At 67.0% G+C, this 57,263-nt stretch carries 51 protein-coding genes, 1 tRNA gene and 1 pseudogene; 24 read left to right on the top strand and 29 right to left on the bottom strand.

Annotated elements, in window-relative coordinates; genetic code table 11:
- Both OXM57_02905 and OXM57_02900 read left to right on the top strand, forming a co-directional pair.
- A pseudogene (locus OXM57_02905) lies at positions 1–128 on the top strand (spermidine/putrescine ABC transporter ATP-binding protein).
- 51 nt (positions 129–179) lie between these two features.
- On the top strand, positions 180–497 hold the full coding sequence (locus tag OXM57_02900) for a TOBE domain-containing protein (GenBank protein MDE0351626.1): 318 nt from the start codon (positions 180–182) through the stop codon (positions 495–497).
- Between the two features lie 39 nt (positions 498–536).
- Here the strand turns inward: OXM57_02900 and OXM57_02895 are convergent, their stop codons facing one another.
- Positions 537–2,084, bottom strand: coding sequence for a hydroxyacid dehydrogenase (locus OXM57_02895; GenBank protein ID MDE0351625.1), 1,548 nt, complete (start codon positions 2,082–2,084; stop codon positions 537–539).
- 56 nt (positions 2,085–2,140) lie between these two features.
- Here OXM57_02895 and OXM57_02890 point away from each other — a divergent pair, with 56 nt between their 5' ends.
- Positions 2,141–2,371, top strand: a complete 231-nt coding sequence (locus OXM57_02890; protein MDE0351624.1) for a CopG family transcriptional regulator — start codon at positions 2,141–2,143, stop codon at positions 2,369–2,371.
- The gene (locus OXM57_02885) at positions 2,368–2,751 is read left to right on the top strand and encodes a type II toxin-antitoxin system death-on-curing family toxin (GenBank protein MDE0351623.1); all 384 of its coding nucleotides are present in this window, start codon (positions 2,368–2,370) and stop codon (positions 2,749–2,751) included. Before OXM57_02890 ends, OXM57_02885 begins: the two co-directional genes overlap by 4 nt.
- A gap of 62 nt (positions 2,752–2,813) precedes the next feature.
- Here OXM57_02885 and OXM57_02880 read toward each other — a convergent pair whose 3' ends face one another.
- From OXM57_02880 to OXM57_02865, 4 genes are all read right to left on the bottom strand, one after another.
- A complete protein-coding gene (locus OXM57_02880; protein MDE0351622.1) occupies positions 2,814–3,830 on the bottom strand; it encodes a Fic family protein in 1,017 nt (338 codons plus the stop codon).
- A 200-nt stretch (positions 3,831–4,030) separates the two neighbouring features.
- A complete protein-coding gene (locus OXM57_02875; GenBank protein MDE0351621.1) occupies positions 4,031–5,395 on the bottom strand; it encodes a TRAP transporter large permease subunit in 1,365 nt (454 codons plus the stop codon).
- The gene (locus tag OXM57_02870) at positions 5,395–5,985 is read right to left on the bottom strand and encodes a TRAP transporter small permease subunit (protein MDE0351620.1); all 591 of its coding nucleotides are present in this window, start codon (positions 5,983–5,985) and stop codon (positions 5,395–5,397) included. Before OXM57_02870 ends, OXM57_02875 begins: the two co-directional genes overlap by 1 nt.
- A 95-nt stretch (positions 5,986–6,080) precedes the next feature.
- On the bottom strand, positions 6,081–7,055 hold the full coding sequence (locus OXM57_02865) for a calcium/sodium antiporter (protein ID MDE0351619.1): 975 nt from the start codon (positions 7,053–7,055) through the stop codon (positions 6,081–6,083).
- A gap of 405 nt (positions 7,056–7,460) precedes the next feature.
- On the opposite strand from OXM57_02865, the gene OXM57_02860 reads away from it, so the two are divergent.
- Together OXM57_02860 and OXM57_02855 are read left to right on the top strand one after the other, a co-directional pair.
- Entirely contained in the window at positions 7,461–7,829 is a 369-nt protein-coding gene (locus tag OXM57_02860) for a VOC family protein (protein MDE0351618.1), read from the top strand.
- A complete protein-coding gene (locus OXM57_02855; GenBank protein ID MDE0351617.1) occupies positions 7,826–9,067 on the top strand; it encodes an amidohydrolase family protein in 1,242 nt (413 codons plus the stop codon). The genes OXM57_02860 and OXM57_02855 overlap by 4 nt, the downstream gene beginning before the upstream one ends.
- A 233-nt stretch (positions 9,068–9,300) precedes the next feature.
- On the opposite strand, the gene OXM57_02850 is transcribed toward OXM57_02855, so the two are convergent.
- The gene (locus OXM57_02850; GenBank protein MDE0351616.1) at positions 9,301–11,742 is read right to left on the bottom strand and encodes an FAD-dependent oxidoreductase; all 2,442 of its coding nucleotides are present in this window, start codon (positions 11,740–11,742) and stop codon (positions 9,301–9,303) included.
- A gap of 34 nt (positions 11,743–11,776) precedes the next feature.
- Positions 11,777–12,961 (bottom strand): mandelate racemase/muconate lactonizing enzyme family protein, encoded by a 1,185-nt coding sequence (locus OXM57_02845; GenBank protein MDE0351615.1) that lies wholly within the window; start codon positions 12,959–12,961, stop codon positions 11,777–11,779.
- Positions 12,962–13,214: 253 nt separating this feature from the next.
- On the opposite strand from OXM57_02845, the gene OXM57_02840 reads away from it, so the two are divergent.
- The 3 genes from OXM57_02840 (at position 13,215) to OXM57_02830 (ending at position 16,727) form a co-directional block, all read left to right on the top strand.
- Positions 13,215–14,117, top strand: coding sequence for an amidohydrolase family protein (locus OXM57_02840; protein ID MDE0351614.1), 903 nt, complete (start codon positions 13,215–13,217; stop codon positions 14,115–14,117).
- Positions 14,118–14,134: 17 nt separating this feature from the next.
- Positions 14,135–15,196, top strand: a complete 1,062-nt coding sequence (locus OXM57_02835) for a hypothetical protein (GenBank protein MDE0351613.1) — start codon at positions 14,135–14,137, stop codon at positions 15,194–15,196.
- 322 nt (positions 15,197–15,518) lie between these two features.
- On the top strand, positions 15,519–16,727 hold the full coding sequence (locus OXM57_02830) for a thiolase family protein (protein ID MDE0351612.1): 1,209 nt from the start codon (positions 15,519–15,521) through the stop codon (positions 16,725–16,727).
- A 344-nt stretch (positions 16,728–17,071) separates the two neighbouring features.
- Here OXM57_02830 and OXM57_02825 read toward each other — a convergent pair whose 3' ends face one another.
- From OXM57_02825 to OXM57_02815, 3 genes are all read right to left on the bottom strand, one after another.
- Positions 17,072–17,866 carry an LLM class F420-dependent oxidoreductase gene (locus tag OXM57_02825; protein ID MDE0351611.1) on the bottom strand — a complete coding sequence of 265 codons (795 nt, stop codon included), beginning with the start codon at positions 17,864–17,866 and terminating at the stop codon, positions 17,072–17,074.
- Between the two features lie 17 nt (positions 17,867–17,883).
- The gene (locus OXM57_02820; protein ID MDE0351610.1) at positions 17,884–18,474 is read right to left on the bottom strand and encodes a disulfide bond formation protein DsbA; all 591 of its coding nucleotides are present in this window, start codon (positions 18,472–18,474) and stop codon (positions 17,884–17,886) included.
- Positions 18,475–18,759: 285 nt separating this feature from the next.
- Positions 18,760–21,309: a M1 family metallopeptidase gene (locus OXM57_02815; protein MDE0351609.1), complete on the bottom strand. Its 2,550-nt coding sequence runs from the start codon at positions 21,307–21,309 to the stop codon at positions 18,760–18,762.
- A gap of 146 nt (positions 21,310–21,455) precedes the next feature.
- Here OXM57_02815 and OXM57_02810 point away from each other — a divergent pair, with 146 nt between their 5' ends.
- Positions 21,456–22,475: a class I mannose-6-phosphate isomerase gene (locus OXM57_02810; GenBank protein ID MDE0351608.1), complete on the top strand. Its 1,020-nt coding sequence runs from the start codon at positions 21,456–21,458 to the stop codon at positions 22,473–22,475.
- 73 nt (positions 22,476–22,548) lie between these two features.
- Here OXM57_02810 and gnd read toward each other — a convergent pair whose 3' ends face one another.
- The 4 genes from gnd to OXM57_02790 are packed head-to-tail and all read right to left on the bottom strand — an operon-like array spanning position 22,549 to position 25,875.
- Complete coding sequence (gene gnd, locus OXM57_02805) at positions 22,549–23,973, bottom strand: decarboxylating NADP(+)-dependent phosphogluconate dehydrogenase (protein ID MDE0351607.1); 1,425 nt, start codon at positions 23,971–23,973, stop codon at positions 22,549–22,551.
- Between the two features lie 27 nt (positions 23,974–24,000).
- Positions 24,001–24,186 carry a hypothetical protein gene (locus OXM57_02800; protein MDE0351606.1) on the bottom strand — a complete coding sequence of 62 codons (186 nt, stop codon included), beginning with the start codon at positions 24,184–24,186 and terminating at the stop codon, positions 24,001–24,003.
- Between the two features lie 38 nt (positions 24,187–24,224).
- Positions 24,225–25,532, bottom strand: coding sequence for a GTPase HflX (hflX, locus tag OXM57_02795; protein MDE0351605.1), 1,308 nt, complete (start codon positions 25,530–25,532; stop codon positions 24,225–24,227).
- Positions 25,533–25,566: 34 nt separating this feature from the next.
- Positions 25,567–25,875, bottom strand: coding sequence for a hypothetical protein (locus tag OXM57_02790; protein ID MDE0351604.1), 309 nt, complete (start codon positions 25,873–25,875; stop codon positions 25,567–25,569).
- A gap of 110 nt (positions 25,876–25,985) precedes the next feature.
- On the opposite strand from OXM57_02790, the gene OXM57_02785 reads away from it, so the two are divergent.
- Positions 25,986–26,080: transfer RNA gene (locus OXM57_02785), tRNA-Sec, on the top strand.
- 127 nt (positions 26,081–26,207) lie between these two features.
- Here OXM57_02785 and OXM57_02780 read toward each other — a convergent pair.
- Complete coding sequence (locus OXM57_02780) at positions 26,208–26,801, bottom strand: hypothetical protein (protein MDE0351603.1); 594 nt, start codon at positions 26,799–26,801, stop codon at positions 26,208–26,210.
- Positions 26,802–27,084: 283 nt separating this feature from the next.
- Here OXM57_02780 and OXM57_02775 point away from each other — a divergent pair, with 283 nt between their 5' ends.
- Both OXM57_02775 and OXM57_02770 read left to right on the top strand, forming a co-directional pair.
- Positions 27,085–27,450, top strand: coding sequence for a hypothetical protein (locus tag OXM57_02775; GenBank protein ID MDE0351602.1), 366 nt, complete (start codon positions 27,085–27,087; stop codon positions 27,448–27,450).
- Entirely contained in the window at positions 27,450–28,058 is a 609-nt protein-coding gene (locus tag OXM57_02770) for a hypothetical protein (protein MDE0351601.1), read from the top strand. Before OXM57_02775 ends, OXM57_02770 begins: the two co-directional genes overlap by 1 nt.
- An 808-nt stretch (positions 28,059–28,866) precedes the next feature.
- Here OXM57_02770 and OXM57_02765 read toward each other — a convergent pair.
- Together OXM57_02765 and OXM57_02760 are read right to left on the bottom strand one after the other, a co-directional pair.
- Positions 28,867–29,814 (bottom strand): pyridoxal-phosphate dependent enzyme, encoded by a 948-nt coding sequence (locus tag OXM57_02765; protein MDE0351600.1) that lies wholly within the window; start codon positions 29,812–29,814, stop codon positions 28,867–28,869.
- The gene (locus OXM57_02760; GenBank protein ID MDE0351599.1) at positions 29,811–31,856 is read right to left on the bottom strand and encodes a thioredoxin domain-containing protein; all 2,046 of its coding nucleotides are present in this window, start codon (positions 31,854–31,856) and stop codon (positions 29,811–29,813) included. The genes OXM57_02765 and OXM57_02760 overlap by 4 nt, the downstream gene beginning before the upstream one ends.
- A 395-nt stretch (positions 31,857–32,251) precedes the next feature.
- On the opposite strand from OXM57_02760, the gene OXM57_02755 reads away from it, so the two are divergent.
- A complete protein-coding gene (locus OXM57_02755) occupies positions 32,252–33,385 on the top strand; it encodes a sigma-70 family RNA polymerase sigma factor (GenBank protein MDE0351598.1) in 1,134 nt (377 codons plus the stop codon).
- 183 nt (positions 33,386–33,568) lie between these two features.
- On the opposite strand, the gene OXM57_02750 is transcribed toward OXM57_02755, so the two are convergent.
- The 3 genes from OXM57_02750 to OXM57_02740 all read right to left on the bottom strand — a co-directional run bounded on the left by OXM57_02750 (position 33,569) and on the right by OXM57_02740 (position 36,638).
- On the bottom strand, positions 33,569–34,981 hold the full coding sequence (locus tag OXM57_02750; protein MDE0351597.1) for a DUF3179 domain-containing protein: 1,413 nt from the start codon (positions 34,979–34,981) through the stop codon (positions 33,569–33,571).
- A gap of 168 nt (positions 34,982–35,149) precedes the next feature.
- Positions 35,150–36,013: an NUDIX domain-containing protein gene (locus tag OXM57_02745; protein MDE0351596.1), complete on the bottom strand. Its 864-nt coding sequence runs from the start codon at positions 36,011–36,013 to the stop codon at positions 35,150–35,152.
- 85 nt (positions 36,014–36,098) lie between these two features.
- The gene (locus tag OXM57_02740) at positions 36,099–36,638 is read right to left on the bottom strand and encodes an LOG family protein (protein ID MDE0351595.1); all 540 of its coding nucleotides are present in this window, start codon (positions 36,636–36,638) and stop codon (positions 36,099–36,101) included.
- A 125-nt stretch (positions 36,639–36,763) separates the two neighbouring features.
- On the opposite strand from OXM57_02740, the gene OXM57_02735 reads away from it, so the two are divergent.
- Together OXM57_02735 and OXM57_02730 are read left to right on the top strand one after the other, a co-directional pair.
- Positions 36,764–37,519 carry a DM13 domain-containing protein gene (locus OXM57_02735; GenBank protein MDE0351594.1) on the top strand — a complete coding sequence of 252 codons (756 nt, stop codon included), beginning with the start codon at positions 36,764–36,766 and terminating at the stop codon, positions 37,517–37,519.
- Between the two features lie 564 nt (positions 37,520–38,083).
- The gene (locus OXM57_02730; GenBank protein ID MDE0351593.1) at positions 38,084–38,776 is read left to right on the top strand and encodes a hypothetical protein; all 693 of its coding nucleotides are present in this window, start codon (positions 38,084–38,086) and stop codon (positions 38,774–38,776) included.
- A 47-nt stretch (positions 38,777–38,823) separates the two neighbouring features.
- On the opposite strand, the gene pdhA is transcribed toward OXM57_02730, so the two are convergent.
- Positions 38,824–40,893: a pyruvate dehydrogenase (acetyl-transferring) E1 component subunit alpha gene (gene pdhA, locus OXM57_02725; protein MDE0351592.1), complete on the bottom strand. Its 2,070-nt coding sequence runs from the start codon at positions 40,891–40,893 to the stop codon at positions 38,824–38,826.
- A gap of 192 nt (positions 40,894–41,085) precedes the next feature.
- Between pdhA and hisC the strand changes: the two genes are divergently transcribed.
- Positions 41,086–42,174 carry a histidinol-phosphate transaminase gene (hisC, locus tag OXM57_02720; protein ID MDE0351591.1) on the top strand — a complete coding sequence of 363 codons (1,089 nt, stop codon included), beginning with the start codon at positions 41,086–41,088 and terminating at the stop codon, positions 42,172–42,174.
- Positions 42,175–42,197: 23 nt separating this feature from the next.
- On the opposite strand, the gene OXM57_02715 is transcribed toward hisC, so the two are convergent.
- The 6 genes from OXM57_02715 to OXM57_02690 form a co-directional block, all read right to left on the bottom strand.
- The gene (locus OXM57_02715; GenBank protein MDE0351590.1) at positions 42,198–42,776 is read right to left on the bottom strand and encodes a hypothetical protein; all 579 of its coding nucleotides are present in this window, start codon (positions 42,774–42,776) and stop codon (positions 42,198–42,200) included.
- A 31-nt stretch (positions 42,777–42,807) separates the two neighbouring features.
- Positions 42,808–43,869, bottom strand: a complete 1,062-nt coding sequence (locus tag OXM57_02710; GenBank protein ID MDE0351589.1) for a class I SAM-dependent methyltransferase — start codon at positions 43,867–43,869, stop codon at positions 42,808–42,810.
- An 81-nt stretch (positions 43,870–43,950) separates the two neighbouring features.
- Positions 43,951–44,547, bottom strand: coding sequence for a YqgE/AlgH family protein (locus OXM57_02705; protein MDE0351588.1), 597 nt, complete (start codon positions 44,545–44,547; stop codon positions 43,951–43,953).
- Positions 44,548–44,678: 131 nt separating this feature from the next.
- Positions 44,679–45,644: an alpha/beta hydrolase gene (locus OXM57_02700; GenBank protein ID MDE0351587.1), complete on the bottom strand. Its 966-nt coding sequence runs from the start codon at positions 45,642–45,644 to the stop codon at positions 44,679–44,681.
- 130 nt (positions 45,645–45,774) lie between these two features.
- Positions 45,775–46,713, bottom strand: a complete 939-nt coding sequence (locus tag OXM57_02695; protein MDE0351586.1) for an alpha/beta fold hydrolase — start codon at positions 46,711–46,713, stop codon at positions 45,775–45,777.
- A 64-nt stretch (positions 46,714–46,777) separates the two neighbouring features.
- A complete protein-coding gene (locus tag OXM57_02690; protein ID MDE0351585.1) occupies positions 46,778–48,013 on the bottom strand; it encodes a sulfurtransferase in 1,236 nt (411 codons plus the stop codon).
- A gap of 200 nt (positions 48,014–48,213) precedes the next feature.
- On the opposite strand from OXM57_02690, the gene OXM57_02685 reads away from it, so the two are divergent.
- From OXM57_02685 to OXM57_02665, 5 genes are all read left to right on the top strand, one after another.
- Positions 48,214–49,311 (top strand): MtaA/CmuA family methyltransferase, encoded by a 1,098-nt coding sequence (locus tag OXM57_02685; GenBank protein ID MDE0351584.1) that lies wholly within the window; start codon positions 48,214–48,216, stop codon positions 49,309–49,311.
- A gap of 129 nt (positions 49,312–49,440) precedes the next feature.
- On the top strand, positions 49,441–50,193 hold the full coding sequence (locus OXM57_02680; protein MDE0351583.1) for a corrinoid protein: 753 nt from the start codon (positions 49,441–49,443) through the stop codon (positions 50,191–50,193).
- 19 nt (positions 50,194–50,212) lie between these two features.
- Complete coding sequence (locus OXM57_02675) at positions 50,213–50,551, top strand: hypothetical protein (protein ID MDE0351582.1); 339 nt, start codon at positions 50,213–50,215, stop codon at positions 50,549–50,551.
- Complete coding sequence (locus tag OXM57_02670; GenBank protein ID MDE0351581.1) at positions 50,548–52,239, top strand: ASKHA domain-containing protein; 1,692 nt, start codon at positions 50,548–50,550, stop codon at positions 52,237–52,239. Before OXM57_02675 ends, OXM57_02670 begins: the two co-directional genes overlap by 4 nt.
- A complete protein-coding gene (locus OXM57_02665; GenBank protein ID MDE0351580.1) occupies positions 52,236–53,270 on the top strand; it encodes a dihydropteroate synthase in 1,035 nt (344 codons plus the stop codon). The genes OXM57_02670 and OXM57_02665 overlap by 4 nt, the downstream gene beginning before the upstream one ends.
- 117 nt (positions 53,271–53,387) lie before the next feature.
- Here the strand turns inward: OXM57_02665 and OXM57_02660 are convergent, their stop codons facing one another.
- Positions 53,388–54,794 carry an NAD(P)/FAD-dependent oxidoreductase gene (locus OXM57_02660; protein MDE0351579.1) on the bottom strand — a complete coding sequence of 469 codons (1,407 nt, stop codon included), beginning with the start codon at positions 54,792–54,794 and terminating at the stop codon, positions 53,388–53,390.
- Positions 54,795–54,796: 2 nt separating this feature from the next.
- Complete coding sequence (nhaA, locus tag OXM57_02655; protein MDE0351578.1) at positions 54,797–56,176, bottom strand: Na+/H+ antiporter NhaA; 1,380 nt, start codon at positions 56,174–56,176, stop codon at positions 54,797–54,799.
- A gap of 144 nt (positions 56,177–56,320) precedes the next feature.
- On the opposite strand from nhaA, the gene OXM57_02650 reads away from it, so the two are divergent.
- The gene (locus OXM57_02650; protein ID MDE0351577.1) at positions 56,321–56,728 is read left to right on the top strand and encodes a YbaN family protein; all 408 of its coding nucleotides are present in this window, start codon (positions 56,321–56,323) and stop codon (positions 56,726–56,728) included.
- A gap of 259 nt (positions 56,729–56,987) precedes the next feature.
- Positions 56,988–57,263: hypothetical protein (locus OXM57_02645; protein ID MDE0351576.1), on the top strand; the 276-nt coding region annotated here is incomplete at its 3' end.

The following is a 57,263-nucleotide window of genomic DNA, read 5'->3' as shown; positions in this document are numbered from 1 at the left end:
AGGAGGAAGCCCTCACCATGTCCGACCGCATCGCGGTCATGAACCTGGGCCGGGTGGAGCAGATCGGTACTCCGCGGGAGATATACGAGCACCCCGACTCCTCCTTCGTGGCCGGTTTCATCGGATCCCTCAACGCCATGGACCTGAAGATCCAGCAGCGACAGGACGGCACCGGCGGTATGACGGTCGGTGAAGGCTGGGTGATTGCTCGTGTGGATGCGGATGTGGCGGTCGGTACCACGCTGCGGGCGGCGGTCCGGCCCGAGCGCATCGCCCTGGGTCCGGCCGGCGCTCCTGCCCACCCCGACGGATCCGTGGTCGTAGGAACGGTGGAGGAGGTCATCTACCTCGGGGCGATGAGCCTCTTCCACGTCGACGTGCCGGGCCTGGGCCAGCTCGTCAGCCAGCGCATGTCCCACGAGGACGAGTCCGCATTCCAAACGGGCGACCGGGTGTCGGCCTCCTGGGACCTCGTCCACACGCTCGTCCTTGAGTAGAAGCGGCCGGTGGGCAACTCGCGAGGGCTCAAGTAGCGATTAGTCCCCGTACATCAAGCGGATTGCATCGGTCAGGTAGGTGCGGGCCTTGTCGGTGAGGCGCTTCCAGCCGTAGGTATCAAGGACGAAGCGCATCAGCTCCTCGTGTGACGCGCTCGGAAACACTTCGAGTCGGTGCCGCATCAGGGCGACGACCTCGTTCAACGGCACCTCGTAGAGATCGCGGCCTCCGATCTCGCGAACGACTACGGAGGCGCTCCCGGGGACGCGGAGGACGCGCTGGTACTCGCTGTCTCCCGGGCTGCCCAACTCGTCGATCTGCACCTGCTTCTGAGCGAGCAAACGGTTGACAGCCTGATCCAGCTTGGACCTGGCCAGCTTGGTGACCCGGGTGGAGCCCGATCCCCGTATGTAAGCCTTGTAGGCCCGATCGGTCGTGACCGGTCCTTCCGTCTCGATAATCCTCCGTAGTCCCGGAACGGCCCCGAACGGATGGGTGGCACTGGGGTGGGGAAGCCCGGTCTCCTCCCATGCGGAGTACGGAAGCATGGGCCGGGAGGCCCTGCGGGGTCCGCCGGGCCGATGCGTGGCACCGGTCACGGAAGGTGAGGACGGTACTCCAGAACCGCCGGCACTCGAGACCGGGCTGACCGGGGTATCGCCCCGCAGCACACGGGCCACGTCCTTCACGACGCTCTCCTGGGAGCGGACCTGGGTCTCGATGGCCCACCCGGCGATGTGCGGGGTGAGTACCACCTGATCGAGCGCCAGCAACGGGCTACCGGGGGCCAGCGGCTCCTCCTCGTACACGTCGAGTCCGGCGCCGGCGATCACCCCATCCCGCAGGGCAGCTACCAGTGCCTCCTCGTCGACGATGGGACCTCGCGCGGTGTTGACCAGGAAGGCAGTGGGCCGCATGGCGGCGAGTTCGTCCGCGCCGATGAGATGCCAGGTCTCGTCCGTGAGGGGGACATGGATGGAGACGAAGTCGCTGCCGCCGAGCAACTCGGCCAGACCGGCGGGTGTCACGCCGGCCTCCTCGATGGCGTCAGGCGGTACGTAGGGGTCGTATGCCTGGACCGCCATGCCGAACCCGAAGGCGCGCTGGGCGAGACGCCGCCCGATGGCGCCGAAGCCGATGATGCCCAGAGTCTTGCCCTCCAGTTCGAACCCCATGAAGTCCCAGGGAGGGCGCCGGTCCCCGGCCAGGAGGGAAGTGTGGGACGCCACCACGTTACGGGCCAAACACAGCATGAGGGCCATGGCGTGGTCGGCCACTGCCGCGGCCTGGGTGCCGGCCGCGTTGACGACCGTGACACCGCAGTCTCCGGCCGCCGCCAGGTCCACCTGGTCCATGCCTATGCCGATCCGACCGATGACCTTGAGCCGCCTGCAGCGTTCCAGAACGTCTCGCGTGAGCTGGTTGGGGAACAGGTGGTAGACGGCGGCGTCGGCATCCCGCACAGCCGCCAAGAGGTCCTCCTGTACGGTCACCGGAACCGTCCTCACAGTCCCGACCCCCTCCAGCGCCCGGCGCGAGACCGGTGTCAACTCCACCCGGTCGAGAAAGACGATGTCATAGTTCATCAGCCGGTGGAGTGTACCGATCGCAGCCTGGCCCGTGGCAGAGCGAGGAGGATCATGTGGTATCAATCTGGTATCATCATGCCATGGCCATGACCCTTCGCCTGGCCGAAGACGAGCACACGGCGTTGCGGGAACGCGCCGCGAGTGAGGGGATCTCCATGCAGGAGGCTGCCCGGCGGGCTGTCAGGGACTACGTCCTGAGGGGACAGCATCGAGAGCGGGTGTCCGCCGCTGCCCGGCGCGTGATGGAGGCCCACGCCGACGTGCTCAGACGCCTGGGTGAATGAACCGACCGGTCGTCTATCTCGACCTCGAGGACCTCTTGTACCTGGCCGGGAGGCTGCTGGGGAATCCACCGCCCGTACGTGAGGTGGGCCTACTCGGCGCCGCGGTCGCGCGGCCCCAAACGACCGTATTCGGCGATGAAGCGTATCCGGACCTATGGACGAAGGCTGCGGCTCTTCTGCATTCGATCGTGAAGGGATATCCGCTGGTGGATGGCAACAAACGCCTAGGTTGGCTGGCCACCGCCACGTTCCTCGAGATCAATGGGGTCACGGCAACCGGCGCCACCAACGAAGATGTCTACCGGTTCGTGATCGGCGTCGCTGGCGGAAACGACGATGTCGACCAGCTAGCGGATCAGCTCAGGCGGCTCGTCGCCTGAGCGATCCCTCTCGTTCCATGCTGCCTGTGATCCCTTGCCGATCGGGGTTTGCGGCGCGCGATCTAGGTTCGAGTCCAGCGACTCGCCTTGTACTCCTCGACCCAGATACGCGAGCTTCGCCACTGGCCGTCGGGTCCTCGTGTCGCCTGCAGCCTGCCGCGGGAGGCTGCGGTTCGCAGAGCCGGAGCCGTGAGGTCGGGTGCGGCCAGCGCGGCGAGCGGAACCAAGCGCGCCGGCCCAGCTACGGCCGGTATCACATGCTGGTAGAGGGTGTCCAGGATGGCGCGGGCGATCAGGACGCCCAGGGTTCCCGGCTCGCCCGTATCGGCCCGCCGCAGCGCGCGGAGGTACCGTTCCCTGTCGCGCTTGTAGATGATTGCCGGGGGGTAGCCGAGCCGGACGAGAATCAGATTGAGTACCAATCTTCCTGCCCGCCCGTTGCCGTCGAGGAACGGATGGATCTGCTCGAAACGACAGTGAAGTAAGGCCAGTTGCTCGGGGAAGTCGAGAACCGTGGGATCGAGCGAGTTCACCTCGTCGATCCACGCCGTCATCTCACCGGGGACGAGCGGCCATGACGGAGGGATCATCCCTGTGGGGAAAGGCCTAATCTCGTGCTCTCGATAAGCGCCCGGCGATTCGCGTGCGGTGGCCTCGGAGTGGGGCGCCACCTCCCACACCGGCGTCATGGCCATGTGGTGGACCGTTCTGACATCGGCCAGAGTCAGGATCGCGCCGGTCTCGGATGCTCCACGCGACCGAGCTACGTGTGTGTACACCCACTCCGCGGCATCCGCGTAACCCTTGACCTCCAGGTACTCGCGCAGAGTCCGATTACCAACAGCCCTTCCTTCTTCGAGCAAACGCTCCACCTCGCGCTGAACCAGCGTGTTGCCTTCGATGGCAGTTGAGTGATGGACTTCTCCATGCCAGATTCCCTTCCAGATACCGGCTGCTTCGATCGGACGGGGAAGCCCCCCCAAGCGATCCTTTAGTTCCCGGATCTGGACAGCGAGCCGGTGATAGACGTCGTTATGGGTTGGTCTACCCGGCCTGGGAACGGTTATTTGTTCGCTCATCGGAAAATAATGATACCGAACAATTGTGCGGTTCAGGCGTGTCGGATGCTTCAAGGAGTCCTACCGACGGACAGTGCCCCACCGTTGGGCCGGCCGCAAAGTTTGAAATTGTTGCGCTGCCCACAAAATAAAGGAACAGAACAACAGCTACATATGTGTAATTCGATCCTTCAGGCGAGATTCCGGGCCGTGGCCGCCGGTCAGCCCACCACCGATGGCAGCCAGAGGACGGTGGCGGGGAAGACCATCACCAGGATCAGCGCCACGCCCTGGAGGGCCATGAACGGAAGAGCGCCCCGGTGGATGTCGAGCGTCTTGACCTCGGGTGGCGCCACGCTCTGGAGGTAGAACAGCGAGAATCCGACCGGTGGCGAGATGAAGGCCATGTTGAGGTTGATGGCGATCATCACGGTGAACCAGATCATCAGGGACGGAAGGGTCTCGAAGGGCGTCTCTCCCAACTCGTGGAGCACCCGGATCGCCGGAACGAAGATCGGCATCACGATGAAGGTGATCTCGATGAACTCCAGATTGATGCCGAGCAGGAACACCGCGATGTTGGCGATGATGATGAATCCCCAGAAGCCGCCCGGCAGGCCGGTGAGTATCTCCTGAGCCAGCCGCTGGCCTCCGAGCTGGTCGAAGACCAGCTGGAAGAAGGTCGAGCAGAACAGGATCATCAGCACCAGACCGGTGATGTGAGCGGTGGAACGGGTGGCGCCGGCCAGAACCGGCATCTTCAGGTTCCGGTTCAGGGCGGCCAGGACCACTGCGGCGGTAGCCCCCACCGCCCCGGCCTCGGTCGGCGTGGCGATTCCGGTGAAGATCGACCCGAGCACGGCCAGGATCAGGAGGAGGATGGGCACCACCGCGATCAGCAACTCGCCCACCAGGGCCAGGCCGTGGATAGTGCGCGCCTCCTCGGGAAGGGCCGGCGCCACTCCTTCCTTGGTGTAGGCCTTGAAGATCACCCAGAGGCCGTAGATGGTGGCCAGCATCAACCCGGGGATCATCGCCCCAAGGAACAGGTCGCCCACCGAGACGCCCACCACTTGGGCCAGCAGGATCAGGACCAGCGAGGGCGGGAGTAGCTGGGCGAGGGTTCCTGAGGCGGTGATGAGGCCGGTGGCGAGCCGGTGGTCGTACCCGTAGCGCACCATGGTGGGAAGGGACAGCAGGCCCATGACGATCACGGTGGCCGCCACCACGCCGGTGGCAGCCGCCAGCATGGCTCCGACTATCACCACGGTCAGGCCCAGACCCCCCTTGAGCCGGCCCAGCGCCATCCCGATGGTGGTGAGCATGCGCTCCGCCAGCCCCGATTTCTCGAGGATCGCCCCCATGAACACGAAGAAGGGCACTGCCAGCAGCGTGAAGTTGTCCACCGCCTTGAACCAGCGGCTGAACAGGATGATCAGGCGGTTCAGGTCGAACTCTCCCAAAAGGAGGCCGATGGCTCCGAAGATGACGGCCGTACCGGCGAACGAGAAGGCCACCGGGTAGCCCACCAGCAATAACACCAGGAAGATGGCGAACATGATCATGGCGAGCCATTCCGCGCCCATTACTCGATCCTCAGCGGCGCGTCGGAGCGTCTTTCCCTTATGCCGATCTCCCTACCGGTTAGGCGGGCCCCGAGCCGGATCAGCGTGGCGATCGTCTGGAGGCCCAGCAACAGGAATGCCACGAGGATCATCGCCTTGAGAGGCGCCCGCGGCAGGCCGCCCGGATCGGGCGAGAGTTCCCAGTGGCGCCAGGACTCCAGTACCGGCTTGTACGACACCCATACGGCCAGGGTGACGAAGGGCGCCAGGGCGACTAGATGGCCGACCAGGTCGATCCTGGTCTTTACCCTCTCCGAACGTTCGGCATACCAGAAGTCGACCCGCACGTTCCCGTCATGGCGCAGCAGGACGGGGAACATGAGCAGGAAGATGACTCCATATATGTACCACTGCGCCTCGATCCACGTGTTGTTAACCAACTGGGTTTCGGTATAGCGCCCGACGTAGCGCAGGAAGACATTGAAAAAACCCACCGGGATGAGGATCGCCACCAGCACCCGGGCGATCCAGCCGCAACTTTCGGTGACGGTGTCGGCGACCATCACCACGGTCCGGGCGATCGCGTCCAGAAAGGCACCGATCGCTTGCACGCTATCCGGTCACTTCGGAGGCTGTTGGCCGTTGATGTGCCACTGGGCAGAACCCTACCCGCCCCGCTGCCGGGGCGCACCGCGAGGCAACCGGGTCACACCGTGGCGTTGGTCCCTACCACCACGATGAACAGCCCGAACAATCCCAGCAGGACCACGCCGTGGAAACGTCCCAGGCGGGGCCGGGTAGCGGCCATGACGCCCACCGCAACGCCGATCACCATCATCATGACGTGCTCCCACACCCGCCGCTCCCCGATCGGACCGGCGCCGACCACCCCGGCCACCCCCACCACCAGGAAGGAGTTGAAGAGGTTGGACCCCAGAAGGTTGCCGATGACCAGCTCGTTGGCCTTCCGGCGGGCGGCGGCCACGGCGGTCACCAGCTCGGGCAGGCTGGTTCCCAGGGCGAAGATGGTGGCGCCCACGAACCCCCCGGCAAGCCCGTAGACGTCGGCCACCTGGCTACCCCCCTCGACGAGGAGCCACGCCCCCACCACGATCCCGACTATTGACATCGCGGCGCGTCCTATCTCCGGCGCCGCCTTGCCGCCGGCCCCCTCGACCATCTCTTCGAACGCAGAGCCGGAGGACGTGACGGCTACGCCGGCCTTGACGTCGTGCCTGGACCAGGCGAGCAGGAACACCGTCGCGACGGCCATGCCCGACAACAGCAGGACGCCTTCCCACCGGGCCAGCGTGTCATCCCAGGCCGCGGCCATCATCGCCGCCATGGCCACCAGCGTGATGATCCCCTCGCGGCGGATGGTGCGCAGCTGCCCGACCACCGGCGAGATAACCGCGCTGACCCCCAGCACCAGTGACAGGTTGGCGGCGTTGGAACCCACCACGTTGCCCACCGACTCGGCAAGCTCCCCCCGGACCGCCGCCACCGCGCTCACCACCATCTCCGGGGCGGAGGTGCCGAACCCGATCACGAGCGCTCCCACCAGCACCGGCGAGACCCCCCAGATGTGGGCCAGGCGGGCCGCCGCCACCACGAATGGATCTGCGGATACCCAGAGCAGGACGATGCCGGCGGCGATAAGAGCTAGACCCAGCCAGAGCACCGGCAAAGCCTACCGAGTCGGCCCTATCCCGATGTTGTGGCGATATTGGTGTAAGTGAGATCCGATACGCTGCTAGGCCGGCCCATTCCCGGTGCCTCGGGTTGATGGGCCGGGCCGCCGGTTCGCATCGCCGTGCCGTTCGGGTTATAGGGTGAGGGGGCGATTACCCGGGCGGGGCGTTCGCACAAGCTGCTCTCTGAATCACGCTACCTGTTACAGCAAGCAGGTCATGATTGTGCACGACCACTGTCTCGAGGTGCACTTCGCCGAGCACGGCGGCAAGGGATGGGTATACACTCTGACCGAGGTGGTTCCGATGCTGCGCGAGGCCGGGGTCACCGAAGATCAGTTGAAAATGTCCTGGTGGAGAACCCGAAGCGGATGTTCGCCGTCTGATGGGGTGAGATGATGAAGATCGGCGCGGTCATGCTCTACGTCGACGATTCCGACACGGCACTCGAGCTCTATCGCAACACCGTAGGCCTGGATGTTGCCGACATAGATCCCGGAGCCGGTTACCAGCCGTTGGTCGACTTCGCATGCCTGACGTCGGACCGAGCAGCGCTCGAGATACTCGATCGCGCCACCCACGGCTCCGGCATCACGGACGATGAGGCAGGGCGGGTGCACATCGGGCTGGCAGTGGCCGATCTGGCGACGGAAAGGGCCCGCCTCAACGCGATTGGCGCTACCGAGACCCGCGACCGGGGGACGTACTTCGTCCTGTCCGCCCCCGAAGGCAACCGGCTACAGGCCTACCAGTTCGAAGGATGATCGACCTCACCGACGCCGGCGTAGTCGATTTCCATGCCCACATGTCGCTCCAGATCGGTCTGGGCGAACTGATCCGGCGCGACGTGACCGCGCAACTGAACCTCTTCCACGGCACGCCGGGCAGGTCATATCGCTGGGACGATCTTGAACCGGTTCCCGACTACGAGCGCGGCATGGCGCAGTGGGCCCACCCGCTCAACTCGCAGTACCGCATGCTGATCAGGTACGTGGCCGGGGCCCTGGGATGCGAGCCCGATGTCGTGGAGATTGACGAAACGCTCTCTGCCACGATGGAGCAGGGCTTCAGCATGTATCTCGAATCGGTGCTCGACCGGGAGCGTATCGACCTCGTCGTGCTCGATCTGCTCGGCGAGTTGCGTGACGGGGCCGCCGGATTCCCGGACGACCGTTATGTGTGGATCTACGGAATCACCCCGTTGCTCTCTCCACTTGCCGTGATCGAGCGCGGCATCACTTCGCTCGACGACGCCATCAGGTGGGTCGACGAGTCGATCGACATTGCCGTGGCGCAAGGGTGCGTCGGGTTCAAGAACCTGATGGGCTACTACCGCGCGCTCGACGTCTCGAGGCCCACCGCCGATGAGGCCGCTTCCGGGCTGCGCCAGGTAGCGGCGACGCCCCCGGCCGACGTGAAAGAGTCGTTCCTGTACGGGCGTATAGGGACCTACGACGAGGCGACCGGGCGCGCGGCGCGGGCATACGAGGACTTCGTGATCCGCCACATCGTCGCCCGCGCCGGCGATCTCGGCCTGCTGCAGCTGATTCACACCGGGGCCCAGTACTCGCCCAACCAGAACCTGCACGCCGCGGATCCGGCACGCTTGTTCTCCCTTTTCTCGGAACCGGCTTCGAACGGAACGACGTTCGTCATGCTCCATGCCGGGGCGCCGTACCACGAGAACGCCGCCTACCTGGCCTGGCAGTTTCCCAACGTGTACGTCGACCTGTCCCACACGATGCGGATACCGGGGCGCCTCAATTCGATTCTGAGCACCATTCTGTCCATAGCTCCTGCGCACAAGGTGCTCTACGGCAGCGATTCCTACGCATCGGCCGAATGGCTCGGCTACAGCGCACACCGGATGCGGAAACATCTGGCACTCGTGCTGAGCGATCTCTCTGCCGACCTGGAGTGGACCGAGGCGGAGGCCGAACAAGTCGGCCGGATGGTGCTCGGAGACAACGCCAGGGCCATACTGCCCGGTGTCGCTCGGTAAGCGACCAGGCCCATTTCCAGGCATGTCAACGAACTTTACTCACTACTAAGGTCGGGAGCCGAGCATCAGGGAGGTCGGGGAGGTAGCCAGATCGTGGCACTCAGCCGAATCCCGTCAGACAGCGGTATTGTCCACACATCCTTGAGAACCCGTGCCTCGTGCGGGAATCGCTTCAGGATCCTCACCCGGCTCCCTTCGTCCAGGCTGAGGCTATTGCTTCGCTGATTCGGGTGTCATGGCTCTGCCCGACCGGCCGGGCTGCCGGTTCGCATCGCCGTGCCGTTCGGGTCGTAGGGTGAGGGGGCGATCACGCGGGCTGGGCGCTCGACCCCGACGATATGGGTTGTGAGTTCGGTTCCTTCTGCGGTGTGCTCCCGGTCGATGAGGGCCATGGCGAGGCTCTTACCGATGGTATGGCCGTAGTTGCCCGAGGTGATGTAGCCGACCCTCCGGTCGCCGTTCCATACCGGTTCGTACCCGGTGGCGTCCGCATCGGTGGCGTCCACTTCGAGGGTGACCAGCCTCCTGGTGGCGGTGTCTTCGTCCCGCTCCTTGCGGGCCGGCCCGGAACCGATAAAGCCGTCCTTGGACCAGTCGATCCATCGGTCCAATCCGGTCATGGCCGGGGTGTACTCCTGGCGGAACTCGGTCGACCAGATGCCGAAGCTCTTCTCGATCCGGAGCGAGAGCATCGCGTTATAGCCATACTCGATCGCATCGAGACCCTCGGCGGCGGCGAGAAGGAGGCGGCGCAGGGCGATGTGCTCGGCGGCCGGGCATTGGATCTCGTATCCGAGCTCTCCGGTGACCGAGATCCGGCCCACCCGGGCGCGGATCATGCCCACGTCGAGCTCACGACACCTCATGAAACCCATCCCCTCCGCCGAGACGTCATCCGGCGTGACCCGTTGCAACAGATCACGAGAACTCGGCCCGGAGAGCGAAAAGCCGACGACTGAATCGGAGATGTCACGCACCGTCACCCCGTCCGAGAGGTGATCGTTGAACCAGCGCATATGCCAGGCTCGCAGGTAGTACGAGCCCACGATCCACCACGTGCCGTCCCCCCAGTTGAACAACGTCAGGTCTCCTTTGAGCCGGCCGTCGTGGCCCAGCATCGGGGCGAGCTTGATCCGCCCGGGTGCGGGCAACGCGCTGGCGAAGAGCCGGTCGAGCCATGCCGCGGCGCCGGGACCGGCGACCTCGTAGCGGGAGAACCCGGCGATGTCGAGGATCCCGACGGTGGAACGCACCCGGCGGCACTCTTCGCCGACGATGTCGAACGCGTTGGAGCGGCGCAACGTAGGCACCTCTTCGAATCCCTTGGGGGCGAAGTAGATCGGGACCTCGAGACCGTACGAGCACCCCCATTGCGCCCCCGCCTCGGTCATCGCATCGTACGCCGGGGCCATGCGCAACGGCCGGCCCGCCCACAACTCCTCGTTGGGGTAGGTGATCACGAACCGGCGCGAGTAGAACTGCGCGGTCATCTGCCGGATGTACTCACGGTTCTCGGCGTAGGACCCGAAGCGCGCCACGTCCATCGCGAAGATGTCCTCCTCCGGTTCCCCCTCTATCATCCACTCCGCCAGCGACTTGCCCACGCCGCCGCCCTGGAGGAAGCCGGCCATCACCGCACACGCCGACCAGTAGTTGCGCAACCCGGGCACCGGACCCACCAGGGGGTTGCCGTCCGGCGAGAAGGTGAACGCCCCGTTCACCCAGCGGCTGATACCGGTGTGCTCGAGGACCGGGTAGCGGGACATCGCAAACGACAGCTCGCTCGAGATCCGATCCACCTCCGGTGGGATCAGCTCCAAGCCGTAGTCCCACGGCGCACCGTCCATGTTCCAATGCCGGCAATCGCGCTCGTAGACCCCGACCAACACCCCCTGGAGCTCCTGACGCAGGTAGGTGTAGCCCTCCAGGTCGATCATGATCGGCACCTCGAAGTTGAGGGCCGCGATCTCGGGGATCGTCTCGGTGACCAGGTAGTGATGCTGCATCGGCGAGACGGGGAGCTCCACCCCCGCCATCCGCCCCGCCTGCTTGGCCCACAGCCCGGCGGCGTTCACAACGTGCTCAGCGACGATGGTTCCCCCCTCGGTCACCGCCTCCCACGACCCGTCACGGCGTGGGAGCAGCTCGACCACCCGGTTGTGCTCGATCACGTCTCCACCCCGCAACCGGGCAGCCTTGGCGTAGGCGTGGACCACCGCCGACGGATCGATATAGCCCTCACGATCCGCCCACAGACCCCCGAGCACATCGGAGACGTTCATGATCGGACACCACTGCTCGATCTCATCGGGGCCGATCAGGCGCACGTCCTCGATACCCATCGTCTGGAACACCCGGTACGCCGCCTGCAACCACTCCCACCGCTCCGGCGCCGAAGCCACCGAGATGCCACCCGTCATGTGCATCCCCACGTCGAGGCCGGACTCCTCCCCGATCTCGGAAAGCAGATCGATCGTGTACGCCTGCAGAGCCGCGATATTCGGATCGGCGTTGAGAGCATGCACAGCGCCGGCGGCGTGCCAACTCGACCCGGCTGTCAACACCTCTCGCTCCACGATCGCCACGTCGCTCCAACCCAGCTTCGTCAAGTGATACAGCACGCTGGCGCCGACCACGCCGCCCCCGATCACCACCACCCGGTACTGCGACTTCACGATCCCTCCAGTCCCGGCTTCACGATGGAGCGCATCAGTTGAGCGGCAAACGCGTGTAATGGTCCGGGCTCTCCGGATGATGGAAATGGCTCATCGGCCCGTTATCCACGAAGTGCTGGTGCCAGCGCGCCATCGACTCGGGATCGAGCTCGACGCCGAGGCCGGGTCCTTCGGGAACGCGGATGGTGTTGTCGGTCTGGCGGAAGGGTCCGCCGTAGACCACGTCCCCGATCTGCCACCGGAACAACGACTGCGACGGCTCGGTGATCCACTGCGTCCCAGCCGTCAGATGTAGATAGGCCGCGGTCATGATGCCGAGGTCATTCGAGTAGCACCAGAAGTCCTTGCCCATCGCCTCGCAAGCGGCCACGAATCTGAGCGTCGCCCTGATGCCGCCGAGCGCCGCGAAGTTGCAGACAAAGGCATCCGGCGCCCCCAGCGCGACGGCGCGGCGCAGGTCCGGCACATGGGTGGAGAAGGGGATCATCGTATGGCGGCGCAACTCTGCCATCTCCTCAAACGTTGCGACGGGGTCCTCGTAGTTGCGGATGTTGAACGCCTCGACCTCGCGCAACACCCAGCGGGCGGTGGTCAGCGACCATTGCATGTTCGAGTCGAGGCGGATCATGGCGTCCGCGCCGAGCGCCTCGCGCAACATGGCGACAGTCCGTATCTCCAACTCGGGGTCGCCCAGAATCAGCTTGCCCTCGAAGTAGGTCGAGCCATGTTCCTCGCGCATCCTCAGGCAGTATTCGACGATGGCCTCGGCCGACATCTCGCCGCCCGCGCCCTCGTGCTCAGGCCGGAACGAGAAGTATTCGGTGAAAGGGATGTCCTTGCGCACGGCTCCACCCAGCAGCTTGTAGAGGGGCATGTCGAGGGCCTTGCCCATGATGTCCCAAAGTGCCACTTCGACGGCGCCGAAAGCGACCATCGAGGCAGTCTCGCCGGTGTTCGCGGTGATCTGATAAGCAGGTACGCAGCGCGCCTCGCAGTCTGCGAGATCGAACGGGTCGGCACCGATGAGGGCGGGCGCGATCTCTCGCTCGATCACCTCGCCGAAATGCCACCACGGTGCCTCCCCGAGGCCGACGATGCCCTCGTCGGTTTCCACCTCGACGATCGACTTCGACGCACCCGGATAGAGACCAGCGGTCCACCAGAACGGCGCATCGAAGGGGACGTTCACGTGCGTCACACGGATGCTGGTGATCTTCATGCGCCCACCCTCGTCAGTGCCGACCGCCCGGCATCGCTTCCTTCTATGCAACAAACGCCTTCGGCGCATCGTTGATGGCCGGGTCGTGATTGGCATTGTAGGAATCGAGTCCAGCTCGTCACCGGAGTGGCTCGCGGCAAGGGATTGCACTCTGCAGCGCCCGCCCATACGAGCTAGGTATCGTGAACGCGGCTAGGCATCGGCGCCCGCGATCCGGGCGGAGCAACCGCGAACGCTTGAAAGGGGAGTATCCATGATCATCGACACCCACGTCTGGCTATCGGAGCCGGACAGTTGGGGCGACCTGACCATGATGGACGACGCGATGATCGACGCCGGTTGGACCGAAATCGGTGAGAAGACGGGCCTTAACCAGGGGATGAGCGGCGAACAGATGGTCGCCCGTATGGACGAAGCAGGCGTCGACAAAGCCATCAGTCACGCGATCAAGATGCCTCATCTCAATGCCCACGTGCCGTCCGAGTTCGTGGCGGGCGAGGTGGCCAAGTTCCCCGATCGGCTGATCGGCATGGGCAGCGTCGACCTCCTCGGCGGCCTCCCCGCACTGCGGGAGATGGAAGAGATCGTAGATATGGGTCTCATCGGCATGAAGATCACACCGGCGCCTGACTACGACATGAACCTCGACGACGAGCGGATCATGCCCATCTACGAGAAGGCCGAGGAGCTCGGGATGATCATCCAGGTCCACACCGGGTGGGCCGGATACGACTTGTTGAGCCAGCAGCATCCCCTGCATCTGGACAGGGTTTCGGTTCGGTTCCCCGACTTGAAGCTGATCGTGGTCCACGCCGGATTCAACTACTACGAAGAAGTCGTGATGATGATGCTGAAGAACCGCAACATGTACGCCGGGACCGGCTGGTGGGGGTTCCTCCAACCGTTGGAGGCCAACGTGCGGTTCTTGAAGTACGCCAAGCACTTCAAGGTCCTCGACAAGTGTCTCTGGGGCACCGACAACTACGACTGCCGCGAAGACGTCCCCTACATCAAGTCCTTCCCCCGCCTCGCCAAGGAACTCAACATCGCCCCCGGCCTCCCCGACCTGACCGACGACGACATCGCCGCCTACCTCGGCGGTAACGCAGCCCGCCTCCTCCAACTCGACGGCTCCGATCAGGATCGGCAGAACTGAGGGGAAGCTCGTAGCTCATGGCCACCGTCCGTACCGTCCTCGGCGAGATCTCACCGGATGACCTCGGCGTCACTATGAGCCACGAGCACCTGCTGCTCGACACGTCACATCTGTTCTGGGACGAGCCCTCCACCAGCGATCCGCCCGAGATCCAGGCTCTGGCAACGGCCCCGGTGACCCCGGACAACGCCGACGCCGTGATCGCCCGGCCGTATGTATCGAAGGACAACCTGCGGATGACGGAGCTGGACGTCGCCATCCGGGAGCTGCAGCTGTACAGGGACGCCGGGGGGAGGAGCTTCGTCGATGTCAGCGGCCGGATCCCCGGCTGGCACCCCGATGACCTCGTCGTCGCCAGCGAAGCCACCGGAGTCAACATCGTGGCCTCCACCGGTTGGTATATCTCACCTGCCCACCCGCCCAGCCACGCCCAGGCCGGCGTGGACGATCTGGCGGAGGTGATGGTCAGCCACATCGAGGTGGGTATCGAGGGCACCGATGTGCGCGCCGGGGTCATCGGCGAGCTCGGCATGACCGAGCCGCTCCATCCCCAAGAAGAGAAGGTGCTCCGCGCCGGCGCCCGCGCCCAGGGACGAACCGGGGTTCCCCTTACCGTGCATCCCATGGTCTTCAAGAAGGAGGCCCACCGATACATCGACATCCTCGAGGAGGAGGGCGCCAACCTCGACAAGGTCTACATCAGCCACATGGACGGCAGCTGCCCCGACTACGAGTACCACGAGTCCGTGATGGACCGGGGCGTCTCCATCGACTATGACTGCTTCGGGGACACATCTTGGAACGACACACACCTCCTCTTCGGAGGCGACCACTGGATCTCGGACCGGGAACGCGTCGAGACGCTGGCCCGCCTCTGCGCCGACGGCTACAGCCGCCAGATCATGCTCGCCCAGGATCGGTGTCTGAAAACGCACCTGGTCGCCTACGGCGGCAAGGGCTACGCGTACATTCTCACCGATATCGTTCCGCAGCTTCTCGATGCCGGTGTTACCCAAGGCCAGATCGACGACATGCTCATCGAAAACCCGAAACGGATCTTCGCCGTCGATTCGAGCTAACTGCCACGGCGGTCTGGACTCTCCGACCCATGAACCAGCCGCTCCGCAGTTCGTGGGCAGGCCTAGCCCCGATTATTCATGGTGGGGGTGTGTCGGGTGACGGAATCGGTTGTTCCATGATCCTGGCCTGGAGTCATGGCCATTCGACGGCCCCATCTTCCGGCCGGCGTCGAATCAACCGCCGGGTGAAGGGTGGCCGCTTGCGGATGATGTGGTTGAAGTGGCCTGATTCGTGCTGGTGTGCTGGGAACAGGAATAATCAGGGCTAGCGTAAGCGGCCTACGCCTCCCGCTTGCGAGGCGATCCTCCTACGGGACTGATTATGCCTGATGTCTTCATAGCCGACGCCTGCCGCACCCCGATGGGTCGCCTGGGCGGCCAGCTGGCCGCAGTCCGGCCCGACGACCTGGCTGCTCACGTGATCCGCTCGCTCTTGGAACGCAACCCGGGCCTTTCGCCCGAGATGGTCGGCGATGTGGTCTGGGGTGCGGCCAACCAGGCCGGCGAGGACAACCGGAACGTGGGCCGGATGGCGGCGCTCCTGGGTGGCCTGGGTATCGAGACGCCCGGCCAGACCGTGAACCGGCTGTGCGGTTCGGGTATGCAGGCGGTGATCACCGCCGCCCACTCGCTCATGGCGGGATGGGGAGACGTGACGGTGGCAGGGGGCTCCGAGTCGATGAGCCGGGCGCCATACGTGGTGACCAAGCCGGAGCGGGCCTACGGGGTGGGAGCGCCGCAGATGGTCGACACCGTGCTGGGATGGCGCCTGGTCAACCGCCGGATGCAGGCCGCCTACCCGCCGATCAGCCTGGGCGAGACCGCCGAGAAGGTCGCCTCGACCTACGGCGTCACCCGCCACCAGCAGGACAGCTTCTCCCTGACCAGCCACCGGAGGGCGGTCGCCGCGCAGGAGTCGGGCCGTTTCGAGGCCGAGATCATTCCCATCGAGGCGCCTGCCGGGCCCAAGGGGCGCACTATGGCGCTGATCGAACATGATGAGGGCCCGAGACCGGACACCTCCCTGGAAGCCCTGGCCAAGCTCCGGCCCGTCTTTGTCGAGGGAGGCACGGTCACAGCCGGCAATTCATCCCCGATGAACGACGGGGCCGCCGGCCTGATCCTCGCAACGGCCGCCGGGCTGGAGCGGACCGGGCTGGCCCCGATGGTCCGCCTGGTGTCGTCGGCGGCGGCCGGGGTGCCCCCGGACGTGATGGGAATCGGCCCGGTTCCGGCCTCCCGCATGGCGCTGGCGCGAGCCGGCCTTAACGTGTCCGACCTCGACCTGGTGGAACTGAACGAAGCCTTCGCCGCCCAGGCTGTGGCCTGCCGCGACGAGCTGGGCCTGGATCCGGACCGGGTCAACGTCAACGGCGGGGCGATAGCCCTGGGCCATCCGCTCGGGTGCTCGGGGGCGCGCATCGTCACCACCCTGGTGCACGAGCTGGCCCGCCGTAAGGGACGCTACGGCCTGGCCACGATGTGCATCGGGGTCGGCCAGGGAATCGCTCTGGTGATCGAGCGGGTGTAGAAGGGCAAACGGAGAGAGCCGGGGATGGCATGGCTGCGGCCGGGCCCGGCCTGCCACGTGAAGCGACCCAGAATCCCCTTGGCCACTACACCGGCCAACCCACGAACCGGATCCTCGGACATGCCGTGACCTTTCCCGGTCGAAGAGAACGCGAAAATCGCCGGACTACACCCCACCCGGCGGGCCCGGCCCCCAGCCACCACCTCCTTCGGTCCGAGCGCGTTCCGCCATCCCCGCACGGGTCCGCTCCCGATTGATCCCTGTCCGGTCCCTCCGACGTCGTAAGACAAGAGCCCGGTGGTGTTTGTGACTGCCGGGCAGTATGGGGCGGGACGGCGGCGGGTTCAACCCCCCTGTCGGGCGGCGTTGCGGGCGTCCCGCCAGTCGAGCCAGTCCGGCACCGCCGACAGGTCGTAGCGGGGTCCGTTGATCGACAGCGTTATCAGGGTGGCCCCGGCCGCCAGAAGCCCGTCGGCGCGGTCGATTTCCGTCGGGTCCTCGACCTCGATGGCGCGTTCCACCTCGGCCGGGTCACGTCCGGCCTCGCGGCACCAGCCGTCCAGTATCCGGTTCTTGCGGGTGAGCGTCTCCGGACCGCCGAACCCGTGCCAGATGTCGGCGTAAAGGCCTGCGAGCCGCAGGGTGTGCTTCTCGCCCATGCCGCCGATCAGCATGGGGATGTCCCTTACCGGGGGAGGGTTGAGGAGCCGGAGGCGCTTGGTGATGCGGTACAGACCGGATTCGAAGTCCCGGAGCCGGGTGCCGCCGGTGCCGTACGGGTACTCGTACTCGGTGTAATCCTTCTCGAACCATCCGGCGCCGAGACCCAGGATGAGGCGACCGTCGCTGATGTGGTCCACCGTGCGCGCCATGTCGGCCAGCAGGTGGGCGTTGCGGTACGAGTAGCAGGTGACCAGGGCGCCGATCTCGACCCGCTCGGTCGCCTCGGCGAACGAGGCGAGCATGGTCCAGCACTCGAAGTGCTTGCCGTCCGGATCCCCGTACAGCGGGTAGAAGTGGTCCCAGTTGAATACCGCGTCCACGCCCATCTCCTCGGCCCGGACGGCGGCCGCCCTGATGTCCCGGTAGTCGCCGTGCTGGGGGCGGATCTGCACCGCGATCCTGACGGGATAGCTCATATCTCCTCCGTGGCTGCCTAGAGGGGTGGGATCCCGACCGGCCGCTCACCGAACTCGGGGCCTTCGGTGCGGGTTCGCTTCAGCTCCCAGAATCCCGGCACGGTGGTGACCGCCACCAGACCGTCCCAGAGCCGCAAGGAGTCATCACGGCTGGGCACACGGGTGATCACGGGGCCGAACATCCCGACCCGGTCGCCCCGGGCATCCTCCATGGCGATGATCGGGGTGCCCACGTCATCGCCCACCAGCGCGAGCCCGAAATCCATGCGGCGGCGGATCTCCCCGTCCCACGAGGCGTCCGCGAAGGCCCCGGCATGGCCGGGGTCGATACCGACGGCGCCCAATACCTCGGCCACGTCGAAGTCGAACAGGTTCTGGTCGTTGTGGATGTGGGTGCCGAACGCCCAGTAGGCCTGAAACACGCCCTCGTTGCCGAGTTCCGTCCTCACCGACTCCATCACCCGCAACATGCCGTGGCTCCGGGAGGTGGTCCGGTGCCGGTCCGAGCCCGGCTCCGGATCGTTCTTGAACATGAGGCTGATGGGTTCCCACACCACCCGCACGTCCCTTTGCGGCGTAACCTCGTCGACGACCCACCGGGCCGTCACCCAGCACCACGGTCAGAGCGGGTCAACCCAGAACGAAATATCCATCACCTGTTTCCTCTCCTGTGTGTCTTGGACGTTAGTGATCTGTCTGCGGAACAGCTTGGTGCGCTCTGGCGGTCATCGGCGTCCCGTCGCTGCGTTCCGCTTCCTCAACGTACCGCTGCGGGTACGCCTTCGTCAGCGGGCCTTGCGATGAACACCGATGCCGACGCCATACCACACCGCCATTCCACAGACAGACCACTAGCGGCCGGGAAACCGGATGATTCGATCCATCGAACCGCCTTACGCGGGGAGAGCCCCGGCCATCGCTCCCGTCTCGCGTTCCCTCATCTGCACCAGGGCCGAGAGGCGCTCCAGCTTCTGCTCCACGGCCTTGGCGGCATGGGGGAGAGGGTTCTCGGCCAGGAAGGCCGCCACGTCGGCGGCCACCTCGGGATGGGAAAGGGCGGGGAAACCGTCCGCTATGCGGGACTGGGTCATCGGCGGGGCGATCTCGAGGACGGTGTCCCAGCGATCCTTGAACTTCGACCAGGCATAGGAACCGGTGCCCCGGTTGGCGAGCATCCGGGCCAGCACCCAGCTGGTGTCCTGGTTGCGGACGGTGCGGTCCTCGATGAGCTCGAAGGTGCGATCCACCGCATCCTCGGCGTCGAACGACGCCAGCGCCCGCAGGTACTTGAGGGATTCCTGGGGGTTGCGGACGGTCCGGTGACGGTCGAGGAACCTCTCGTAGGTCTCGGCGTCCCCGTGCGCGGCGCAGACCGATATGACCGCCCCGGCCACCTCGGGATCCACCGAGGTGGGGTTGGCAAGCCGCCGCTCGTAGACGCTCCCGGCCCGCTCGACGACCTCGGGAAGGTTGGCCATCCGGCCCAGCGCGTCGATCACCCGCCCGCGGAGGCGGCGTACCAGATCGGTCTCCCCTGCGGCGGGCGCCCATCCCAGCCGATCGGCCAGGGGGGCGAGGAGGCCGGCCACCCACCGCTCGTAACGGGGCCGGGCGTCGTCGGTGACCAGATGGTGCCCGATGGCGGCGATGGCGCCCAGCAAGGCCCCCCAGACCGCCTGCTCCTGCTCCTCCCTGAAGGCGGAGGCCAGGCTCACGAAACCGGACACTCCGGATCGTCCCGCCTCGACGAAGGTCCAGGCGTCGTCCACCAGCACGAACCGCTCCACCGGGTCCAGCAGTTGGAGCCGGTCCACCAGAGCGTCCAGCAACGTCTCCTCGTATCGCGACCGGTAGAACCCGTGGCCGCCCGCGTTGGCGATCACCCAATCCACCGGGCCGTCCAGAGGGACGGTGATCCGCGACCTTTCCACCAGCACGCTGGTCTCGAACGGGTCTCCGCCCGCCATCCCTCGTAACCGGACCGGGACCTTCCAGGTGCGGGTATCGGCAGGATCGGGGATCAGCAGGAACCGGCTCTGCTCCAGGGAAAGGCCGCCGTCGGTGATCCCGACGGTCAGCTGCGGGTAGCCGCCCTGGAGGATCCAGGTGTCCATGATCTCGCCCACCGGGCGACCCGAGGAATCATCCAGGCTCTCCCACAGATCCCTCGTCTCGGTGTTGCCGTAGGCGTGCCGCCGCAGGTAGCTCTCGACCCCGGCCCGGAACGGCTCCTCGCCCAGGTACTGCTCCATCATTCTGAGCACGGCCGAGCCCTTGCCGTAGGTGATGCCGTCGAACATCCCCTCCGCCTGCGCGGGAGAGCGCACCTCGAACTCCACCGGCCTCGTGCCGGCCAGTTCGTCGGTCTTGAACGCCCAGGGACGCTCGGCCGCCGCGAACTCCAGCCAGCGCTTCCACTCGGGACGGAAGGCATCGACGGCCTTCATCTCCATGAAGGTGGCGAAGGCCTCGTTCAGCCAGATGCCGTTCCACCACTTCATCGTGACCAGGTCCCCGAACCACATGTGGGCCAGTTCGTGCCCGATCACGTCCAGGATCCGCATCTTCTCCGCCGAGGTGGCGATCTCTTCGTCGACCAGCAGCACCGATTCCCGGTAGGTGATGCATCCGAGGTTCTCCATGGCGCCGAACGCGAAGTCGGGGATCGCCACCATGTCCACCTTGTCGCCCGGGTAAGGGATGCCGTAGTAGGTGGCCAGGTAGTCGAGGCAGAACCGGCTGCACTCCAGCGCGTACCCGGTCAGGCGCAACTTGCCCCTGGGCGCCACGATACGGACCGGCACCCCGTTCACGTCGATCGGCGCGGTTGCCTCGAACGGACCCACCACGAAGGCCACCAGGTAGGTCGACATCACGATGGTGTCGGCGAACGTGACCGCCACCCGGCCGTCATCTAGAGGCACCCGTTCGATCTCGGCGCCGTTCGACACCGCCATCAGGTCCTCCGGCACCACCAGGGTGACCCCGAATGAGGCCTTGAAGTCCGGCTCGTCCCAGCACGGGAAGGCACGGCGGGCATCGGTGGCCTCGAACTGGGTGGTGGCAATTACCTGCTCGTTCCCGTCCTCGTCGTCGAACGTTGACCGGTAGAAGCCCCGGAGCTGATCGTTCAGGATCCCGGTGAACCGGCACCGGAGCTCCCATCGTCCGGTCGATAGCGGCTCGGAGACCAGGAGGACGGCTCGCTGCAGTTCCTCGTCATACTCGACCTCGGCTTGGGCACTGGCGTCGCCGCGGACGAACCGGGCTTCGACGATCTGCAGCTCGGCGGCGTTTAGCACCACCCGGTCGGTAGCCTCGACCACGTCCAGGGTCACCACCTCGGACCCGGTGAAGGTGGCGGTATCGAGGTCGGGTTCCATCCGCAATCGGTAATGGCGAGGGACCACTTGGCGGGGCAACCGGTAGGAAGGTTCGGTCATCGTGACTCCATGGCTCGGGAATCGGAGAGGAAGATGTCCAAACGGGATACGATCCGATGCATGTACCAGCCCGGCATCGCCGCCATGTTACGCCGCACCGTGACCGTGCCCGGCGGAGCGGTCGCCCGGCCGTCCGGTGGCCGGGCATGAAGGGCAGCGGCCCGCTCGCCCTCGAGCCCATCCTCGTCCCCAAGCCGTGGGGCGGGCGCCGGCTGGAAGGGCTCGGTAAGAAGCTGCCGGACTACCTGCCCGCCGGAACCGTCTACGGGGAGTCCTGGGAGGTGGCGGACCTGCCGGACGATGCCCTGTCGGCAGCCGCCAAGGGCCGGACGCTGGTGGCGGACGGCCCTCATCGTGGCAAGAGCCTCCGGCAGCTGATCGTGGAGTTTGGACCCGAGCTCTTGGGCTCCGCTTCACCCACCGCGGCCGGTGACTTTCCTCTCCTGTTCAAGCTGCTCGACACCGCCGAACACCTCTCGATCCAGGTCCATCCCGACGAGGAGCGCGCCGGCCCGCGCCGTGAGTGGTTCCCCAAGACCGAGTCCTGGTACGTGATTGACGCCGAACCCGGCGCCGCCATCTTCAAGGGCTTGCGTACCGGAGTCACGTTGGATGACGTCCGGGCGGCAGCGGGAACGCCCGCTTTGGCCGGGCTCCTGCAGAGAACCCTCGTGAAACGGGGGGACTTCCACCATCTTCCGGCCGGGACGGTGCACGCCCTCGGCGCCGGCGTAACCGTTGCCGAGGTCCAGACCCCGTCGGACACGACCCTTCGCCTCTACGACTGGACCGAGGAGTACGGGCGTCCCGAGCGCCCGCTCCATGTCGAGGACGGCCTCGCGGCGGTAGTCGTCGAGCATGGGCCGGCCCCAGCGCTCCCGCCCGTGGACGGCAGCGGGAGTCGCCTGCTGGTATCCACACCCCACTACTGGATCAGGGAGCATCGCCCTGCGGCAGGGGACGGGGCGGCGCTCGTCCGGAAGTCGGAGCTTCGGATCCTCATGGTCACCCGTGGCTCGGTCTCCGTCGGGAACGAGAACGCTTCCGCCACCGGAGTCCCGGCCGGAGGCACCGCTCTGATCCCAGCCGCCCGAGCGCTCTCTGCGGTGGTCATTGCCAGGGAGGGAACCACACTCCTGGAGATCGGTCTGGTACCGGCCGGGTAGCGTCGCTTCCGCTTCTCATGTCCGGTGCCGGATGGCGGATGCCGGCCACTGGACCTGGATGTCTCATCGCGTGCTACCCGCCCGGGCGGCTCCAGTCGGTGTGGAAGAACTCTCCGCGTGGGCGGTCGACCCGTTCGTAGGTATGGGCGCCGAAGTAGTCCCGCTGGGCCTGGATGAGGTTGGCCGGAAGCCGCTTCGACCGGTAGGAGTCGTAGAACGCCAGGGCCGAGGCGTACGCCGGGACGGGTAGGCCGACCTGGACGGCGGTCGCCACCACCCGCCGCCACCCCGACTCCGCCTGGCCGAGTGCCTCGGCGAAGAAGCGGTCAAGGATGAGGTTGGGCAGGTCGGGTCTCCTCCGGAAGGCGGCGGTTATGTCGTCCAGGAAGGCCGCCTTGATGATGCATCCCTCGCGCCAGAGCTGGGCGATCCGTCCGTAGTCGAGATTCCAGCCGTACTCGGAGGCGGCCGCGCCGAGCAGCATGAAGCCCTGGGCGTAGGAAACGATCTTCGAGGCGTACAGGGCGTCGTGAATGTCGCTGACGAAGTCCGCGCCCAGGCGGTCGGCCTGCCTCACGCCGGAGCCCACCAACTCCGCCGCCTCGAACCGCTGGTCCCGCAGGGAGGACACCACCCGGGCGTAGACAGCCTCCGCCACCAGGGTCAAGGGGTAACCGAGGTCGAGCGAGGAGATGACCGCCCACTTACCCGTCCCCTTCTGGCCGGCGGCGTCCAGGATCCGCTCGAGGGTCGGCTCACCGCTCGCGTCTACGTGGCCCAGGATGTCGGCGGTGATGTTGACCAGGTAGGAATCGAGCAGACCCCGCCCCCAGGTCCGGAACACCGCGGCCATCTGCTCGCAGGTCATGCCCAGCACCACCCTCATGAGGTGGTACGCCTCGGCGATCACCTGCATGTCGCCGTACTCGATGCCGTTGTGGACCATCTTGGTGTAGTGGCCCGAGCCGTCCGGGCCCACCCAGTCGCAGCACGGCGTTCCGTCCGCCACCTTGGCGGCGATGGACTGGAGCACGTCCTTCACCTTAGGCCATGCCGCCTGGTCGCCGCCCGGCATGATGGAAGGGCCATTGCGGGCGCCGTCCTCACCCCCCGACACGCCGGCACCCACGAAGGACAGACCCCGATCCCGGAGCTCCTCCACCCGCCGCGCCGAGTCCTCGAAGTGGGAGTTGCCGCCGTCGATGACGATGTCCCCCTCATCGAGCAGCGGGACCAGTCCCTCGAGGACGGCGTCCACCGCCCGTCCGGCCTTGACCATCACCATTACCCGGCGGGGCCTCGTGAGGCATGCCACGAACTCCTCCATGGTCTCGGTTCCGATCACGGCGGCGCCGGCGGCCGGGCCGTTGAGGAATTCGGTCGTTCGACTGGTGGTCCGGTTGTAGACGGCCACGGTGTACCCGCGGTCAGCCATGTTCAACACCAGGTTCTGGCCCATGACGGCCAGCCCGATCAATCCGATGTCAGCGGTTCTCACGTGTCCCCTCGGGTAGCAGGCCCGAATCTACAGCCTTCGCGCGGTGAGCGGACGGAGCGGCTCAACGAGTTCCTGGCCCGCCCGGACCGGCTGCTCTCGCCCGATCCGGTGGTGATCGGCGGGGGTATCTCGAAGCGTGTCACGAAGTTCGGCCCCCGCCTGCGTTCCCAGGGCCGAGGCGGTGCCCGCCGCGCTGCGGAACGACGTCGGCATGGTAGGTGCGCCCTGTGGCCCGCCGGGTCCCGGGTCGCTCAGCCGACCGCCGCGAAGCGCCGGTAGCGTCCGGCCCGCTCGGGAGGCAGCCGGACGCTGATCAGGGTGCCCTCCGCCCTATGGTCCTCGGTCAGGACTTCGGCCTCGCGGCGAAGCTCCCCAAGGACGGATCCCTCGGTGTAGGGAATCACCAGGTCGATCTTCATGAAGCCTCGAGCCAGCACGCCGGCGATCCGATCCTCCAGTTCCTCGAGGCCGGTGGCCTCCGCAGCCGAGACGAGCACCGCGTCCGGATACAGCTGCTCGAGGCGAGAGATACTCGCCCGGTCCGCGGAGTCGGCCTTGTTGAGCACCAGGAGCTCGGGAATGTGGCCGGCGCCGATCGAGTCGAGCACCTCCCTTACCGCAGAGACCTGGTCGGATGCACCGGGTTCGGAGACGTCCACCACATGGAGCAGCAGGTCGGCCTGGACCGTCTCCTGGAGGGTGGAACGGAAGGCCTCGACCAGCTGATGGGGCAGCCTGCGGACGAACCCCACCGTGTCGGATAGCAAGACCTGGCGCCCGTTGGGAAGCTCGAGTCGGCGGGTGGTGGAGTCGAGGGTGGAGAACAGGCGGTCCTGGGTGAGCACGCCGGCGCCCGTGAGGGAATTCAGCAGCGTGGACTTGCCTGCGTTGGTGTATCCGACCAGCGAGACCAGGGGGATGGCCGAACCGGTGCGTGTCTTGCGCTGGGCCTCCCGGACGGTTTGGACCTCCTTCAGGCGCTTTTCCACATAGGTGATGCGCTGCCTAATCCGCCGCCGGTCGGTTTCCAGCTTGGTCTCACCGGGTCCCCTAGTGCCGATGCCTCCACCGAGCCGGCTCAGTTCGGTCCCCTTGCCGCGCAGCCGGGGCAGGTGGTAGCGGAGGAGAGCCGATTCCACCTGGAGCATGCCCTCCCGGCTGGTCGCGTGCTGGGCGAAGATGTCCAGGATCACGGCCACCCGGTCGACCACGTCACACTCGAAGACCTGCTGGAGGTTGCGCTGCTGGCCCGGCGTCAGGTCGTTGTCGAACACCACGACGTCCACGTCCAGAGCCTGGGCGTCTCGTGCCAGGTCCGCGGCCTGGCCCGGACCGATCAGGGTGGCCGCGTGCGGGGAGCGGCGCCGGACCGGCGCGGTCGCCACCGGGGTCGATCCGGCCGTATCCGTCAGGAGGACCAGTTCCTCGAGCGACCGATCGGCGTCGCCGATGCCGGCCCCGTCGAAGTCGACGCTGATGAGGTATGCCTTCTGCCGGGCTACGTCGAGGTCGGTGACGGTGGCGGTGAGGCGCCGTCCCCGGCGACCTTCGGCGATCATGCCCTGCTAACCCGAAGATGGCAGGCGGGAAAGGTCACAGATAGGAGTCCTTGCCGGTCGGCGGGTCGTCCTGCTCCTCGGCGATGATCTGGGAGTTTCTCACGGCCACCGCCAGCCGGTTGTTCTCGGGCCACAGGAAGCGCCAGGCCCCCGTCGGCACCGCCCAGAACCGGCGGCCGGTGTGGATGTCCACCAGTGCCAGAGCGTCGCTGGTGGACTCGGTCCCCGGTGGCACCAGCAACCCGGACCGGGTGGTCGACTGCTCCATCAGGTGACCGACCCGCCATCCCGGCATGATCCGGTAACCGTTCGAATCGTGTTTGTCGTTTCTGCCAGCAGCCATACCCTCGTGTTTCCGGTGTTCCGGTGTTCCGGTCGCATGAGCGTAGCCGCGTCCACGGAAGACCTGAACACACCGGTCCGACGACATCGGCGCCGGGTATGCTCCGCGGTGGAGGCGAACGAGCGCCTGGTGGGCTCCCTGGTCTTCAAAACCAGTGGGGGTGCGAGAGTGCCCCGGCGGGTTCGATTCCCGTCCGCCTCCGCCATCGGTTGTCTAAGGCGTCGGCGTGCTCACCAGTCAGGACCAAGAGTCCGGCGGCTGGTCGGAATTACCCTGTCGAGACGGATTACCGGGGAAACACGGGTTGGTTAGGGGGCAATCGGCGGGCTGGTCTAGGAGATGGCCCAGGGCCCTTCGGTGCCGGTGATGGCCCAACCGTCGGGTTCTTCAGCGACACGGTAGGTGAGCCACAGACCGCAGGTCCCGCCGCACCAGAGCTCCACCCCGACGGTTGCTCCTTTGTCGTCGAACCCGACCGGCTCGACGGTGATTATGGCGCTCCCGGGAATGGTGGGCTGTAGAACATCTTGTCGTATGTAGTCGTTCCGGTTGCTGATGAACCTGACCGGTGCGAGGTGTTCGACGGCGGCGCGGATAGCGGAACGCTGGCCGTCGGTGAACGACTCTCCTGGCTCGCCTTGCCGGCTCGGGTCGCCTGCGTGGGTTTCTACGTGGTCCACTATCAGCACTTCGGTGAATCGATGATCAGGACCGAATGTGTTGTCGAACTCCACGAGTTGGCGTACCGCGGCCGCGTGGATCGCAGACTCGGCGGCGGCACGGTCGGGGCCTGGGGGCGGGTCGGTGCCACATGCGGCGACAAGTAAGGAGCCGGCCACAACTGCGGTGACCGTTCCGAACACCCCGACCTTTCCCGGCCTGTGGTCGGGGCGTCGGCGGTCGCCTGCCGCTGTCCCTTCCGTCATCCGTTACCTTCCGGCTGTTCAGGCGGTGCTGCTGGGCGCCTCTGATCACTGTAGGGGTTGCTGCGACGCTATGGGGGAACCGCCAGGCGGAGGCGAGTCGATCGAGGTGGCCGGAGTGAGGGCCCGGATTGACCCGATCGGGCATCCGGGACTTCGGACGATCACGGTCCAAGCCGTTGGACGGGTGCCTCTCGCCATCGTTTCAAGGCGCGGTTAGGCACCCTCGTAGCGCTACCGTTGGAACATGGCTGATCGAAGATCTCCGGGGCGACCTGTTCTGCGGGTGACCGGCTTGGTCGATCGTCCCCGCGGCTACGACCTGGAGACCCTCCACGATATTGGAACTCCGGAAGAGGGCGCCGCGGGCGTGGTGGTGGCCGTACGCCCGTTGATCGAGGCGGCCCGGCCGGGGACAGCCGCCACCCACGTCACGGCTCTCAGTGGCGACGGCGCCTATTCCGCTTCTATCCCCCTGACCGACGCGATGGCACTCGGCGAGGTTCACACCGGCAGCGCCGACGAGGAGCCGATCCTGCGGCTCCGGGTCCCCGGTGGCATGACCCTGTGCTGGAACGTCAAGGACCTCGGTCTGCTACGGGTGACCGCCGGACCCGAGCCCGATAGCCTCCCCGAGATCCTGACCCACTGATGTCTCCGGACGGAGGGCTGGCGTTCGCACGCCTGTTCGCGAAGCGCCGCGAGGAGATGGATGTCTCCGTGGTGGACATCGCCGCCCGGACCGGCCGGCCGATCGAGGTGGTGGTCGGCTGGGAGCAGGGCTCGGCTATTCCCGACAGCGATGAGTTGGTTGATCTGTCCACGACGCTGAAGCTGCCGATGCCCCTCCTGGAGGAAGCCCTGCGGCGGGTCCACGAGCACAGGAAGCTGTTGCCGCCGCCCGAGCCGGAGGCCGGGCTGGATGAGGACACCCTGTACGACATCGAGATCGTGGAGTTGCAGGAGGAGCCGAACCTCCTGACACATCCGGATCGGGAACCTCTCGATTTCCCCGAGTCCCCCCAGTCGAAGCTGATCTCGGCCGCCAGGCAATCCCTAGGGCGCCGGCGTGCCTTGGCGCGGGCGCCGGTGGCCAATCCCTCCTACCTGGAGGACAGCGAGGAGACGATCACCTACCGGCTCCGGATGATCTTCGCCGCCGCCGGGGTCGCCGTGGTGGCGCTCGTCCTGCGCTGGGCGCTGGGAGGGTTGGGGTCCGCCTTGGCCGACCTGTGGGGCGCCCTGGCGGACGCCCTCTGACTGCCGTCTCCCATCCGGGCAATGCCAAGTTGACGGGTCGTCGGAGCATCATGGTGCCCTCCAAGTCCTTCCGGATATTTTCGCGTTCTCGGGGAAGAGGGCCGAACTCGTCACACCCCTGATATATATTGTCTACCGCTAAGCACCAATACCGGCCGATGGACAGAGACCGATCGGAGCGGCCGGCCCGAGGGGACATGACAGCTCGATGGAGCGAACAGCCGATTCCCGGCATCCAGCCGGGCATGGCCGACCACGCTCCAACAGGACAGGTGGTGGTGGGGGAGGGCCCGGTGCGGGGCACGGATTTTCGCGACTTGCGGCGCTAGGCGGTTCTTGAGGCAGAGGGCGTCATATGTGACGTTCTGAGCCTCAGGTTCACGGCACCGTGTGTGACGTTGTGAGCCTGAGGGTGGCCGGTCGTCGCCTGCGGGCTGGGTCCTCGGGAAGGTCCCGCCGGCCCGCCATGCACCTCTCATGCACAACGGGCCGCTATATTGGCGCCTACCAGAGAAAGGAGGTGATCCGACTTGTTAGACAGTTCTTGTAGGACCCTGGAGGTGGCCGAGCGCTAGCGGCCACGGGTCGCTACCGGTGGCCGCCCTCAAGGGCGTGACCGCCGGTCAGGTGGCGACTCCAACTCGGACCACCGAGCTTTCCCGTCCGCATGCCGGTCCTCATGCGGCATCAGGTGGGGTTAAGGATCTCACGATGAAGTACGGGTAAGCATTCTGGATTGAACGTAGTCCGGGGCCCCATTATGGGGTCCCGGACTTCTTTCGTCGGTGGTCGGCGAGTGCTGGCCCGCTCACACGAGGCCGTGTTCAGCCAGCCACTCCTCGCTCCAGATCTTCGACAGGTAGCCCCGGCCCGAATCGGGCAGCAGGACCACCACCAGGCGGCCGGTGTCCTCCGCCGCAACCTCGAGCGCCGCATGCACCGCCATCCCCCCGGAGCCGCCGATCAACAGTCCCTCGCACTCGGCTACCCGCCTGGCCATGTCGAACGACTGCTGGTCGTCGACCATGATGTAGCGGTCGACGATGTCCCGGTCGAGAGTTTCAGGCCAGAAGTCCTCCCCGACGCCCTCCACCCGGTACTGGTGGATGTCCTCCTCGCGAGGCGCGGTGTATATCGATCCTTCCGGATCGGCCCCCACCAGTTCCACCGACGGCTTGCGCTCCCGCAGGTACCGTCCCGTCCCCGAGATCGTCCCACCCGTGCCAACACCCGCCACGAACACATCGATCTCCCCATCGGTCTGTTCCCACACCTCCGGTCCGGTCGTCAGGTAGTGGGCCTCCGGGTTGGACGGGTTGGAGTACTGGTCGGGGCTGAAGGCACCGTCGATCTCCTCGGTGAGGCGGCGGGCGACGCCGTAGTAGGAGTCTTCGTCCTCCGGGAGCAGGTTCGTGGGGGTGACGATGACCTCCGCTCCGTAGGCCTCGAGCAGGCGGATCTTCTCGGTCGCGACCTTGTCGGGGACCGTGCATATCACCCGGTAACCCCGGACCGCCCCGACCATGGCCAGGCCGGCCCCGGTGTTACCCGAGGTGGGCTCGATGATCGTCCCTCCCGGACCCAGCAGCCCGTCCCGCTCGGCGTGGTCGATCATGTTGACCGCGATCCGCTCCTTGACGGACCCCGCCGGGTTCAGGTAGTCCAGCTTGGCTACCAGGTTGCCTGGTGGATGGAGTCGGGCCATCCGGACCAGGGGCGTCCGGCCGATGGCGTCGAGGGCGTTCTCGTGTATCACGAGGGTCGATCGTAGCCCCGCCTCGCCACCTGAGCCGCCAGCTCGCCGTAGGACCCGACCGGCATCCGGCACACGCCCCGCTCGCAGACGTAGGCGAGGGTCTCACCCTTCCGGTAGCGGCCGGCCACCACCGGAACCTCTTCGCCAGGACCCGGGGACGGGGCCAGCACCAGATCGGGCCGGTAGGTCCCGGCGAGCCGCCCGGCCCACTCCAGGGCGCGAGGCCCGGTCACGGCCACCTCCCGTATGCCCATCTGGGACGCGGCCAGGACCGCCAGCAGGTGACCGGCCGCGGAAGGGGCCGCTTCGAGGAGCCGGTCCCCCGCCCGGACGATCTGCTCGAAACCCTCGTGATACCGGTGGTCCCCGGTGAGATGACCGAGCAGCAGGTAGCACTCCGCCGCCAGCGATGCGCCGGAGGCGCTCGGGTTGTCCTGCTGGTCGGACGGCCGGACCACCAGGTGGGAGGCGTCGGCGGCGCTGGCGAACACCACCCCGGTCGGGCCGCCGAAGTGCTCCTCCAGCAGGTCGACCAGCTCCCGGGCGGCCACGAACCATTCGACCTCGCCGGTGGCCTGGTAGAGCTCCAGCAGCCCGAGGGCGTACGCCGCGTGGTCTTCCAGGAATCCCGGGATCGGGGCCAGACCGTTGCTCCAGACCCGCGCCAGGCGCCCGTCGGGGCGGCGCATCTCGCCGAGGACGAACCGGGCGTTCGCCCGCGCCGCCTCCAGGTACTCCTCCGTCCCCAGCACCGCGCCCGCCACCGCCAGCGCCCGGAGCGCGAAGCCGTTCCACACGGTGATGATCTTGTGATCCAAGCCGGGCCGGATCCGGGTGCTCCGGAGCGCCAGGAGGCTCTCCTTGGCCCGCCCGATCGCGTCCTCCACTTGCTCTTCCCGGGCGCCGAACCGGGCGGCCAGTTCCTGGACAGTGGCGGCCTCGTGGAGGATGTTGGCGCCCTCGAAGTTGCCGCTCGTGGACACGCCGAAGTAGGCGGCGGCCACAGGCCCGTCATCCGGGCCGACCACCTCGTGGAACTCCTCGTGGTCGAATACGTAGAACTTGCCCTCGACACCCTCGGAGTCGGCGTCCTCCGCCGCGAAGAACCCGCCCCCGGGATGGGCGAGGTCCCGCAACATGTACCCCAGGGTGTCGGCCGCCACGTCCCGGTAGGACGGGTTGCCGGTGATCTGCCAGGCCCGGACGTACAGGCGGGCCAGGTCGGCGTTGTCGTAGAGCATCTTCTCGAAGTGGGGGACCAGCCAGATCCGATCCACGGAGTAGCGGGCGAACCCGCCGCCCAAGTGGTCGCGGATGCCGCCCCGCGCCATCCGGGTCAGCGTCGTGGTGAGCATCGCCTTGGCCTTGGTGGCCGTGGGCATGCCGCTGATCCTGGCCAGGAACTCAAGGATCGGCGCTTGGGGGAACTTGGGGGCGCCCCCGAAGCCGCCGTGTTCCAGGTCGAACTGCCGGGAAAGGGCCTCGTAGGCGGCGCTGACCCGGCCCCGGCCGGGGAGGTCATCGGCGGGTGGGAGGGCAAGCCCGATCGCCCGGGTCAGTTGGTCCGCCTGTTCCTGTACATCGTTGCGCCTGTTCCGCCAGGCGTGGTCGATCGCCTCCAGCACGCGGCGGAAGCTCGGCATGCCGTGGCGGTCCACATCGGGGAAGTACGTCCCTGCGAAGAACGGGCGGCCGCCGGGCGTCAGGAACACGGTCATAGGCCAACCGCCCCGGCCCGTCATGGTGTGAACCGCGTCCATGTAGATCGAGTCCACGTCTGGTCGCTCCTCGCGGTCCACCTTGACCGACACGAAATGGCGGTTCATGAAACCGGCCGTCGGCTCGTCGTGAAACGACTCCCGCTCCATCACGTGGCACCAGTGGCAGGTCGAGTACCCGACCGAGAGCAGTATCGGGCGGTCCGTGGCCCTGGCGACCCCGAAGGCCTCCTCGCCCCATGGGCGCCAGTCGACCGGGTTGTCCCGGTGCTGGATCAGGTAGGGGGACAGCCCCTCGAGGGGGAGGTCTCTCAGCAGCGCCATGGCAGGTCACAGTTTCGGCGCATGAATATCCCCCGGGGTCGTCACCACCATGTTACGTAGGTGCCAGAGCCTGCCGTCCGCGACGGGCTCCGACCGCTGAAAGGCATCGCTGCTCGAAAAAGGTGGAAGGAATCCGGCCTGGAAGGCGTTGTGAAGTATGTCGGACGGGAGTCGTTAGCCGCGGGACCCCCGACCAACCGGCGTCCTCGTTTACTCGCCGATGCGCGTAGCATGAACGTGTTCGATGTTGCGGGACCGGCGGGGGGTGGTTTCACACGCTGAACACGCGGCAGGTAGGAGTTGAGTAGTCTCGGTAAAGGACTGGCCCCGGGGCCAGGCGTACCGCAAGGAGTTAATCGCCGGAACGGCCGGCGGGCGATGAGTGGAGGAACCGCATGGCTGTCGCAAACCCGACCCGGCAGAAACCGGTAGCACCCGCAGGCCCGGCAACCAAGCGGGAGCGGGACCGGAACACCAACAAGCTGACCGACGAGAAGGGTCGGCTCACTACCGACCTCGTGAGCCAGTACCTGGCCGCCATAGGCGAGTACGAGCTGCTCAACGCCGAGAAGGAAGTCGAGTTGGCCCAGGCGATCGAGGAGGGGCTGAGGGCCGGCGCCGCGCTGGAGGACGGCGATCTCGACGAGAGGGAGAACAGGCTAAGAGTCAGGGAGCGCCGCCTCCGGACCCGGGAGATGAAGCTCCCGGAGGAGGAGCGGCACAAGCTCGAGAAGTCCTGGAGCAGGCTCAAGGGCGACCGGAAGGAGCTCCAGAAGGATCGGCTCCGGCTCAAGCGCAAGCGGGACCGAGGTCGCCGCGCCAAGGACGAGTTCCTCACCGCCAACCTCCGCCTGGTGGTCGCCAATGCCCGGAGGTATGCCAACACCTCCGGAATCGACTTCCTCGATCTGATCCAGGAAGGAAACCTGGGTCTGATCCGGGCAGTTGAGAAGTTCGACTGGCGCAAGGGCTTCAAGTTCTCCACCTATGCCACCTGGTGGATCCGCCAGGCCATCACCCGGGCCATCGCCGACAAGTCCCGTACGGTCCGCATCCCCGTCCACCTCCACGACACGCTGGCTGCGGTCAGGGCTGCCCAGGCCAGCCTCAAGGCGGAGTTGGGTCGCGATCCGAAGCCGGCCGAGATCGCCGAGGAGGCCGGTGTCACCCTTGACAAGGTGGAGTTGGCTCTGAGCGTTTCGGATGCCGCCTCGCTCGAGAAGCCGGTCGGTGAGGACGGAGCTCAGCTCGGGGACTTCATCGAGGACCAGGATGCCGATGATCCGGTGCAGGTCACCGTGGAGTTGGACGTGTCCGACTGCCTGCGCCGCTCGATCGACCGGCTTCCCTACCGGGAGGGCCGGATACTCTCCCTGCGGTACGGTTTCCTGGACGGTGTTCCGAGGACGCTGGAGGAGATCGGGGAGGAGTTCAACCTCACCAGGGAACGGATCCGTCAGCTGGAGAAGCTGGCCCTCTGCCGGCTGCGGCACCCTTCGTTCGGGATCCGCGAGCAGGACCTCATATAGCCGGACTCTCCCGGTCCGCCGGTATCCGGACGGGGTGACCGTCCCCCATCACGCCGCCGATCGGGTCCAAGTGGTTGCGAAGCGAGCCCGGCACGCCGGGCGGGGCGGTACCGGATCGAGGTCGGGTCGAGTGGCGCGTCACCGACACCATCCGGGTGACCTTCGGGCCGTAGCCGGTAACGGTCACCCTTCGTACAGGTCCCCCTCCGGGAAGAAGGCGCCCCACGCGAACCAGAATTCGTTGCGATGGATGGCTATCTCCAGCCTGGTCCCGGCCAGCGGTCCGCTGACCGCCTCGCCCAGGAGGGTCCATGTCGACGAGGTTTCCCGGTCCCGGAACACCTCGCCTTCCTTGACGAACGTCAGCGGGCGACCGTCCACCTGGCGCAGGTAGGCGATCCCCGTGCCTATCGCCCGCCCCTCGCGCACCACCCGGCTGTCGAGAGCATCGGCGGTGTCCCCTCCCCAGAACACCGTGATCGGAACCCCTCCCACGGAGTCGTTGACCGCCCCGACCTCGGCCAGCAGGGGGAACGGGTAGGCCGTGGCGGCGCCGCCGACGGTCACCCCCACCACCCGTTCCAGGGCTCCGTAGCGGGGATCGATCTCGCCGGTGAAGAAGGGATAGGGCGCCGCTCGGCTCGAGTATCCCTCGTAGGGATTGAACCCGTACGGTATGCCGCGACCGTTGTCCCGGGACAGGGATTGCCCGTCCGGATAGGCGGCGGCGAACTCACCGAAGGACACGATGGCGCTGGGGATGAGGGTGAGGGCCGTTCCCGCCGCGGTGCCCACGATCGCTTCGCCGGTCACCTGCTGCCACAGCGAGACGGTCCGGTCGTCCCACATGACCAGGTCGGAGTTGCGGAGGAGCCCCGACACCCCGAAGCGAAGCTCCTCGCCGCCCACCCGGCGGTCGAAGGCCAGCGCGGTGTTGCATAACGGGCAGTAGGTGACCGCTACAGGGATACCCCCGATCCGGTCATTGACGATCTCGTGACGGTGGAGGATGCTGAGCGCGTAGAAGCGGGAGTCGCCGCCGATGGAGACCAGCATCCCCGGCGCCCTGGTGTCGAGCCATTCCGAGGCATGGTCGAGGGACTCGAAGATCGGGTCATCGATGGGCGGGATGGCATCCCGGGGATCGATCATGCCGATCCCGAGCAGCAGTTCCGACAGGTCGACGGTGCGGCGTGCCCAGTCGGTGGGCCACGGCTCCGTGGCATGAGCAACTACCGGGTCCAGACCCTGCTTCGGGTCGGGTCCGGCCTCCGGGTCCACCTCCGCCGGCTCCGCTAACTCCGGCGCCGTTTCCTCTCCCTCCGGCACGGTGGTTGTGGGGGTCGAAGGAGCAGTCGTCGCGCTGGTCGTGGTAGCCGCCTGTGTGGACGCCGGAGCGGTGCTCGAACCTTCTATAGCGGCAGGTTCGGCAGTGGTGGCCGAGGGCTCGGCCGGGACCCCGGCTCCATTCTGGGCGGCCCCGCACCCCGCTATCAGCAGCGACCCCGCCACCAGGACTCCGAGCCACGCGATGCGGCTCGTGCGAAGTATCGGCGAGCGTACCGATACGTACCCGGCTAAACGATCCGTACCCATTCGAGGACTCAGCATATTCCCCCGCCCGGCCAATCGACACAGCCCGGACATGGTCAGGAGATCATCCTGGCGGGAGGCCGGACCCGGCCCGCCACGCTCCGAAACGGATGGGTGGTGGCGGGGGAGGGAGCCCGGTGCGGAGCACCGGTTTTTCGCGAGTTCCGACTCCTAGCGGGGTGGGAACAGGTAGTTGGCGGCGGTCAGTTCTCCATCCGCGAAGTCGAGCACCCACGTCGATCCCTTCTCTAGTACTAGAGCCTGCTTATCTTCCACGAGCGTTCGCAGGATCGTTCCCACTATCGGGCGATGGGAGCAGAGCAGGCTGGTCCCCTCGGGTCGATTACGGAGCAGTGCCCTCACCTCGGCGGGGCCGGATTCCTCCCATAGCTCGATCGCCAGCTGCGGGACGCGCTTGCGGGCGGTGGCGACGGGTGTGACGGTCTGGCGGCAGCGCGCCGCATAGCTGGTGAGCACCACGTCGATCGGGAAGCCCTCCAGCGCCCCGATCAGACCGGCGGCCTCGGCGCGGCCCCGTTCCGACAGAGGACGGGCACTGTCGGGGTGCGGCCCCCGGTTTCGCTTGCCGGCATCGGCATGCCGGACCAGGAGAATGCGGTCGGCCGGATCCCGCCAGCCGTCCATCAGGCCCTCGCTCAGACTGCGCTCGGTCGGGTACGACACATGGTCGGCCAGGGATGCTTCGTCAACCCACCGGACCCGGTCCACCTCGGAGGAGGGCACGAAGTCGACCTCACCGGCTTGCATCGCCCAGTAGTGGACCACCTTCCGCCGGCCCTCCTGCTTGGTGTAGGAGATGTCACCCAGGTAGCGCCCGATCAGCGGGCGCACTCCGGCCTCCTCTCGGACCTCACGCCTGGCGCACTCCAACAGACACTCGCCGGATTCGAGCTTGCCCTTGGGAAACGTCCAGTCGTCGTATCCGGGCCGGTGGACCAGGAGAACCTCTATCCCGGCCGCTCCCTCTCGCCACACCACGCCGCCGGCTGCCTGTTCGACAGGAGAATCCCTCATACGGGCAGGTACCGGGGAGCAGGTCGGGTCATCGAGGTATGCCACATCTTATCGGCCCCACCGGCAGTCACTGCCAGGCCGAGAGTTATCGTGGCCGGTCTCCGAGCCGGCGCCGCAGTACCTCCACCGCCTCCGCAGGGCTCTCCACCATGGTGACCAGGCCGGCCGTGGTCCGGAGTTCCCCGGTCAGCCGACCGACGATCTCGCTCCAGGCGTCCCCGAATGCGAGGATCGGCATCGGCGCCGCCCCCCGGGCGCCGGCGAGGTAGGCGTCGTTCCAGGCGATCATCAGTTCGGTGAGGGTTCCGATGCTGCCCGGCATCACGACGTAGGCGCTGGCCAGCTCGGACATGGTCCTGATCCGGTCGAGCAGCCCGGCGGCCTGAATCTCCTCGGTCAGGAACCCGTTCCCGCCCGGTCTGTGCGGGAAGAGCACCGGGGCGGTCACCCCGACGACCCGGCCGCCCGCGATCGCCGCGCCCCTCGACACGGCCTCCATCAGCCCCGAGTAGCCGCCGTTGGTGACCCCGAACCCGGCTTCGACCAGCCGGCGGCCCAGCTCGACGCCCTGCTCGTAGACACCGTCACCGGGGACAGCCCGCGAGGAGCCGTAGACTGCAACCATCCTGTCTCGCATCAGGCCAGAGTACAGCACCCCCGGGATGCCGCTCGCGCGCGCTGGAACAATTCTTGGAGGCCAGGTGTTGTCATGTATAGAGAGGCCATAGAAAGGCACACAGGAAGGCCGGTATGAGAAGCGACCGTACTCCGTTCTACAAGCGACGTTCCATCCAGGTGGCGGCGGTGATCGTCGCCATACCGATAATCGGCTTCGCCTGGTGGCTCGGCTCGCCGCTCTTCATCGATCAAGTCGTGGATGAACCCTTCCCCATCGCCGCCGTGGCGGTCGTCCCGTCCGACATGACCGCCGAGGAGGTGGAGGAGATCATGCTCGAGGCTGCGGCGATAGACGAGCCCGTCGAAGAGGAGATGCCCGAGATGCCGACGACCGCGGCGTCCGTCACCGCCGGCACCACTGCTCCGGCCACGACCGCGACTCCGGAAGGCGAGGCGCCGACGACCACGGAGGTGGCCGCAACCGAGCCGTCCACAACCGTGCCGCCCGAGCCGACGACGACCCTGCCACCCGAGCCCACCGGCCCGGTAGCCCTGGCCTCCGGGAACTTGATGGACGCGGACTCTTTCCACAAGGGATCCGGCCAGGTCGTCCTGTATCAGCTCGAGGACGGGTCGAGGATCATCCGGCTGGAGGACATCGAGGTGACCAACGGTCCCCAACTCCACGTCCTACTGACTCCGGTCCACGGCCTCTCCGGCCGCGACCACCTGCAGGAGGCCGGCTACGTGGACCTAGGACCCCTCAAGGGGAACATCGGCTCGCAGAACTACGAGGTGCCGGCTGACTATGTGATCCCCGACCAGCTGACCCTGGTGATCTACTGCGTGCCGTTCCACGTGGTGTTCACGACCGCAGAGCTGGCCTGACCGGGCTTGAAGACCATGAACCCGGACGGGTCCTGCCGGCCCGAGTAACGGGCTACGGAGACGATCCTCGACGGCCCAGGCGACGCTGTCACGCGACTTTTCGCGTTCTCACGGGAGTGGGTCGAACCTGTCACAGCCCCGACGTACCTTGCTTACCGCTAATCACCTACGCCGGCGAGCGGCTACCGACGATCGGTTTGCCGGCCAAGGGACATACGCGCTTCCAGGAGCGAAGGCCGATTCCTCGGCACCGGCCGGGCATGTCCGGCCACGCTCCGAGCAAGGACAGGTGGTGGTGGGGGCCGGGCCCGGCGGGCGGCGACGGGTTCCCGCGATTTTCGCGTTCTGAGGAGGAGAGCCGCCTCGATCGCCGGGCGACCGTTGAACGTCGTCCGGGTCGCTGATGGGGGTGGGCGGGTCGGTCCGGAAGCCGAGAGCCCGCGTGTCATGCCCTTCCAACGGCGGATTCCTGCCCGGAAACCCCGGAGTGAGCGACGGGCGGCAGCTACCATCCGGCGCAGGGATGGAGTTCTGCTTCAGGCGTTCGGGGGAAAGGGGTCAACCATGAGAACCGATTCCATGAGAACCGATGCGATCCACAGGCTGGAGTCCTGGGCGCTCATGGTGGGGCCGGCCATGGCCCTCGTCTTCTTCCTGGTCGAGCCGGGAGGGATGCTCATCGACCCTGCAGACTCGATGGACTCCGCCGGCAGGATCACCGCCCTGGCGTCGAGTCCCTTCCTGGCGCATCTGTCCGCGCTCTTCGTGTCACTCGGCCTGCTCCTCCTGCTGTACGGGTTGTCCGGTGTAAGCCGGGTGACCACGGGGCCTGATTACGCCGCCGCCGGAACGAGATTCGGTCTGCTGAGCGCAACCGTGGGCGGTGTCGGATGGATTCTCGCCGCCGGGCTTGACCACCTTCTCGTCCAGACCCGGATATCGTCAGCGGAGGCTCTCGAAGCGGCCATACCGATCTACCGGACCGGGCTGGGCATCACGCTGGTATCTGGTATCGCCGTATCGCTGGGCCTGCTGGCCTTCAGCCTGAGCCTGGCGGCCAGGGAACGTCGTGGCCTCCACAGGACCGCCGCCCTGGTGATCGCCGCGGTGTCCGCCATCTCCATTGCAGCGCTGATCATCGGGTATACCACCCCGAGCGAGACCATGATCGCGGTCGGACGCGCCTGCTACTTCCCGTGGGTGATCTGGTTCATCATGCTCGGTTCGAGATTCCTCAAGGCGGGGCGTCCGGCATAGACACCTGACGTGGGCGCCGCCCGGCCTGGAGGCCGAGCCGCACCCGGCTAGCCGAGGGTCTCCTTGATGGCCGAGACCACCCGGCGCGGGGTGATGATGGCGTGATCCTCCACGCCGAACTGCGGCCAGGGGGCGTCGAAGCCGGTCACCCGCACGATCGGCGCCTCGAGGTCGTAAAGGGCCTCCTCCGCCACCGTGGCCGCTACCTCGGCGGCGATCCCGGCGGTCCGGGGAGGTTCTTGCACCAGTACCAGACGCCCCGTCCTGACCACCGAGTCGAGCACGGTGTCGCGGTCCCAGGGCTTCAGGGTGCGCAGGTCGACAACCTCGCACGACACCCCCTCCCGTTCCAGCTCACCGGCTGCCGCCATGGCCACACGGACCATGCCCCCGTAGGTGACCATCGTGACGTCGTCCCCGGCTCTTCGGATCCGCGCCCGTCCGATCGGAAGGGTGTAATGGCCGGTGGGGACGTCCTCGCGCCCGGCCCGGTAGAGCACCTTGGGCTCCAGGAAGAGCACCGGGTCCGGGCTCTCCGCCGCCGCGGCCAGCAGGCCCTTCGCGTCCACCGCGGTGGACGGGATCACCACCGTCAGGCCCGGAGTGTGGACGAAGTAGGCCTCCGGGCTGTCGCCGTGGAACTCGTGGGGAGCGATGCCACCGCCGTTGGGCCAGCGCACCACGATGGGGAGGGACACGTTGCCCCTGGTCCGGAAACGGAACCGGGCCATGTGGCTGACGATCTGGTCGAAGGCCGGATACACGAACCCGTCGAACTGGATCTCAACCAAGGGCCGAGCCCCGCCGATCGCCATTCCCACCGCGGTGCCCGCGATACCGGTCTCGCACAGCGGTGAGTCGATGACCCGGTCGGCGCCGAATCGATCCAGGAGGCCGGCTGTGATGCGGAACACGCCTCCGGTCCGGCCCACATCCTCCCCCATGATGATCGCCTCCGGATGGCGATCCATGGCCTCCGCCAGTGCGGCGTTGATCGCCTCGGCCATGTTCCAGTGGGCGGTCGGACCCTCGAGCACCGGATCGTGTCCTATCCGCCACCGCTCGCCGGGCTCCAGCCCGGAAGGGCCGGATTCCTCGCGTCTCAGAGCCGTCTCGTACTGGCGGCACAGCGCCTCGGGCACCCTGGCGTAGACATGCCGTACCGCTTCCTCCCGGGGCGGCGGCTCCCTCCCCTCGATCTCCGCCAGGGCCAGGTCCATCTCGCTCGCCTCGTCTGTCACCTGCTCGTCGATGTCGTCCGACCACAGGTCCAGGCTGTCGAGGTACCGGCGCATGCGGTCGAGCGGGTCACGGGCCCGCCAGGCCTCCACCTCGCTCTCGTCCCGGTACAGGCTCGGGTCGTCGGCGGTGGCATGAGGGCCGAACCGGTACGTGATGGCCTCGATGAAGGTGGGCCCCTCGCCCCGCCGCGCCCGGTCCACTGCCTCCCTGGTGGCCGAGTAGACGGCCAGCACGTCCATCCCGTCGACCTTGACGCCGGGCATTCCGTAGCCGATCGCCTTGTCGGCCAGGTCGGTGGCGGCTGTCTGTCGCCGGGTCGGCATCGAGATCGCCCAGCCGTTGTTCGAGCACAGGAACACGGTCGGGGCCTTCCAGACCCCCGCGAAGTTCATGGCCGAGTGGAAGTCGCTCTCGGAAGTGGCCCCGTCGCCGAAGTAGACCATGGTGATCAGGTTCTCCCCGGCCAGGCGGGCGGCATGGGCGTGCCCCACGGCGTGGGGTAGCTGGGTGGCGATCGGGATGGTGTGGATGTTCATGCGGTAGCGGTGCACATCCCAGTCGCGGTTCGGAAGGCCCCGGTAATAGGACAGCATCACCGACCACGGCATCCCCCTGAGCAGCTGGGTGGCGTGCTCCCGGTAGCTGGGGTAGACCCAGTCATCGGGCTCGAGAGCGTAGGCCGAACCGACCTGGGCGGCCTCCTGTCCCTCCCCCGGCGGGAAGGTTCCGAGACGGCCCTGGCGCTGCAACCTCATGGCCCGCCGGTCGAAGCGCCGTCCCAGCGCCATGAACCGGTACATCTCCAAGAGGTCCTTGCTGTCCAGATCGGGCGGCTTGCCGACCAGCTTCCCCGCAGGGTCCAGGATCTGCAACACCGAACTTTTCCTTCCGCTTGCTGGCGGCATTTTAAGGAGGGACGATTCACCGCCCGCTACCCACCGAGTCAACGGCTGGGCTCCAGAGCACTCGACTCCGTTTATGACCACCGGGACGAGCGAATAGTTTCTCGCCGGGAGCGATACGGAGGCCCTGGCCCGGTGCGCGCCCGCCTCACTAAGCTTCTGTCAGTGGTCCGCATACGAGCCGCCATCGATGACCTCGTTCCCTACGACGGCGGCCCGGGCTTCGAGGAGTTCGCCCGCCGCTTCGGTGCCAGAGGGATCGCCATGCTGGCCGGCAACGAGTACCCGACTCCTCCCTTCCCCGAGGTTCTGGACGCCATCGCCGGGGCAGCCGCAGGCATCAACCGGTACCCCGACGCGGGTACGGTCCGCCTGAGGGAGGCTCTGGCCGAGACGTTGGGCACCACCCCGGACTGCGTGTGGACCGGCGCCGGTAGCTCGGAGAACCTCACTACGGCGGCCCGGGCTGTGGGAGGCCCGGGCAACAGCTTCGTCTACCCGTGGCCCTCGTTCGCCATGTACCCCATCAACGCGGTGTACGCAGATGCGGAGAGCATCATGGTCCCGCTCGATGATTCCCTGCGGGCTGACCTAGAGGCGATGTACGCCGCGATCCGGGACGACACCACCCTCGTGATCATCTGCAACCCGAACAACCCGACGGGGAGCTACCTGACCCGGGCTGAGATCCACGAGTTCGCCGATCGGGTTCCCGAGTCCGTCCTCGTTCTGGTCGACGAGGCCTACGGGGAGTTCGTGGCCGCCGAGGAGGATTCCAGCCTGGTCCCCCTCGCCGTCGAACGCTCCAACCTGGTGGTGGCGCGCACCTTCTCCAAGATCTACGGGCTGGCGGGCCTCCGGGTCGGTTATATGGTGGGCCAGGCCGCCACGCTCCGGTCCCTCCGCAAGGCCCAGAGCCCGTTCGTGGTCGGTTCTCTGGCCGAGGTGGCCGCTACCACCGCCCTCCGCTTCCCCGAGCGGGTCAAGGAACGGTTCGAGCTCAACCGCCGGGGAGTCGACTACCTCGAGGGCGCCCTGGCCGACCGGGCCATCCGGTACGTTCCCACCCAGGCCAACTTCATCTGGTTCCGGCTCGGTCCCGGCACGCCGGGGATCGTCCAGGAACTCCTGGAGATGGGCACCCTCATTCGCAAGGGAACCGAAGAGTGGACCCGCGTGTCCATAGGCACCGAGCCGGAGAACCAACGTTTCGTAGAGGATCTCGACCTGGTTCTGCGGCGACGCCGCTCCTGACCTCCAGTCCGGTCGGGTAGGCCTCAGAGGCCGGTAGGGTCCAGTCCCTCCAGCCAGGACTCCGACTGTTCCAGGAGCCACATGCTCAGGCCGTGGGCGCACTCGAGGACGTCGCACACATTTACTTCCCGCATGAACATGTCCCGGAGCCGGAAGTCGAGCCGGCCCACCAGTGACAGGCTCCGCCGAGCCGGGTCGGTCACCGACATGTAAGTGTCGGTGGCGGACACCTCCACCGGCAGCGTCGTGCCCGAGACCCCGGCCAATTCGGTGGCGAGGATGAGCAGGTCGGGTGGGTTGGGCAGCGGCGGCAAGGCCCACTTGAAGAACAGAGGCAGCTCCAGTTGGCGTTCCTGCTCCTCGTCCATCTCGAGATGCTGTGCCATGAGGTCCTCGAAGGCCAGGATCACCCTGGGTTCCACCTCGAGCACCATCAGCATCTCCAGCGGTCCCTCGCAGGCCTCCTCCGGATGCAGGTCTACCTCCCAGGCCTGGCCCAGCGAGAAGGACTCGATGAAGTGCCGCTCGGCATGCACGTGGAATCCGTGGTCCACCGCATGAGCCTTCATGTCGGTGATGAAGCCGGCGATATCTACTGCCATGGGGGGCGCATCCCTTCGAGGGCGGGTGCGGTCAAGGGCGGACCTCGTAGTAGTTGTGGATCGGGTCGTCTTCGAGGCGGAACATGCGGAAAGAGGTGAAACCGGCCTTCCTGACGATGCGCTCAGCTTCGACGGGATGGAATCCTAGGGTGCCGAGCCCGGCGGCGCCCTCCTCGGAGGCGGCCGAGAGCAGGCACCCCGAGAGGCTGTAGCCGTACTGCATGGCCAGCATGGGGTTCCTCAGGTTCTCCTCGAACCCTTCGTAGCAATGCGTGTCCTTGATCAACCACACCCCGTCGTCCTTCAGGGATCGCCGGACCGCGGCTGCGATTCGATCCGGGAAGGGCACGTCATGCATGCAGTCGAGGGCCAGTACCAGGTCGTAGCGGCCGTCGTCCGCCAGGCTCTCCCCCCCGGCCTGGTGGATGGTGGCGTTGGGCAGGTCGCGGATGCGGGGCCGGGCCCTCGAGCAGGCGATACCGGAGGGTTCGTAGCCATCCACGGTGCTGGCCGGGAATCGTTCGGCGAGGGTTTGGAGGGCTACGCCCCCTCCGCTCCCCACTTCGGCCACCCGGCACCCGGCCTCCAGCTTCCCCACCAGCCCGTCCACGGAGGGCAGCACCCGCTCCACCAGGAAGGGGCCCACCCACACCCTGTTCATGCGGTCCACCTTGCGCGCCACCGACTCCCCCATCTCGTGGTAGGTGATGCCGATTCCGGTGCGGAAGGCGTTGACCACCTCGTCGATGCGTTCCGGATGGAACCCTCCGATGAAAGCGCCGGCGGCGAAGGCCAGAGCGTCTTCGTCGACCAGTACCTCCTCGCCCTCGGGGCTGAGCGAGAATCCGTTCTCGGGCGTGCGCTCGATCAGCCCGGCCGCGGCCTGGCCAAGGAGCCATTCGCGGACCCAGCGCTCAGACAGTCCCGTCCGCTCGGCCAACTCACCGGAGGTCATCTCCTCGCCGCCGGCCATAGCCCGGTAGAGGCCGAGCCGATCCCCCAAGTGAACCATGAGGCTGACCACCTCGCCCTGCTTGTAATGCCAGATCCTGAGGGTGTATTCCTTGAGGGTATCCGGGTCGGTCGAACGCACTGTCGGGATACCCTAGTTGCCCAGGGGCCATCCCACCGCGTGACGAGCGAACCGGCGAGGAACGCCGCCGCCGGCCGACCTCTAGTTGAGCCGAGGGTTCTCCGGGTAGGTGGAGAAGAAGGCGTACCGGCCTCCTGCCCGCATCAGCACCTCTTGCCACAGCTTCTCCGGTTGGGAGGTGAACACGTCCTCGGACTCGCCGTCGACCACGAACCATCCCCTGGCCTCCAGTTCGGATTCGAGCTGCCCGGGACCCCACCCGCTGTAACCGGAGAAGACCCTGGCCTCCAGACCGGAGTCCACGTCAGGCACGGCTTCCAGATCGACCACCTGGACACCCACCACTTCCGGCCACCCCTCCAGCGGCTGCGCCCCGGCGCCCCTGGCCAGACCCAGACCGCCGCCTTCCCCCACCGGACCGCCCACGAACACGACACGTGGATTGGCCGCCGCCGACCACCACCCGGGTAGGTGATCCAGCAGGTCGGCCTCAGTAGGCCGGTTCAGCACCAGCCCGACCGCACCCTCAGGGGTGTGCTCGATCATCAGCACCACCGTCCGGTTGAAGTTGGGATCGACCATCCCCGGCATGGCCACCAGCAACCTCCCCGCCAGCGAGGTGAACTCCTCCTCTGCGCCCTCGGGCAGGTCCCCGGCGATGCTTCCAGAACCCGTCATGTCCCCCCGATCTTGCCACATCCTCGCCACCTGTACCTCCGGCGGCCAGCCCGTACGACACCCCTGCAGTAGATACTCACGGTACGCGGGGATGCGTGGCCTCTGACCATGACGGGCCTGCTCGCCCCGAGTCACCCGCTCCCGTGCAGGGCGACGCGCAAGGCGTCAGCCTCGATGGCCTTCCACCGCATGCTCACTTCCGCCGTCGGGAGGTAGAACTGCGTGCCGTGTACGGCACCGGGGAGGATGTGCAACTCGGTCGGCACGCCGGCCGCCGCCAACCGCTGGGCGTACTCGATGGACTCGTCAACGAACAGGTCCAGGTCCCCGACGATGATGAAGGCCGGCGCCAGCCCGGACAGGTCCTCGGCTCGGGCGGGGGAAGCGTAGGGGGAAACGTCATCGGAACCGGCCGGTTTGCCCAGCAGGGCGCTCCAGCCGGCGATGTTCACCACCCGGTTCCAAACCTTGGGATGCTGGACCCAGTGGCTGGAGCGGGTGATGTTGCGGTCGTCCAGCATCGGGCAGATCAGTTGCTGGAAGATGATGTCGACACCCCGATCCCTCGCAATCAAAGCCAGAGCAGCCGCCAGCCCGCCCCCGGCAGAAGCGCCACCCACGGCTATCCGACCGGTGTCGACTCCGAGGCTCTCCGCTTTGGATACCAACCACGCCAGCCCGGCGAAGCAATCCTCGATCGGCGAGGGATGCGGATTCTCGGGGGCGAGGCGGTACTCCACGGACGCCACCACGCACCGCATGTCGGTGGCCCAACCCTTGCATTCGATGTCGTTCCTGGCGACACTTCCCATCACCATTCCCCCGCCGTGGATCCAGTACAGAGCCGGCGCACCGGCGTCTAGACCCGACGGTGTGTAGACCCGAACCATCACATCCGGGTCCCCGGCCGCCCCAGGAGCCCAGTGGTCCTCGACCTCAACGCCGGGAAACCCAGGAGCCTGTGCGGCCCTGGCGGCCAAGAAGCTGTCGAGCGCCCGCCGCGCCTTGGGTATGTCCGTGAGATCCAGCAGGGCATCCGGAATCATCTCGAGAACGGCCTTGTGCGCTTCATCGAGACGATCATCGAAGTCCACCATGGTCACCTCCTTCACATGCCGAGTCCGGCTCGCAGACGTCGGTTCGACAGTACCGCCCGACGTGCGCCCGCGACCGTCAAGGCCAAGCCTTCGAATCGGTGACCGCAGTCCACCGCGGGAGCTCGCCCGATCAGATTCCCAGCCGTTCGTCGAGATAGGCGATGAGGGTTGCCTCGTAGCGCCGTGGGTGGTCGTCCCAGGCGTCGCCATGGGCGCAGCCTTCGTAGACGGTGAGTCGCGGCGGGTACCGGAGCCCGGTTCGGATAAGTTCCAGGTGGCTGATCGGGATGCGGTCATCCATCTCGCAATGGGCAAGCCCGATGGAGTAGGAGTATCTGGCGGCGTCTCCCGCCGGGTAGACCCCTTCGATGTCGATGCCCTTGGAGAGGCGGGCCATCAGGATCACGCCGGGCCGCAGGACGGAGGCCAGCCAGGAGGGCGCAGAGGTGCGCCGCGCTACTTCCTGGACGACCAGATCGGACAGCGAGGCGAAAGCCGAATCGGCGAAGACACCGGCGATGGCAGGTTCGCGCCAGCCCGCCATAAGAACGATCGCCCCACCATAGGAGTGGCCGTGCAGGAAGATCGTTCCGCGCTCGGCGCCGCGTTGCGCGGTCAGGTAGTCGACCGCGCCCAGCACATCATCCCGCTCATGGATTCCGGCGCCCATCTGGGCCGGGTCGGACTCACCGTGGCCGCGCAGGTCGAAGGCGAGCACCGAGTATCCGCTCTTTACCAGCGCCGCCGCGATGGCGAGCCGGGAGCTGCGGTTGCTGTCGATGCCGTGCACGCGGACCACCGTCCCGCGGGACTCAGGCGCCGGCATCCACCAGCCCCGCAGGACGATCGTGGGCCAACCGCGAGGGGAGAACTCGACGTCCTCGTAGGCCAGGGCGAAGTCCTGCGGGCGTTCCTCGAGCGCGATCGCCTCCGCGTCCAGGGCGCTGTCGACGATGTAGAAGGACAGGGCCGCGTAGAGCAGGGCAAGGATCACCACCGGGATAGCAACCCGTCTGATCCGCTTCGGGCGGCTCGTGCGGGAGCCCACCCATGACCGGAATGCGTTCAAGGGTCGGATCGTCGCACGATAGCTGCTACCTGCGGTCCCGCCCCGCCTCCAGCGAAGGGAGTCGTCAGGCGACGTCGTTTGGGTGGGGCTCGGGGGGTGGGCCGGGGTCGGGACCTACTGCTACCGGCATGCCTGCGGCGGACCAGTCCGACCAGGATCCGGGGTAGAGGATGCCTTCCGGGTAGCCGGCGATGTGGAGGGCCAGGAGGTTGTGGCAGGCGGTGACCCCGCTCCCGCAGTAGCTGACCACCGGCTCGTCCCGATCCAAGCCCATTTCGAAGAAGCGGGCCGCCAGCACGTGTGCCGGCTTGAAGGTGCCGTCCGGGCCGACGTTCCCCGCGGTGGGAGCCGACAGCGCGGTCGGGATGTGGCCGGCCACGCTGTCGATCGGCTCCGTCTCACCCCGGTAGCGCTCCGGTTCCCGGGCGTCGATCACCTGGGCGGCTCCCAGGCGCTCGAGAAGCTGGTCGCGATCGACGGTGAGCGTGGGGCCTTCCTTGGTCTCGTAGGTGGTGGGGACGACGTCGGGCGGGCCTGTGGTGAGCGGATGGTCCTGGTCGGACCAGCGACCGTACCCGCCGTCGAGCACGCTCACCCGTTCGTGACCGACGCTCCTGAGCATCCACCAGAGCCGGGCGGCTATGGCCCCTGGCCCCTGGTCGTAGACCACCACGTGATGGTGGTTGCCGATTCCGTGGCGGCCTAGGAGCTCGGTCAAGTCGGCCTGGGATAGGAGCGGGTGGCGACCTGGACCCTCGGAGGCCGCCAGGTCATCGTCGAGGTCCAGGAACACCGCTCCGGGGAGGTGATCCTCCTCGTAGCGAAGCTTTCCGGCGCCAGGCTGCCCCAGGAACCATCGGGTATCCACAATCCGGATGTCGGGGTCGTCCAGATGGTCGGCCAACCAGGAACAGGTGACGATGGGACGGGTCAAATGATCTACTTCACCCTCTTCGGCTTCGGACTCCTTGCGCCGCTCCGCCGTTTGCCGTACTCGTTCGGCGGCGGTGCCGGCGGCATCGCGAGCAGCCGTTCCGACCGCCTCGACCACGGTCTGCATGGCGGTCTTCATGGCCGCCCGGACCTCGGGGTCGTTGGCGGTCGCCGCTAGCGCCTGGCCCAGGTCGCGGGCGGCATCCACAAAACCGCTCCAGGCCGAGCGAAGATCGGCACCGGCTGCCGACCCTCCCTTGCGGCCGTCACCGAAACCGGATCGCAACAGGTCGCCCAGCTCCGCGAACCCGGTGGAGCCTTCCTCCCACGGGCCTTCGCGTTTGGCGTGCTCTCTCTCCTTGCTCACGTCAAACCTCCCTGGTCGCCGAGTCTATCCCCGCGCTGTACATAGCCGGACGCGGGCAAGCCACCGCTCAAGTGGACCGGTTTCAATCGCGCACACTCCTCACTCGTGCCCTCAGCCACAGCAGGAGCGGGGCAACTACTATCTTCGACGCATCCGACCCACCGGGCAGGACTCCACCAGAGCAAGGCAAAGAGGCAGGCATGACCGAACAGCAGTACCCCCGACTCAGCGGCGAATGGATGACTCCCCGCCGACGCTTCCTGTCGGCCCTGTACGGTGGCCGGGTTGACAAGGTTCCGGCCATGACTTTGAGCTCGGTGATCACCCTCGAAGCCATGGAGATCGCGGACGCCGAGTTTCCGGAGGCCCATCTGGATGCCGAGAAGATGGCTCGCCTGGCCGCCACGGCCCACGAGAACCTGGGGCTCGACACGGTGATGCCCGTGTTCCACTCCCAGCTCGAGGCCGACGCTCTTGACGCCTCCACCTGGTGGGGCACCAAAGACAACTGGCCGGCGGTCGACGATCACGTCCTGACCGACCCCGAGGACTTCAAGGTCCCGTCCGACTACCTGGAGCGGCGCTCGTTCAAGGCGGCCCTTGGGGCCATTCGCCTGCTCAGGAAGCGCTACCCGGACGTGGGCATCGTCGGCAAGGTCTACGGAGCCTGGTCGGTGGGCTTCCATCTGGTCGGTATCGAGAACTTCCTGATGGACACCATCCTCGATCCGGACAAGATCCGCCGCTATCTGGAGGTCCTGCTGCCGGCGTCGATGATGTCCGCCCATGCCCAGCTCGAAGCCGGGGCCGACGCCATCATGTGGTGCGATCACGCCAACCGGGAACTGGTCAGCCCCGACATGTACAGGGACTTTCTCCTCGAGATGCACCAGCAGATCCAGGCCGAGGTGGGCGGTCCCAGCATCCTCCACTGCTGTGGCGAGACCACCGATCGCATCGACTACTTCGCCGAGGCGGGCTGGGACTGCTTCCACTTCGAGTCGCAGGTCGATCCGGTCAAGGCGAAGGAGATCGCCGGCGACCGCATGTCGCTGTTCGGGAACATCAACAACCCGACCATCCTGTTCAGTGGTACCTACGAGGACTGTTACGAGGCCTGCATGACCGTGCTCAACGCCGGGGTGCAGGGAGTGGCGCCCGAGGGTTCGGTCCCGCTCGGGACGAAGATGGAGGTCCTGGCGGCGCTGGCCGACTCCGCCCGGGACTATTCCAACGCGCACCGCCCGGATGGCCGGTTCGTGGTCCACGATCCGCCGGAGGCCGGTGGTGGCGGCTAGCCCGGCCGACGGGAGATCGCCGGTCCCCGCCACCTTTGCCTGCCCGACCTGATCGGGGTAGCCTTTCCGAGTTCGTAAGGGTCACCCAGAAACCGCTTCCAACCGATTACGCAGGATTGATCGATTCCAATGGTTCAGCTATCCGGTATAGCGAACGAGACGATACGGGCCGAGATCGAGGAGTTCCTCGAGCGGCCCGAAGAGATCGAACGCAACGTGGAGTTGTTCAGCCGCGCCTCTCCGGCCATGCAGGACATCGCCGCCGCCCTCATCGAGGGGGACAACGAGACGGTGGACCGGCTCACCGCCGCGGCCCTCGCGGACGGCGTGCACGCCCTGGAGATCATGGACGACGGCCTGATCGCCGGCATGGGGATCGTGGGCATCAAGTTCCGGGAGGGATACGTCTTCGTCCCCGAGGTACTGGTGTCGGCCCGGGCCATGAAGGCCGGTATGGCCCATATCGAGCCGATCCTGGCCGCCTCGGGAGTGGAACCGGTCGGTACCGTCATCATGGGAACCGTCCAGGGCGACCTGCACGACATCGGCAAGAACCTCTGCATCATGATGCTCCGCGGCGGCGGGTTCACGGTGATCGACCTCGGGGTCAATACCTCGCCGGATGAGTTTCTCGCCGCTGTCAAGGACAGCGAGGCCCGCCTGATCGGGATGTCGGCCCTTCTCACCACCACCATGCCCAACATGGCCAAGACTGTGGAGGCCTTCAAGGATGCCGGCCTCCGGGAGCAGGTGCGGTTCATGGTGGGTGGAGCCCCGGTGACGCCGGAGTTCGGCGAAGAGGTGGGGGCGGACGGCTACGGCAAGGACGCCCTGGACTGCGTGGCGCTGGCCAAGCAGCTGGCGCCCCAAGTCCGCGGCTGACCCCAACCCGAGCTACGCCATGGCGGACCAGGACCAGCAGGCCTTCCAGGAACGGCTCGACCGGATCGGCCGTATCTTCACCGGCATCGTCAGCCATGCCGAAGTGTCATCCCGGACCCGCTGCCCCTACCGGGACCGCCACGACCTATGCACGGCGCTGTTCAGGTGTCGCAACCAGATCGCGACAGACCCTGAAGCGGATCTGCTGACCTGCGGCCACGACGGAACCTTCGACTACCGCACGGCCTGGGAGAGCCATCCCCGCGCCCGGCAGAGGGCCGGGGAGAAGATATCCGCCATCAAGGAGGAGGCCGCCTCCCGCCGGCGGGAGGCAGCCGGAGAAGAGCCACAGGCGTGACCGTCTCCCACCTGGGCACGACCAGGGAGCTGCGGATCGGCCGGACCATCTTCGACTATGCCGATGAGCTGTCGGTCGAGGTTCCCACCTCCTGCCTGCGTACCGGCCGGTGCCACGAGTGCGTGGTCGAGGTGACAAGAGGCATGGAGTCGCTGGGGCCGCGCACCGAACCGGAGAGCTTCCTCCGGGGCAGCTTCCGGCTGGCCTGCCAGGCCAGGATCGTGAGCGACGAGCGCCCGATCAGCTTCGAGCCGCTCCGCCGCCGTCCGAGGATCCTCGAATCCGGCCGCCGGCGCCCCGATCCGGAGGAACGGCTCGATCCGGTGGTGACCAGGACCGGCGACCAGGTCAGGTATGCGGGCGAGGTGATCGACACCTACCGCGGGGCCATCCTCGGCGTGGCGGTCGACCTGGGAACCACGACGGTGGTGCTGGAGTTGGTCGACCTCGAGTCGGGCGAGACCGTCGCCGTCACCAGCTTCGAGAACCCTCAGCAGTTCGGCGGCAGCGACGTCATGAACCGTATTTCCTACGAGGCCAGGCAGGGCGTGGCCGGTGAGTTGCGGAACGCCGCCGTGGCGGCCGTCGGCCAGGGTATCCGCGAGATGGTCGCCCACCTCGGCAAGCGCCCTCCCCATGTCTACGAGATCGTGGTGGCGGCCAACTCCACCATGCGCGACATCCTGTTCGGCATCGATGTCCAGAGCATCGGCCAGAAGCCGTACAAGTCGCTTATCGAGCACGAGTACCTGGACGGCCGGCGTTCCCACACCGCCCTGCTTGCTCCGAGCCGCGATCTGGGCCTGCGCGCCAACCGTCGTGCCCGTGTCTACGGCCTTCCGCTCATTGCCAGCCACGTGGGCGCCGATGCGGTGGCCTGCCTCGAGACCGTCCGGTTGGGCCGGACCGGGGAGACCGAGATGCTGGTGGACATCGGCACCAACACCGAGGTCGTGCTCCACCATGAGGGCCGTCTCTACGCGGCCTCCTGCCCGGCGGGACCGGCCTTCGAGGGGGGGCTGGTCACCTACGGCATGCGGGCGTACGACGGGGCCATCGAGTCGATCCGGCTCGACCGCGACGGATCGGCCGATACCTACCGGACCATCGGCGACGCTCCGGCGTCCGGAATCTGCGGATCCGGCCTTGCCGACCTGCTGGCTGAGCTTCGCCGCCTGGAACTGATGACACCCCTGGGCGTGTTCACCAGCGACCGCAAGCTGGGCGCCATCGACCTGGTGCCCGATCGGGGCATCACCTTCTCGAGGCGTGACATCGGCAACCTTGCCCAGGCCAAGGCCGCCAACTACTGCGGCCAGTTCATCGTGATGCGCACGGCCGGGGTCACTCCATCCGGTATCGACCGCCTCTACCTGGCGGGAGGGTTCGCCAACTACCTGGACGTCCGCAACGCCATCGAGATCGGCCTCATCGCGCCGGTGCCCGAGGAGCGGGTGGTGAAGGTGGGGAACGCATCGATCGATGGGGCGCGCGCCCTGCTTCTGGACAGGACGAGACGTCCGCGGGCGGAGGAACTGGCCAAGCGGGTGACCCACCTCGAACTGGAGACCACGCCCGACTTCTTCGAGATATTCGTGGAGGGATGCCAGATGAAGCCCATGCCCGATACCCTCCCGCCGGCCCCCGAGGGCGGGAGCCCGGCTGCGCCCGAGTTCATGATGCGATGAAGGAACCGAGGTTCGTCGTCATCGGCGAGAACGTACACACCAGCCGCATCGTCCTCAGAAAGGGCAAGCGCTTCGCGGTCGAGAACGGCGTGGAGGGCGTCACCTTCGAGACCCTGGACGGGGGGACGGGGCTCCTCCCGATCTCCGACGCGATGCGGACCACTAAGGCCTATGACGAGGGCCGGATCAAGCACATCGCCCTGGCGGTGGATGCCGCCATGGGCAGAGGGGGCGACCCGGACGTGGGCCTGGAGTACCTGCGCCGGGTGGTGGCCGATCAGGAGCGGACCGGCGCCCATTACCTGGACGTCAACGTAGACGAGATCTCGCTCCGGACAGCCGAGCAGCGGGCGGCCATGGAGTGGCTGGTCGGTTACTTGGGCTCGCTGACCGCTCTCCCCATTTCGGTGGACTCCTCCGACATCACCGTCATCGAGGCCGGGCTGGCCGCCGCTCGCCGGGCTGGCGACGCCCCGCCGATCCTCAACTCGGCCTCCCTAGAGCGGACCGAGGCGGTGGAGCTCGCGGTCGAATACGGGGCCAGGGCGATCGTCACCGCGGCCGGGGCCGACGGCATGCCGTCCAGCGCCGGGGAGCGGATCGACAACGCCTCCCGGATGGTGGAGAGGGCGCTCGGTGCCGGCCTGCACATCGGGGACCTGTTCGTGGATCCGCTCGTCTTCCCGATCTCGGTGGACAGCAGCTTCGGGCTGCACACTCTGGAGGCGATCCGTGCCCTCCGGGAGCGCTACGGGCGGGACATCCATATCACCGGGGGCATGAGCAACGTCTCGTTCGGCATACCCGCCCGCAAGCTGATGAACGCCGCCTTCATCAACCTGGCCGTCGAGGCGGGTGCGGACAGCGGCATCATCGATCCGGTCATGAACCCGCCGGCCGCAGTCTTCTCGGTGGATCGCGACTCCGAGGCCTATGGGCTGGCCGAGGACACCCTGCTGGGCCGGGACGAGATGTGCATGAACTACATCATGGCCTGGAGGAAGGGCCGTCTCGACACACCCATCGGGTAGCCCCACCGCCAGGTGGCTGGTTCCATAGGCCGGTAGCCGTGGTCAGCGTAAGCTAATATAACTAGCAACTAGCAACTAGCAACTAGCAACTAGCAACTAGCAACTAGCAACTAGCAACTAGAGCTCCCGCATGGCGGCGACGGCGGCGTTGGCGCCGCACATCCCGTGGACGCCGGGTCCGGGCGGGGTAGCCGCCGAGCACAGGAAGACGCCCGGGATGCCGGTGCGGTATGGATTGAGGAACGGGCCCGGACGGCCCAGCATCCGGCTGATGTTGTAAGCGCCCGTGGCGGTGTCGCCTGCCAGGTAGTTGGGGTTGTAGGACTCGAAGTCGTCGGGCGTGGTGACCTGCGCCGCCAGGACCGAGTCGCGGAAACCGGGCGCGAAACGCTCGATCTGGTGCTCGACCCGTTTCCTGACCGGCTCGGTGTTTCCCAAGGGCACGTGGGTATAGACCCAGGCGGTGTGCCGACCCTCCGGCGCCCGGGTCGGATCGAAGAGGCTCTGCTGGCCGACCAGCACGAAGGGGCGTTCCGGGACTACGCCGTCCGCGACCGACCTCTCCGCCCCGGCGATCTCCTCATAGGTCCCTCCCACGTGCACCGTTCCGGCCCGGCGACACTCCGGCGCGGTCCACGGGATCGGGCCGTCCAATGCGTAGTCGATCTTGTAGGAGGCTGCGCCGCTCCGGTAGCGGCGGATCCGGCGGTGGGCGGCGCGGCCGGGCGCTCGAGAGCCGTAGACGGCGATCAGCGCCCGGGGATGGGTGTCGAACAGGACCGCTCTCGCATCCGGGATGTCCGCCGGTGTCCTGACCGGATGGCCGGTCCGTATCGACCCGCCCAACCCTTCGAGGTGACGGGCGAGGGCACCGGCGACCGCGTCGGACCCACCCCCCGCGATCGGCCATCCACCGACGTGGGACAGGGCACCCAGTACCAGGCCGATGCCGGCGGTGCCGGGAGTCTCCAGAGGAGCCATCGCGTGCGCGGCCAGCCCGGCGAGGAGGGCACGGCCGGCGGGGGTACGGAACCGCTTGGCGAAGGTGGCCGCCGGCAGGGCCGCCCGGAGGGCGCCGGGCGGTGGCAGGGGCCGCGCCGCCAGGGGTTTCATCGTCCGCGCGGCGAAGTCATCCCAGCCGGTGACGATCCATCCCACGGCCCGCCGCCACGCGTCCGAATCGGCGCCGAGGCCCTGGCAGGTCCGGTCCAGCGAGCGCCACAGTGCCGCCGCGCCGCCGGTGTCGAACGGATGCGCCAACTGGATCTCCGGCACGATCCAGCGGAGCCCGTGCCGTTCCATGGGTAGCCGGCCGAAGAGCGGGGAGGCGGCGCCCAGCGGATGGAAGCCGGAGCACACGTCGTGCCGGAAGCCCGGGAGCGTCAACTCCTCGGTTCGAGTGCCCCCGCCGATGGTCCGGGCGGCCTCCAGCACCACCACCCGGTGCCCGCGTTCCGCCAGCACGACGGCCGCGGCCAGCCCGTTGGGTCCCGAGCCGACGACAACCGCGTCGTGGGCGGCCATGATCAGCGGACGGTACCGTCCGCTGTCTCGGAGGGCCGGTCGGCTTTGGGTGTCGATCGCAGGATCAGGTAACCGATCGTCCCGGCGAGGATCGAGCCCGTGAAGATGCCGATCTTGGACAGATCGATGATCGTATGGTCCGTGAAGGCCAGATCACCGATGAAAAGGGCCACCGTGAACCCGATGCCGGCCAGCGCTGCGGTGCCGATCATGTGCTGCCATCCGATACCGGAGGGCAGGCGGCCCCAACCCAGCTTGACCACCAGCCAGGCGAAACCCGCCACGCCGATCGTCTTGCCGACCACCAGGCCGATCGCTACTCCCAGCGCGACTCTCGAGGTGACGGAATCGACCAGGTCGATCCCGGCAAGGGATATGCCCGCATTGGCCAGTGCGAATATCGGAACGATGACGAAGGCGCTCCAGTTGTGGAGCAGGTGCTGGAGGCGGGACAGCGGGGAGATGGACTCCCTCGCCACGTCCGCGAGCTGCCGCGCCTCGTACTCGACCTTTTCGTGGAACCCCGGCTCGGTGGAGTGTGTCGGATAGATGTCGACGATTTCCCGGGCGGCGCGGTCGAACTCGCGGTTGTCGTACAGGGGGCGGGAGGGGGTGAGGAAGCCGAGGATCACGCCGGCGATGGTGCTGTGGACGCCGGACTCCAGGAAACAGAACCAGGCGATCAGCGCCAGCGGGGCGTAGAGGATGTGGGACCGGATGTTGACCCTGGTTGCTACTGCGATCAGGACCAGTACGGCGACACCCAATCCCAGGTAACCGAGGCTGAGATCGTCGGTGTAGAAGATGGCGATGACGGCGATCGCGCCGATATCATCGGCGATGGCCACTGCCAGCAGGAACAGCCGCGCGCCGACCGGCACCCGCGAGCCGACCAGGGCCAGCACGCCGAGCGAGAAGGCGATATCGGTCGCCATCGGGACCCCCCATCCACGCAGGGCGGCCGGATCGCCGGCGTTGAAAGCCAGGTAGATGAGCGCCGGCAGGACCATACCGCCCAGGGCGGCCACCACCGGGAGGGCGGCCTTGCGCGGATCGCGGAGTTCCCCCAGGACGAGTTCCCTCTTGATCTCCAGTCCCACGACGAGAAAGAAAATCGCCATCAACCCGTCGTTGACCAGGTCCTTGAGGTCTTCGGCGAAGTGGATGGGCCCGAGGGATACCTCGAGGTGGTGATGGTGCCAGAAGTTGGTGTAGGAGTCCCCGAATACCGGAAGGTTCGCCCAGAGCATGGCGGCTACGGCGGCCACCACCAGGACCACTCCCGATGAAGCCTCGATATGGGTCAGCCGTAGGACCGGGCGGACGAACCTGGCCGGGATAAAGCGATCGGAATCGATCCAGTTCTTGCGAGTCCGATCCACAGCTCGGGAGTCTAGACAATCCTGTGGCAATCCTCGGCTGCCCGGTGTCACCCAGGGCAACCATCACCCGAGCCGGGCGGATGTTCGGGTCAAGCAACGTTTCCGACTTTCTGTTGTCATCCACCGTGCCTAACGTCCACGGATATGCCGACGGGACTAGTGCAGAACCGGGTTCTGAGGTGGGTCCTCCTGGGGCTGGGCCTCCTGTTTGCCGCGATCGGCATCGTCGGCATCTGGGTCCCCCTGATCCCCACCACTGGGCCGATCCTTCTGGCCGCCTTCCTGTTCTCCAAATCTTCTGCCCGCTTCGATCGATGGGTTGTCGAGCATCGGGTGTTCGGACCGATCATCAGGGACTGGAGATCCGGCCGCGGATTCAGCATCCGCCTCAAAGCGACCGCGGTGATCGCCATCATCCTGTCGTTCACGGTCACGCTCGGGTTCGCGCTCGACAGCCCGATGATGCGGGTGCTACTGGGGCTGTTCGGGGTGGGCCTGATCGTCTACATCCTCCGGCTACCCACCAAGCCCGAGACTGGCCCCGCGGCTTAACACCGTCCACGGACCGGCTCCCGCCCGGCGATGCTCCGATGATCTCGCGCCGGGCCACAACCACGCCATATCATGAAGAAGGGATGATTGCGGCGGGATTCTTGCGCTTAGTGTGTCGGCATCTCGAGATCGGCCCCGCATGGCACGTCCCGGCCGGCCGGCATCCCGCAGGGGCCGACTTACAACACGCCGCCGGGTTCCTGTGACAGCGGCGAGGTGGGGACTTCGGTCTGCCCGGGTCGGGATGCGAAGCCGGCTGATGATCGCACTGGTGGCGATCTCGCTGGCGGGCTGCGCCCCCACCGAGTCTCCCACCATTCCGGATGCACCGGGCACAACCAGCACCCAGCCGGCCACTACTGAGCCGGAGACGCCGGCGACGACCGTGGCTGAGACAACTACCACTCAGCCGGCCACTGCCGAGCCGGAGGACCCCGCGTCTTCACCGGAGGTGGTCGAGTTCGACTTCTCCTTCGCGATCGACGCCGATGGCTGGGTGGTCGGCTTCGCCGACCTGCCGGAGGACTACGACCAG

The sequence above is a fragment of the bacterium genome (genome assembly GCA_028820935.1).
Taxonomy (GTDB): Bacteria; Actinomycetota; Acidimicrobiia; order Spongiisociales; family Spongiisociaceae; genus Spongiisocius.
This window is presented reverse-complemented; position numbering and strand designations above follow the sequence as displayed.

What these genes read in the sequence shown, in the direction of transcription:
- OXM57_02750 (MDE0351597.1), bottom strand. Translation starts at nt 34,981, where the DNA reads ATGGGTACGGATCGTTTAGCCGGGTACGTATCGGTACGCTCGCCGATA.
- OXM57_02875 (MDE0351621.1), bottom strand. Translation starts at nt 5,395, where the DNA reads ATGGGCGCGGAATGGCTCGCCATGATCATGTTCGCCATCTTCCTGGTG.
- OXM57_02815 (MDE0351609.1), bottom strand. Translation starts at nt 21,309, where the DNA reads ATGACCGAACCTTCCTACCGGTTGCCCCGCCAAGTGGTCCCTCGCCAT.
- OXM57_02730 (MDE0351593.1), top strand. Translation starts at nt 38,084, where the DNA reads ATGAGAACCGATTCCATGAGAACCGATGCGATCCACAGGCTGGAGTCC.
- OXM57_02705 (MDE0351588.1), bottom strand. Translation starts at nt 44,547, where the DNA reads ATGACGGGTTCTGGAAGCATCGCCGGGGACCTGCCCGAGGGCGCAGAG.
- OXM57_02800 (MDE0351606.1), bottom strand. Translation starts at nt 24,186, where the DNA reads ATGCCGACGTCGTTCCGCAGCGCGGCGGGCACCGCCTCGGCCCTGGGA.
- OXM57_02790 (MDE0351604.1), bottom strand. Translation starts at nt 25,875, where the DNA reads ATGGCTGCTGGCAGAAACGACAAACACGATTCGAACGGTTACCGGATC.
- OXM57_02760 (MDE0351599.1), bottom strand. Translation starts at nt 31,856, where the DNA reads ATGGCGCTGCTGAGAGACCTCCCCCTCGAGGGGCTGTCCCCCTACCTG.
- OXM57_02895 (MDE0351625.1), bottom strand. Translation starts at nt 2,084, where the DNA reads ATGAACTATGACATCGTCTTTCTCGACCGGGTGGAGTTGACACCGGTC.
- OXM57_02810 (MDE0351608.1), top strand. Translation starts at nt 21,456, where the DNA reads ATGAAGGGCAGCGGCCCGCTCGCCCTCGAGCCCATCCTCGTCCCCAAG.
- OXM57_02860 (MDE0351618.1), top strand. Translation starts at nt 7,461, where the DNA reads ATGATGAAGATCGGCGCGGTCATGCTCTACGTCGACGATTCCGACACG.
- OXM57_02780 (MDE0351603.1), bottom strand. Translation starts at nt 26,801, where the DNA reads ATGACGGAAGGGACAGCGGCAGGCGACCGCCGACGCCCCGACCACAGG.
- OXM57_02735 (MDE0351594.1), top strand. Translation starts at nt 36,764, where the DNA reads ATGAGAAGCGACCGTACTCCGTTCTACAAGCGACGTTCCATCCAGGTG.
- OXM57_02830 (MDE0351612.1), top strand. Translation starts at nt 15,519, where the DNA reads ATGCCTGATGTCTTCATAGCCGACGCCTGCCGCACCCCGATGGGTCGC.
- OXM57_02845 (MDE0351615.1), bottom strand. Translation starts at nt 12,961, where the DNA reads ATGAAGATCACCAGCATCCGTGTGACGCACGTGAACGTCCCCTTCGAT.
- OXM57_02650 (MDE0351577.1), top strand. Translation starts at nt 56,321, where the DNA reads ATGCCGACGGGACTAGTGCAGAACCGGGTTCTGAGGTGGGTCCTCCTG.
- OXM57_02900 (MDE0351626.1), top strand. Translation starts at nt 180, where the DNA reads ATGACGGTCGGTGAAGGCTGGGTGATTGCTCGTGTGGATGCGGATGTG.
- OXM57_02745 (MDE0351596.1), bottom strand. Translation starts at nt 36,013, where the DNA reads ATGAGGGATTCTCCTGTCGAACAGGCAGCCGGCGGCGTGGTGTGGCGA.
- OXM57_02880 (MDE0351622.1), bottom strand. Translation starts at nt 3,830, where the DNA reads ATGAGCGAACAAATAACCGTTCCCAGGCCGGGTAGACCAACCCATAAC.
- OXM57_02740 (MDE0351595.1), bottom strand. Translation starts at nt 36,638, where the DNA reads ATGGTTGCAGTCTACGGCTCCTCGCGGGCTGTCCCCGGTGACGGTGTC.
- OXM57_02675 (MDE0351582.1), top strand. Translation starts at nt 50,213, where the DNA reads ATGGCGGACCAGGACCAGCAGGCCTTCCAGGAACGGCTCGACCGGATC.
- OXM57_02665 (MDE0351580.1), top strand. Translation starts at nt 52,236, where the DNA reads ATGAAGGAACCGAGGTTCGTCGTCATCGGCGAGAACGTACACACCAGC.
- OXM57_02700 (MDE0351587.1), bottom strand. Translation starts at nt 45,644, where the DNA reads ATGGTGGACTTCGATGATCGTCTCGATGAAGCGCACAAGGCCGTTCTC.
- OXM57_02680 (MDE0351583.1), top strand. Translation starts at nt 49,441, where the DNA reads ATGGTTCAGCTATCCGGTATAGCGAACGAGACGATACGGGCCGAGATC.
- OXM57_02715 (MDE0351590.1), bottom strand. Translation starts at nt 42,776, where the DNA reads ATGGCAGTAGATATCGCCGGCTTCATCACCGACATGAAGGCTCATGCG.
- OXM57_02755 (MDE0351598.1), top strand. Translation starts at nt 32,252, where the DNA reads ATGGCTGTCGCAAACCCGACCCGGCAGAAACCGGTAGCACCCGCAGGC.
- OXM57_02885 (MDE0351623.1), top strand. Translation starts at nt 2,368, where the DNA reads ATGAACCGACCGGTCGTCTATCTCGACCTCGAGGACCTCTTGTACCTG.
- hflX (MDE0351605.1), bottom strand. Translation starts at nt 25,532, where the DNA reads ATGATCGCCGAAGGTCGCCGGGGACGGCGCCTCACCGCCACCGTCACC.
- OXM57_02770 (MDE0351601.1), top strand. Translation starts at nt 27,450, where the DNA reads ATGTCTCCGGACGGAGGGCTGGCGTTCGCACGCCTGTTCGCGAAGCGC.
- OXM57_02660 (MDE0351579.1), bottom strand. Translation starts at nt 54,794, where the DNA reads ATGGCCGCCCACGACGCGGTTGTCGTCGGCTCGGGACCCAACGGGCTG.
- OXM57_02825 (MDE0351611.1), bottom strand. Translation starts at nt 17,866, where the DNA reads ATGAGCTATCCCGTCAGGATCGCGGTGCAGATCCGCCCCCAGCACGGC.
- OXM57_02840 (MDE0351614.1), top strand. Translation starts at nt 13,215, where the DNA reads ATGATCATCGACACCCACGTCTGGCTATCGGAGCCGGACAGTTGGGGC.
- OXM57_02835 (MDE0351613.1), top strand. Translation starts at nt 14,135, where the DNA reads ATGGCCACCGTCCGTACCGTCCTCGGCGAGATCTCACCGGATGACCTC.
- OXM57_02855 (MDE0351617.1), top strand. Translation starts at nt 7,826, where the DNA reads ATGATCGACCTCACCGACGCCGGCGTAGTCGATTTCCATGCCCACATG.
- OXM57_02685 (MDE0351584.1), top strand. Translation starts at nt 48,214, where the DNA reads ATGACCGAACAGCAGTACCCCCGACTCAGCGGCGAATGGATGACTCCC.